This is a genomic window from Micromonospora sp. MP36, from assembly GCF_008119785.1.
GTDB lineage: Bacteria > Actinomycetota > Actinomycetes > Mycobacteriales > Micromonosporaceae > Micromonospora.
Genome location: NZ_VSFA01000052.1, coordinates 1 through 49,843, shown reverse-complemented (window position 1 = coordinate 49,843; position 49,843 = coordinate 1). Strand labels below are relative to the sequence as shown.

At 76.3% G+C, this 49,843-nt stretch carries 39 protein-coding genes, 3 pseudogenes and 1 riboswitch; of the genes and pseudogenes, 15 read left to right on the top strand and 27 right to left on the bottom strand.

The genetic code is table 11. The features are described from left to right. Positions 1–602 precede the first annotated feature (602 nt). Complete coding sequence (locus tag FXF52_RS26670; RefSeq protein ID WP_148801081.1) at positions 603–1,466, bottom strand: hypothetical protein; 864 nt, start codon at positions 1,464–1,466, stop codon at positions 603–605. 118 nt (positions 1,467–1,584) lie between these two features. Between FXF52_RS26670 and FXF52_RS26665 the strand changes: the two genes are divergently transcribed. Continuing rightward, positions 1,585–2,133 (top strand): CGNR zinc finger domain-containing protein, encoded by a 549-nt coding sequence (locus FXF52_RS26665; RefSeq protein ID WP_148801080.1) that lies wholly within the window; start codon positions 1,585–1,587, stop codon positions 2,131–2,133. Positions 2,134–2,270: 137 nt separating this feature from the next. Here the strand turns inward: FXF52_RS26665 and FXF52_RS26660 are convergent, their stop codons facing one another. Beyond that, complete coding sequence (locus FXF52_RS26660) at positions 2,271–3,041, bottom strand: DUF5995 family protein (protein WP_148801079.1); 771 nt, start codon at positions 3,039–3,041, stop codon at positions 2,271–2,273. A 107-nt stretch (positions 3,042–3,148) separates the two neighbouring features. After that, positions 3,149–6,091, bottom strand: coding sequence for a helix-turn-helix transcriptional regulator (locus FXF52_RS26655; protein WP_148801078.1), 2,943 nt, complete (start codon positions 6,089–6,091; stop codon positions 3,149–3,151). Positions 6,092–6,281: 190 nt separating this feature from the next. Between FXF52_RS26655 and FXF52_RS26650 the strand changes: the two genes are divergently transcribed. Then, entirely contained in the window at positions 6,282–8,516 is a 2,235-nt protein-coding gene (locus FXF52_RS26650; RefSeq protein ID WP_148801077.1) for an adenylate/guanylate cyclase domain-containing protein, read from the top strand. A gap of 819 nt (positions 8,517–9,335) precedes the next feature. Here FXF52_RS26650 and FXF52_RS26645 read toward each other — a convergent pair. From FXF52_RS26645 to FXF52_RS26625, 5 genes are all read right to left on the bottom strand, one after another. Further along, a complete protein-coding gene (locus FXF52_RS26645) occupies positions 9,336–9,902 on the bottom strand; it encodes a dienelactone hydrolase family protein (RefSeq protein ID WP_148801076.1) in 567 nt (188 codons plus the stop codon). 55 nt (positions 9,903–9,957) lie between these two features. Further along, positions 9,958–11,064, bottom strand: coding sequence for a nucleotide disphospho-sugar-binding domain-containing protein (locus tag FXF52_RS26640; protein WP_148801075.1), 1,107 nt, complete (start codon positions 11,062–11,064; stop codon positions 9,958–9,960). Between the two features lie 48 nt (positions 11,065–11,112). Then, positions 11,113–11,541, bottom strand: a complete 429-nt coding sequence (gene paaI / locus FXF52_RS26635; protein WP_148801074.1) for a hydroxyphenylacetyl-CoA thioesterase PaaI — start codon at positions 11,539–11,541, stop codon at positions 11,113–11,115. 1 nt (position 11,542) lies between these two features. Next, positions 11,543–12,850, bottom strand: a complete 1,308-nt coding sequence (gene paaK / locus FXF52_RS26630) for a phenylacetate--CoA ligase PaaK (protein ID WP_148801086.1) — start codon at positions 12,848–12,850, stop codon at positions 11,543–11,545. Positions 12,851–12,959: 109 nt separating this feature from the next. Next, the gene (locus FXF52_RS26625; protein ID WP_148801073.1) at positions 12,960–13,409 is read right to left on the bottom strand and encodes a MarR family winged helix-turn-helix transcriptional regulator; all 450 of its coding nucleotides are present in this window, start codon (positions 13,407–13,409) and stop codon (positions 12,960–12,962) included. Between the two features lie 137 nt (positions 13,410–13,546). Between FXF52_RS26625 and FXF52_RS26620 the strand changes: the two genes are divergently transcribed. The 3 genes from FXF52_RS26620 (at position 13,547) to crcB (ending at position 15,795) form a co-directional block, all read left to right on the top strand. Beyond that, positions 13,547–14,770, top strand: coding sequence for an MFS transporter (locus tag FXF52_RS26620; protein ID WP_148801072.1), 1,224 nt, complete (start codon positions 13,547–13,549; stop codon positions 14,768–14,770). A gap of 183 nt (positions 14,771–14,953) precedes the next feature. Next, positions 14,954–15,436 carry a CrcB family protein gene (locus FXF52_RS26615; protein ID WP_148801071.1) on the top strand — a complete coding sequence of 161 codons (483 nt, stop codon included), beginning with the start codon at positions 14,954–14,956 and terminating at the stop codon, positions 15,434–15,436. Beyond that, positions 15,433–15,795: a fluoride efflux transporter CrcB gene (gene crcB, locus FXF52_RS26610; RefSeq protein WP_148801070.1), complete on the top strand. Its 363-nt coding sequence runs from the start codon at positions 15,433–15,435 to the stop codon at positions 15,793–15,795. The genes FXF52_RS26615 and crcB overlap by 4 nt, the downstream gene beginning before the upstream one ends. Before the next feature lie 56 nt (positions 15,796–15,851). Here crcB and FXF52_RS26605 read toward each other — a convergent pair whose 3' ends face one another. The 14 genes and pseudogenes from FXF52_RS26605 to FXF52_RS26540 form a co-directional block, all read right to left on the bottom strand. Next, positions 15,852–18,914 (bottom strand): BTAD domain-containing putative transcriptional regulator, encoded by a 3,063-nt coding sequence (locus FXF52_RS26605; protein ID WP_148801069.1) that lies wholly within the window; start codon positions 18,912–18,914, stop codon positions 15,852–15,854. A 434-nt stretch (positions 18,915–19,348) separates the two neighbouring features. Beyond that, positions 19,349–21,016 carry a uroporphyrinogen-III C-methyltransferase gene (gene cobA, locus FXF52_RS26600; protein ID WP_148801068.1) on the bottom strand — a complete coding sequence of 556 codons (1,668 nt, stop codon included), beginning with the start codon at positions 21,014–21,016 and terminating at the stop codon, positions 19,349–19,351. Then, positions 21,013–21,606, bottom strand: a complete 594-nt coding sequence (locus FXF52_RS26595; RefSeq protein WP_148801067.1) for a precorrin-8X methylmutase — start codon at positions 21,604–21,606, stop codon at positions 21,013–21,015. The genes cobA and FXF52_RS26595 overlap by 4 nt, the downstream gene beginning before the upstream one ends. A gap of 140 nt (positions 21,607–21,746) precedes the next feature. After that, a pseudogene (locus tag FXF52_RS43295) lies at positions 21,747–21,920 on the bottom strand (4Fe-4S binding protein); the annotation flags it as partial. Continuing rightward, positions 21,908–23,737, bottom strand: coding sequence for a precorrin-3B C(17)-methyltransferase (gene cobJ, locus FXF52_RS26585; RefSeq protein WP_148801066.1), 1,830 nt, complete (start codon positions 23,735–23,737; stop codon positions 21,908–21,910). The pseudogene FXF52_RS43295 and the gene cobJ, both read right to left, overlap by 13 nt. Next, on the bottom strand, positions 23,734–25,023 hold the full coding sequence (gene cbiE / locus FXF52_RS26580) for a precorrin-6y C5,15-methyltransferase (decarboxylating) subunit CbiE (protein WP_148801065.1): 1,290 nt from the start codon (positions 25,021–25,023) through the stop codon (positions 23,734–23,736). Before cbiE ends, cobJ begins: the two co-directional genes overlap by 4 nt. After that, positions 25,020–26,165, bottom strand: coding sequence for a cobalt-precorrin-5B (C(1))-methyltransferase (locus FXF52_RS26575; protein ID WP_148801064.1), 1,146 nt, complete (start codon positions 26,163–26,165; stop codon positions 25,020–25,022). The genes cbiE and FXF52_RS26575 overlap by 4 nt, the downstream gene beginning before the upstream one ends. Further along, positions 26,162–27,064 (bottom strand): precorrin-4 C(11)-methyltransferase, encoded by a 903-nt coding sequence (cobM, locus tag FXF52_RS26570; RefSeq protein ID WP_255472370.1) that lies wholly within the window; start codon positions 27,062–27,064, stop codon positions 26,162–26,164. The genes FXF52_RS26575 and cobM overlap by 4 nt, the downstream gene beginning before the upstream one ends. Then, positions 27,061–27,819: a precorrin-2 C(20)-methyltransferase gene (cobI, locus tag FXF52_RS26565; RefSeq protein ID WP_148801063.1), complete on the bottom strand. Its 759-nt coding sequence runs from the start codon at positions 27,817–27,819 to the stop codon at positions 27,061–27,063. Before cobI ends, cobM begins: the two co-directional genes overlap by 4 nt. Further along, entirely contained in the window at positions 27,816–29,192 is a 1,377-nt protein-coding gene (locus tag FXF52_RS26560; RefSeq protein WP_148801062.1) for a cobyrinate a,c-diamide synthase, read from the bottom strand. Before FXF52_RS26560 ends, cobI begins: the two co-directional genes overlap by 4 nt. After that, on the bottom strand, positions 29,186–29,797 hold the full coding sequence (gene cobO / locus FXF52_RS26555; protein ID WP_148801061.1) for a cob(I)yrinic acid a,c-diamide adenosyltransferase: 612 nt from the start codon (positions 29,795–29,797) through the stop codon (positions 29,186–29,188). Before cobO ends, FXF52_RS26560 begins: the two co-directional genes overlap by 7 nt. Next, positions 29,797–32,127, bottom strand: a pseudogene (locus FXF52_RS26550) (VWA domain-containing protein); the annotation flags it as partial. The pseudogene FXF52_RS26550 and the gene cobO, both read right to left, overlap by 1 nt. Positions 32,128–32,132: 5 nt before the next feature. Then, positions 32,133–35,807, bottom strand: a complete 3,675-nt coding sequence (gene cobN / locus FXF52_RS26545; RefSeq protein ID WP_148801060.1) for a cobaltochelatase subunit CobN — start codon at positions 35,805–35,807, stop codon at positions 32,133–32,135. 154 nt (positions 35,808–35,961) lie between these two features. Further along, positions 35,962–36,171 (bottom strand): hypothetical protein, encoded by a 210-nt coding sequence (locus tag FXF52_RS26540; protein WP_148801059.1) that lies wholly within the window; start codon positions 36,169–36,171, stop codon positions 35,962–35,964. 45 nt (positions 36,172–36,216) lie between these two features. Next, positions 36,217–36,346: riboswitch (cobalamin riboswitch) on the bottom strand. A gap of 230 nt (positions 36,347–36,576) precedes the next feature. Between FXF52_RS26540 and FXF52_RS26535 the strand changes: the two genes are divergently transcribed. Then, positions 36,577–37,380: an MBL fold metallo-hydrolase gene (locus tag FXF52_RS26535; protein WP_255472368.1), complete on the top strand. Its 804-nt coding sequence runs from the start codon at positions 36,577–36,579 to the stop codon at positions 37,378–37,380. Positions 37,381–37,436: 56 nt separating this feature from the next. Continuing rightward, a complete protein-coding gene (locus tag FXF52_RS26530) occupies positions 37,437–39,032 on the top strand; it encodes a glycosyltransferase 87 family protein (protein ID WP_148801057.1) in 1,596 nt (531 codons plus the stop codon). A gap of 16 nt (positions 39,033–39,048) precedes the next feature. On the opposite strand, the gene FXF52_RS26525 is transcribed toward FXF52_RS26530, so the two are convergent. Together FXF52_RS26525 and FXF52_RS26520 are read right to left on the bottom strand one after the other, a co-directional pair. Then, positions 39,049–39,381: a hypothetical protein gene (locus FXF52_RS26525; RefSeq protein WP_148801083.1), complete on the bottom strand. Its 333-nt coding sequence runs from the start codon at positions 39,379–39,381 to the stop codon at positions 39,049–39,051. Positions 39,382–39,503: 122 nt separating this feature from the next. After that, on the bottom strand, positions 39,504–40,736 hold the full coding sequence (locus FXF52_RS26520; RefSeq protein WP_148801056.1) for an MFS transporter: 1,233 nt from the start codon (positions 40,734–40,736) through the stop codon (positions 39,504–39,506). Between the two features lie 159 nt (positions 40,737–40,895). On the opposite strand from FXF52_RS26520, the pseudogene FXF52_RS26515 reads away from it, so the two are divergent. Together FXF52_RS26515 and FXF52_RS26510 are read left to right on the top strand one after the other, a co-directional pair. After that, a pseudogene (locus FXF52_RS26515) lies at positions 40,896–41,883 on the top strand (LacI family DNA-binding transcriptional regulator). 191 nt (positions 41,884–42,074) lie between these two features. Next, positions 42,075–42,770, top strand: coding sequence for an alpha/beta hydrolase (locus FXF52_RS26510; protein WP_148801055.1), 696 nt, complete (start codon positions 42,075–42,077; stop codon positions 42,768–42,770). Between the two features lie 7 nt (positions 42,771–42,777). On the opposite strand, the gene FXF52_RS26505 is transcribed toward FXF52_RS26510, so the two are convergent. Genes FXF52_RS26505 through FXF52_RS26495 form a run of 3 tightly spaced genes read right to left on the bottom strand, consistent with a single transcriptional unit; the run spans position 42,778 to position 45,206 of the window. Continuing rightward, positions 42,778–43,872, bottom strand: coding sequence for an aromatic acid exporter family protein (locus FXF52_RS26505; RefSeq protein WP_255472367.1), 1,095 nt, complete (start codon positions 43,870–43,872; stop codon positions 42,778–42,780). 37 nt (positions 43,873–43,909) lie between these two features. Beyond that, entirely contained in the window at positions 43,910–44,278 is a 369-nt protein-coding gene (locus FXF52_RS26500) for an NUDIX domain-containing protein (RefSeq protein ID WP_148801053.1), read from the bottom strand. Positions 44,279–44,309: 31 nt separating this feature from the next. After that, the gene (locus FXF52_RS26495) at positions 44,310–45,206 is read right to left on the bottom strand and encodes an aminoglycoside phosphotransferase family protein (RefSeq protein WP_187413707.1); all 897 of its coding nucleotides are present in this window, start codon (positions 45,204–45,206) and stop codon (positions 44,310–44,312) included. A gap of 287 nt (positions 45,207–45,493) precedes the next feature. Here FXF52_RS26495 and FXF52_RS26490 point away from each other — a divergent pair, with 287 nt between their 5' ends. From FXF52_RS26490 to FXF52_RS26465, 6 genes are all read left to right on the top strand, one after another. Continuing rightward, positions 45,494–46,327: a DUF3153 domain-containing protein gene (locus FXF52_RS26490; RefSeq protein WP_148801052.1), complete on the top strand. Its 834-nt coding sequence runs from the start codon at positions 45,494–45,496 to the stop codon at positions 46,325–46,327. Between the two features lie 100 nt (positions 46,328–46,427). After that, the gene (locus FXF52_RS26485) at positions 46,428–46,772 is read left to right on the top strand and encodes a hypothetical protein (protein ID WP_148801051.1); all 345 of its coding nucleotides are present in this window, start codon (positions 46,428–46,430) and stop codon (positions 46,770–46,772) included. Positions 46,773–46,787: 15 nt separating this feature from the next. Further along, positions 46,788–47,396 (top strand): glycine zipper family protein, encoded by a 609-nt coding sequence (locus FXF52_RS26480; protein WP_148801050.1) that lies wholly within the window; start codon positions 46,788–46,790, stop codon positions 47,394–47,396. Beyond that, a complete protein-coding gene (locus FXF52_RS26475; RefSeq protein WP_148801049.1) occupies positions 47,393–48,073 on the top strand; it encodes a carboxypeptidase-like regulatory domain-containing protein in 681 nt (226 codons plus the stop codon). The genes FXF52_RS26480 and FXF52_RS26475 overlap by 4 nt, the downstream gene beginning before the upstream one ends. 22 nt (positions 48,074–48,095) lie before the next feature. Then, positions 48,096–49,313, top strand: a complete 1,218-nt coding sequence (locus FXF52_RS26470) for a phage tail sheath subtilisin-like domain-containing protein (protein WP_148801048.1) — start codon at positions 48,096–48,098, stop codon at positions 49,311–49,313. Between the two features lies 1 nt (position 49,314). After that, positions 49,315–49,797: a phage tail protein gene (locus FXF52_RS26465; protein ID WP_148801047.1), complete on the top strand. Its 483-nt coding sequence runs from the start codon at positions 49,315–49,317 to the stop codon at positions 49,795–49,797. The last annotated feature ends 46 nt before the right edge of the window (positions 49,798–49,843 follow it).

The window sequence follows — 49,843 nt, the reverse complement described above, 5'->3', positions numbered from 1 at the left end:
GACAGCGCCGCCGACCTGGACTTGCCCTCGGTTCTCTGGAGACCAGCTGCTTGGCCCACCCGTCGGGTCAGGTCCTGTCAGGTCCTGTCAGGTCGGGTCAGGTTCTGTCAGACAGCGGGCTTGCGGACAGCAGCACTCACTCGCCTCACAGACACGGCGCAGTCTGACCGGAATCGCGGGCCCTGGTCCTGTCACGCGGAGTCCCGGTCTGACAGGTCCCGCGTGAGCTGGTCGGGTGTGGTGGCATCGGCGCGCAGGAGCCGCACGAGCGCGGAAGCGGTGGCGTCGGACAGGTGGCGCCCGTCAGCGCGTAGCCGTCGGGCGAGGGCCTCGCGGGACAGCGGTGTGCATGAGCGGTCAACGCGTGGGTGGCGGTCCGGGCGGCCGGGACCAGAGCGACGGTCTGCGGGCCTCGGTCCCGGACCGGTGTGTGTCGCTCGCCCGCCGGTCCGGGACCGCCGAACGCGGTCCGGGACCGCCGAGCGCTGGTCCGCCGAGGCGGGACCGCGGCGGCGGCGTCCCGGACCGCGGGCAGGCCCGCCCACCCCGCGGGCCGGGACCGGCCGGCACCCCCCGGGCCGGCCGGTCCGGTCCCCCATCGGTCAGTCCCGCAGGTCCAGCCGATCGGCGAGCCAGGCGAGCCGGTCGTCGCGGACGCTGGTCGCGCCCAGGTCGTGCTCCTCACCCGGGTAGAGCGACACCCGGGCCTGCGGCGCGGCGGCGGCGAAGGCCGCCCGGGTCGCCGGGCCGACGAACCGGTCCCCGCCCGCGAACTGCAGGTACGCCCCGGCGCCGAGCCGCCCCACCAGGTCCACCGGGTCCAGCCCGGCGAAGACCGCGCGGTACGCCGCCCGCTCCCCTTCGGGCAGTTGGAGCCAGTACAGGTCGAACCAGTTCGCCCAGGTGGCGTCCGGCGCGAGGAACACCGCGGTGCGCAGCCCCGGCTCCCCGGCGGCGAGGTCGGCGGCGTACATCGCGCCGTAGTCGTGGCCGACCACGGCGATGCAGGCCCGGTCGACGCCGGGCTCGGCGAGCAGCCTCCGGTACGCGTGCCGCACCGCGTCGAGCTGGGCGGTCACCGCCGCCCGGTCCCGGGCGTCGCCGACCGGGTCGCCCGTCCACGGGAAGGTGAGCTGGGGCAGCACCGAGACCACGCCGCGCCCGGCCAGGGCGGTCGCCTCGGCGAGGAACTCCGTCCGGTCCTGGTTGACCCGACCCGGCTCGAACCAGTGCAGGTCCAGCACGCCGGCCAGCCCGGCGCCGGACTGCTGCGGTCGCACCAGGTACGCCCGGACGGCCGGCTGCCCAGGCACCGGGATCTCGATGTGCCGGACGAGCACGGCGTCCCGGTGTCCCCCGGCGGTCGCGGCGGCGGCCGGCGCCTCCGTGCGCGCCCCGCCGGCACCGACGAGCGCGCCGGTGACCAGCAGCACGGCCGTGGACACGAGTGTGGGCAGTCGTCGCACCACACACCTCCATAAGTTTTTAAAGGCGTTTTACAGATGATGACGCTAGGATGGCGGGCGACGATCGGTCAAGTGGAGGGGCAGGCGTGTCGGCAACCGGACGGCGGAGCAGGCGCGGATGAGCGCGGTGCCACCCCTGGAGCCGGCGCTGCGGCTGGCCGTCGCGCTGCTACACAGCTACTGGGTGCTCCAGGACCCGGTCGACCAGCTCTCCGTGGCCCGACTCCGGGCCGCCGGCCGGGAATTCGGCCTTACCGAGGTGACCGACCCGATCGGCGACGCCGAGCTGCCGCGGCTGCGGGAGCTGCGGGCCCGGCTCTACGAGGTCTTCGCCGCACCCGATCCGGCCGCCCGGGTGGCCACCCTCAACGACGTGCTGGCCGAGGTCAGCGCCGGCACGGTGGTCGAGGCCACCTCGGACGGCGGGCTGCGGCTCACCCCGCTGCCCCGGCCCGGCCCGATCGGGCCGTTCGCCGCCACGGTCACCGGAGCTCTGGCCCGGGCCGCCGCGACCGGCGGGGCGGAGCGGTTCGGGGTGTGCGCCGCCGACCCGTGCCGGGCGCCCTACCTCGATCGGACCCGGGCGGGCCGGCAACGGTACTGCTGCGAGCTGTGCAACAACCGGGCCGCGGCGGCGGCGTACCGGAGCCGGACCCGGCGCGGCTGAGGCGTCCGGCCGACGCGGCGGGCGGCGGTGCGGCCGACCTCGGACAGGTGGGTCGGCTGGGCGTCGAAGGTGCCATACGACGGCGTCCCCGCGCTCCGCCCCCCTGAACCCCGGAGCGCGGGGACCCCCCGTCCCGGCTACTGCAGGAACGCCCCGAGGGGCGAGAGCAGCAGCCGGCCGAGCAGCGCGGCGTTGTCGTCCAGCCGCGTCCGCTCACACTCGCGGGCCTCCGGATCGTGCCGGCAGCGCCAGATCTTCTGCGCGTTGCGCCAGGCCACGTTCCGGGTGTACTCCACCAGTTCGCCCTGGTACCAGTCGTCGATGTCGCCGTTCAGCATGTCGATCATCAGCTGCCAGTTGTCCAGGTAGCCGCGGCGCAGCCCCGGGATCTTCTCGGCGAAGATGTTGTTGATCTCCAGGTAGTCGCGGTGCTGCTCGCTGCCGTCGACCGGCTCGGACTCCAGGCTGTCGAACGTGGTGACCAGCGCGAACGGCAGGTCGTAGTTGATGTGCGCGTTGACCCCGGCCGCGGCGGACGGCAGCGGCCGGGCGTCCGGGCCGCGCATCCGCTGGAACAGGCACGACCACGCCTTCGGGGTGTTGGGGCTGGACTCGGTCCAGAACCGCAGCGCGTCGAAGTAGCGGGTGGCGAACTCCACGTCCAGCCGGGCCAGGAAGACCGGGTCGGTGAACCGCTCGTCGTACAGGCCGTTCAGGACGCTCGTGGTGATGGTCAGGTAGAGCTTGTTGAAGTCGGCGAGCGGGCAGCTCTCCTCCAGCGGAGGCAGCCGGACCAGCAGGTCCTGGAGCTTGGTGAGGTGGTCGACGACCGCTGGCACGTCGGCGGGGTGGTCGGCGAGCAGCCCGACGATGTCCTGGTGCACAGGACCCCAGACCGGTTCAGTCATCTCTCCTCCACGGTGGCCGGGACGCCCGCGGGCGCCACGGTGACGCTGGACAGCCTTCCAGCCGGCGTACGCCGGCCGGATCAGTAGAACGACGTATTCGGCGTGGTCTACTCCGGGCGGTTGCGCAGGAAGATCGCGCTCGCCTGCACCCGGGTGCGGACCTGGAGCTTGTCGAAGATGTGCGACACGTGCACGCCGATGGTCCGCTCGCTGATGAACAGCCGCTGACCGATCTCCCGGTTGGTCAGTCCCTCCGCGACGGCGGCGAGCACCTCGCGCTCCCGCGCGGTGAGCACGGCCAACTCGTCCACCGCCGGCGCGGCCTCCGCCGCCGCCTTCCGGCGCCGGGGCACCGGGCGGGTGGCGGCCGGGCTCTCCTCCAGGGTCACCCGGGCCCGGCCGGCCAGGGTACGGATCTCCGAGCTCAGCGGCACCGCGCCCAGCCCCTGCGCCATCTGGTACGCCTGCCGCAGCAGCCTGCCCGCCGTGGCCGGCTTGCTGCGCCGGGTCAGCAACGCCTCGGCCTGCCGCAGCCGCGAGTACGCCGCCGGGTACGGGTGGTTGCGGTGGTCCCACAGCTCCGCCGAGCGGGCCCACAGCTCCGGGTCGCCCTTGCCGTCCAGCCGGCTCACCTCGGCGTCGCACAGCGCCAGGAACCCGTCGGCGACGTAGCGCACCGGGGCACCGGCCTTCTCGCTCTTGCCGGCCACCCGGTCGGCCACCTCGCGCAGCCGGCGCACCGCGGTCGGGTCCACCTCGACGGTCCGGCTGGCGTGTGCCTCCGCCTCCGCCCGCAGCCCGTGCCAGGCCAGCGTGGCGAGCACGATGACGTCGTCCGAGCGGCTCTCGGTGAGGCCCCGCTGGACGGCCTGCCGGGCCAGGTCGTGCCGCCCCTGCCACATGGCCAGCCCGGCGCGCAGGATCAGCATCGGCAGCACGTGCCGGGCCCCGCCGCCGGCCAGCACCGTGGCCACCGCCTCCAGATCCCGGTCCGAGGCCTCGACGTCGCCGTACCCGACGGAGAGCCGGCAGCGGGCGAGCAGCAGCTCCACCGCGTCGGCGCCGGAGGGGCGGTGCCGCAGCGCCGCCGCGACCACCTTCTCCGCCTCGGCCCACTGGCCGACCCGGAACAGCCCGTTGGTGGCGATGGCCAGCAGCCGGGTCTCCCAGGTGCGGCCGAGCCCCAGCTCGGCGACCCGCTCGGCACCCCGGCGGGCGACCACCACCCCCTCCTCGAGGATGTTCAGCGGACCGGTGAGCAGCTCCGCCAGATGCAGGTACGCGCAGGCGACATCCTCGGGGCGGCCGGACCGCTCGGCGATCGCCAGCGCGTTGCGCATCACCGCCAGCCCGGCGTCCGGGTCCTCCAGGAAGGCCTCGCTGTAGCCGAGCGCGGCGCTGGCCAGCACCAGCTCGGAGGTGGAGCCCTCGACCGCGGCGGCCAGCTCCAGCGCCTCCCGAGCCTGGTCGCCGGCCTCGCCGTACCGGCCGAGGTGCAGCAGCAGCTCGGCCAGGCGGGCGGCGGCGGTGGCCCGCTCGCGGGGGGTGCAGTCGGCGGCCGCCAGGGCTCGCCGGTACTCGGCCTCCGCCGGGGCCGACCGGCCGGCGGCGGCGAGGTAGCGGGCTCGACGGATGTGCAGGTCGCAGGTCGCCGGCCCGGCCGGATCCGCGGCCAACTCCTCGAGCAGGGCCAGGGCCCGGGCGTGCTCGCCGCAGTGGTGCGCCGTCTCGGCCGCGTGCTCCAGCAGCTCGGCGCGGCTCACCTCGACCGGGTCCGGCCGGTCGCCGTCCGGCGCGACCGCGGCCGGGGCGTCGGCCAGCTGCAACGCCGCCGACCAGTGCCGGTGCGCCTCGGCGTACCCGTGCAGCCGTTCGGCCTCGCGGGCGGCGGCCATCGCCGCCGGCAGGGCCCGGCCCGGCTCGCCGGCCAGCCGCCAGTGGTGGGCCAGCCGGGCCTGGTGCAGCTCGGCGGTGGCCGAGGTCAGCGCCTCGGCGTAGCGGCGGTGCAGCGCGGCCCGCTCGGCGGGCAGCAGCTCGTGCGCCAGCACCTCGGCCACCAGCCGGTGCCGCAGCCGGTAGCCGTCGTCGGCACTGACCAGCAGCCGGTGCGCCACCGCGGCCCGCACCGCGTCGATCAGCTCCTCCTCCGGCAACCGGACCACCTGGGCCAGCAGCCAGTGCTCGACCGGTTCGACGCCCGCGGCGACCGCGTGCACCACCGCGTGCGCGTGCTGCGGCAGCGCGTCCACGCGGGCCAGGAAGACCTCACGCACCGTGTCGGAGAGGCCGTCGCGGCCGTCGCGCAGGTCCCGGGCCAGTTCCTCGACCACAAAAGGGTTGCCGCCGCTGCGCTGCCACATCTGGTCGGCGTCGTCCGGGGCCAGCGGCGTGCCGACGATCGCGGCGGCCAGCTCGTCGGTGCCGGCGCGGTCCAGCGGCGCCAGGTCGACCACCCGGACCGAGCGCAGCCGACGCAGCTCGGTGAGCACCCGACGCAACGGGTGCGCACCCTGCAACGACTCGGCCCGGATCGCGGCGAGCACCGACAGCTGCAGGTCGCCGAGGCCGGCGAGCAGATAGAGCAGGAGCTGGCGGGTGCTCCGGTCGACCCACTGAAAGTCGTCCAGCACGAGGACCAGCGGACGTCCGCCGGCGACCATCTGCAGCCCGCGGGAGACCCGTTCCAGCAGCGCGCCCGCGCCGTCCGGGCCGGGGGTCTCCTCGTCGAAGACCTGGAGCAGGCCGCGGACCGCCGAGGCGGTGCGGGCCTCGGCCGGCTCGGCGTCGAAGCGACGCAACGCCTGGCGCAGCGGATGCAGCGGTGAGGCGTCGCCGATGTCCAGACAGGAGCCGGTCAGCACGAGCGCGCCCGCGTCCCGCAGCCGCTCGCTGGCCTCGGCCAGCAGCCGGGTCTTGCCCACCCCGCTCTCACCGGTGAGGAAGACCGCCGCGGTGTGCCCGGGCGCGACGTCGTCGAGCAGCGCCGACCGGAGGGCCCTCACGGTGTCGGCACGACCGACGAGCGGTGCGGTGTCCACATCGCTGGCCATGGCTCGCAGCCTAGTCACACGCTCCCGCACCGTTCTACGGGCGAGAGGCGACCGTGGTACATCTCGCGTCGACATTGCGACTAAAGGTTGCGGGTGGTCGACATACGTCGTCCTACCGATCCCCCGAGAACCCGGTGGTGAAAGTCTTCGGAGGTCGTCAGGCACCGGGCGGGGGGAAAGGGTGGGTGCGATGCCAATGACCACGATCGTGGGGAGTCGGGAAGCCGTCACCGCCGCGCGCTGGCCGGTGCCCGAGGAGAGACGCACGGTCACCGTGCTCTTCGCCGACATCGTCGGTTCGACCGGTCTGGTCGAGCGGCTCGACCCGGAGGACGTCCGGGAGCTGCAACGCGCGTACTTCGGCACGGTCGCCGGCGTGCTGCGGCGGTGGCACGGCGTGGTGGAGAAGTACGTCGGCGACGCGGTGATGGCGCTGTTCGGGGCGCACGGGTCGGACGGGTTCGACGCGTACCGGGCGGTGCGGGCCGGGCTGGAGATCCAGGAGGCGCTGGACCGGCGGGCGCCGGCGGGCCTGCGGCTGCGGGTGCGCGTCGGCGTGGCGACCGGCGAGGCCCTGGTCGACCTGGCCGCCACCCGCGACGGCGGGCACGGCACCGCCAGCGGCGCCGTCATCACCACCGCGGCCCGCATCCAGGAGTACGCCCCGCCGGGCGGGGTGGTGGTCTGCGCGGCCACCCGACGGGCCACCGACGGGCTGGTCGACCAGCGCCCGCTGGCCGCGTTGACGGTGGCCGGGAAGGCGCTGCCGCTGGATGTCTGGCGGGTGCTCGGGGTGGCCCGGCCGCGGCCGGCCCGCCACCGGGGCCCGCTGGTCGGCCGGCGCCGCGAGTTGGCCGCCGCCGGCGAGGAGATCGCCCGTGCGGTCCGGGACCGGCGGCCGCGCTGGGTCTCCCTGGTCGGTCCGGCCGGCAGTGGCCGCAGCCGGGTGCTGCACGAGCTGACCCGCGCGGTGTCGACGGTGGATGGTGCGCCGGTCCGCTGGTGCATGGCGCACTGCCCGCCGTACCCCGAGGGGGACCTGACGCCGCTGGCCGACATGGTCCGCGCGTTCGCCCGGGTCCGCGACACCGACCCGACCCCGACCGTACGCCGCCGGCTGGCCACGGCGCTGGACGGGCTGCTGCCGCCGGCCCACCGCGGCGCGGCGGCGCACGCGCTGGCCGAGTTCGTCGCGGCGCCGCAGGACGCGGGCGCGGCAGGCCGCGGCGCCGAGGTGTGGCGGGAGGTCCTCCTCGACCTGGCCGCCGGTCAGCCCACCGTGGTGGCGGTGGACGACCTGGACCGGGCGGCCCCGGCGTTGAACCGCTTTCTGCACCGCCTCTTCGCCACGGCGAGCGAGCGGGGACTGCCCCTGGCCGTGGTGGCCACCCACGGTCCGGGCTGGGCCGACCTGCTGCCCGGGGCCACCGGCCAGCGTCGCCGGGTGCCGCTGCCCGCGCTGGGTGCGGTGGACACCGGGCGGCTGCTCCGGCACCTGCTCGACCGTGCCGGGCGACCCGCCGCGCTGGCCAGGGAGCTGCTGCCCCTGACCGGCGGGAACCCGGCCGCCGCGCAGGCGTACGTCCGGGCGCTCGCCGAGGACGGCGACCCTGGTGCGGTGCCGGACGCCGTGCGCCGCCGGGTCGACGCCCGCCTGGACCGGCTCGACGGCGACCAGCGGGCGGTGCTGATGGCCGGCGCGGCCCACGGTACGGAGTTCCCGGCCACGACGATGGATCGGTTGCTCGGCTGGACGGACGGTCGGGCGGAGCGGGTGCTGGGCAGCCTGGTCGCGGCCGGCCTGCTGCGCCGGACCGGCCTCGGCGGGTACGCCATCGCCGAGCCCACGGTGGCCCGGGTGGCCCGGAACCGGCTGCCGCGGGCCCTGCGGGCGGAGTTCGCGCGGCGGGGGCGGATCGCCCCGCAGCCGGCGGTGGCCGCACCGGCGGAAGCGGGCCTGGGACCGACCCCACTGACCGGCGCGGGGGCGCACCCGGACGCCATTCCCGCCACGGCTGGGCTCGCGGGCCGGTCGACTGCCGGCCCCCGCGCCGGCGCCCCGGCTGCCTGCCCGACGGTGGCGGGCCGCCCGCCGCGCCCGGGTTCCGGACGGTCCCCGGCGCCGGTCGGAACCGGCCCGGCCGCCCGCCGGAAGCCGGTCCTCGTTCCGCTGCCTCCGCACCGCGCCGCGGAGGCAGCCCACCCACCGTCCCCCTCCCGGTACGCCGGCCTGCCGCACACCGGGCCGTCCAGGGCGGGCGGCGCCCCGGTGGACGGTCGCCGGCAGGCCCTCCCGGCCGTCGGGCCGCCGGCCCTGGCGCGACGGGGCCGGGGACCGGCGTACGGGACAACCGCACGGCGGCGACCACAGGGGCACGGTCGCACCGGCACGTCCGCCGGGCCGCTGGCGCTCGTGGCGGCGTGAGCCCGGCGCCGGGGCGGAGCGGGCACGGGGCCGCTCCGCCCCGGCGCCGCCCGGACGGCCGGGCCGTGCCGTGGCCGCTGCCCCACCTCGTCATCGCTGTCCCGGCGAGCCGTCATGGGCGCCGGAGGCCCTTTCGCTGCTGTCGCCGCTGCCCGCCTCGTCGTCGCTGCCCGCCGGGCGGGCCTTCATGAGGGCCGGACGACCCGCTCCTACGGTCGCGGCTGCCCCGCCTCGCCGCCCCCACCGGCATTCACGGATGACCCCTCCCTGCTGCCGTCACTGTCCCGCCTTGCCACCCCCGGCCAGCCGGCGTTCAGGGACGGCTCCTCCCTGCTGTCGCCGCTGGCACCGCCTCGTGCCCGCCGTCAGATCTGCCGAGCCCTACCGGAGCGCCGGACCAGTTCCTCGTCACTCCCTACCGACCTGATGGCGTAAACGATTCAAGCCCGTCCGTCATCGGCTGAGTCGTTCACGCCATCAGGTCGAAAGGGCCTGATGAGGACAACCTCCCGCCGGGCGATCCATTCACGTCATCAAGTTCGTAGCGTCGGCAGGAGCACTCCGACGGACGACGCCCGCACGTGCATCCGGTGCTGCAGCGCCGGCCGGGGGCGCGCAACCAGACCGAGCTGCGCAACCAGCGAGCTGGACCCGCTACGCGCGCTCGTCTGCGACGACAGCGGCCGCAGCAGCTCCGACAGGCGCAGCCCGGCAACAACAGCGCCAGGGACAGCACCATGCCGGCGACCGGACACGCGCAGGTCGCCCCGGACGCGGCGGGACCGGAAACCGGCAGCGGCGGTGACCCCGCGCCGAGGCTCAGCAGGCGGCGAGGAACGTCAGGGCGCGGTCCCAGGTCAGCGCCGCCGCCAAGGCGTCGTGGTCGGGCACCTCGGGGTCGGTGTAGAGGTGGCCAGGCCCCGGGTAGCGGTACACGGACAGCTCGGCGCCGGCGGCGGTCATCGCCCGTCGCCACTCGTCCAGCTCGTCCGGCGGCTCGTACTCGTCGGGGTCGGCGAGGTGCAGTTGCACCGGCAGGCCCGGGCGCACCGACTCGGGATCGGCGCCGGTGCCGTGCAGCAGGAGCAGCGCCGCCGCCTGCGGCCGCTCGGCGAGCAGCGCTCCGGCCACCCCGGCGCCCATCGAGAAGCCGGCGAGCACCGTCTCGGCCGGGAGGTCCCGCGCCGCCGCGCGCGCCCGCCCCAGCACGGTGTCCCGGCCGACCTTGTCGAGCAGGGCGAAGCCGTCCTCGACGGTGTCGACGGCCGGCAGCCCGTACAGGTCCGGGGTGGTCACCTCGTGCCCGGCGGCGCGCAGCCGGTCGGCGGCGGCCAGCACGGCGGGTCGCAGCCCGTAGACGGAGTGCAACAGCAGGATGTGTGCCATCGGCTCATCCTGCTGCCGGGCCGCCGGCAGATCGGGCAGCCGCGCCGGTGGCAGCTCAGCCCAGGGACTCGATCCGGGCCACCAGCTCGGCCGGCGGCGGCATCGCCGCGATCTCCCGGCTCACCTGCCGGGCAGCGGCGGCGAGCTGGGTGTCGGTGACCAGCCGGGTCAGGACGTCAGCGCTGATCCCGCCGGCCGGCGCGGCGATGCCGGCGCCCCGGTTCGCCGCCAGGGTGGCGTTGTACCGGCGGTCGCCCGGACCGGTGGTGGCGAGTTGCGGCACCCCGGCGACCAGCGCGCCGAGCACGCTGCCCGCGCCGCCGTGGTGGACCAGCGCCGCGCTGGCCGGCAGGGCGGCGTTGAGCGGGATCCAGTCGACGGTCCGGACGTTGGCCGGCAACGCCGAGCGGGCCAGCCGCCCGTGCGGCCGGACCAGGACGAACTCGGCGTCCACCCGATCGGCGGCGGCGACCACGGCCCGCATCGGGCCCGCCCCGCCGGGACCGGCCACGGTGCTCCGGCTGACCAGCACCCGCGGCCGCTCCCCGGGCTCGCGCAACCAGGCCGGCAGCTCCCCGCCGCCGTACGGCTCGTATCTCATCGGCCAGCCGTCCTGGGTCACCACGCTTGGCGGGGCGACGGCGATCGCCCCGGCGGGTGGTGGGATCGCGGCGACGTGGTTCCGGCGCAGCGCCCGGGTGAGCCGTGCCGTGGTGACCCGGACCAGCTCGCGCCCGTCGAAGAGCGAGTTCTCGTGGCGTACCGCCGGGACGCCGACCCGGGCGGCCGCGAGCGCGCCGGCCGCCGCGAACGGCTCGTACATCACCACGTCGGGGGACCATTCCCGGGCCAGGGCGACCAGGCCGTCGGCGAGTTCGTCGTTGACCTGCCCGAAGAGGAGGGCGGCGCCGCGGGTGCCGGCCGTACCGGCCAGCTCGGCCCGCGCGATCAGCGGATGCCGCAGCAGGACGCCGCGAGCGATCCGTCCGAAGTCGAACGCCGGGGCGACGTCGCGGACCGGCAGGCCGGACCGGGCCGCGGCGAGGCCGTCGGCCGCCGTGGCGACCAGCACCTCGTGCCCGGCGTCGCGCAGGGCGAGGGCGAGCGGCAGCAGCGGGAACACGTGACCGATCAGGGGCGCGGACGCCACCAGCACACGCATGCCCCGATCTTAGGCCGGGTCCACCGTCCGGTGGGGACACGGCGGGGCTCAGCCGGCCGCGCCGCCCCGCGTGTCCCGGGACAGGGTGCGGCTGCGGCCGCGGAACTCGGCGACCACCTCGTCGTCCCGCCAGACCGTGACGTCGTAGATGCCGCTGCGGCCGTAGCGGACCCGCTCGGTGGCCCGGGCCTCCAACAGGTCGCCCTCGCGCACCGGACGGAGGAAGCTGATCTCGCCGCCGGCGGCTACGGTGGCCGGGCCGTGGCTGTTGCAGGCCAGCGCGAACGCGGTGTCGGCGAGCAGGAAGACGAAGCCGCCGTGGCCGATCGCGTGGCCGTTGAGCATGGTCGCGGTGACCCGCATCCGGGCCACCGCCGTGCCGTCGCCGGCCGAGACCAGCTCGATGCCGAGCCCCTTGGAGGCCACGTCGGCGTCGAACATGTCGTGGGCCGCCGTGCGGCCGTCCTGTTCCGCCATCTCAACGCCCCCGCCGCTGGTCGACGATCCGGCGCATCTTGCCCATCGAGCGTTCCACCCCGTCGGGCTCGATGACCTGCACCGCCACGCTCACCCCGATGGTGTCCTTGACCTGCTGTACCAGGGCCGCTCCGGCCCGCTCCGCCTCGTCGGCGGGCACCCCGGCCCGTCGCTCCACCTTGACGGTGAGGGTGTCCAGCCGGCCCTGTCGGTCCAGCACGCACTGGAAGTGCGGCGACAAGGCGGGCGTACGCAGGATCAGCTCCTCGATCTGGGTGGGGAAGACGTTCACCCCGCGGACGATCATCATGTCGTCGGTCCGGCCGGTGATCTTCTCGATCCGCCGCATCGTCCGGGCGCTGCCGGGCAGCAGCCGGGTCAGGTCGCGGGTGCGGTAGCGGACCACCGGCATGGCCTCCTTGGTGAGCGAGGTGAGCACCAGCTCGCCCTGCTCACCGTCGGGCAGCACCGCTCCGGTGACCGGGTCGATGATCTCCGGGTAGAAGTGGTCCTCCCACAGGTGCAGACCGTCCTTGGTCTCCACGCACTCGACCGCCACCCCGGGCCCCATCACCTCGGACAGGCCGTAGATGTCGACGGCGTGCATGTCGAGGCGCTGCTCCATCTCACGGCGCATGTCCTCGGTCCACGGCTCGGCGCCGAAGATGCCGACCTGCAGCGAGGTGGATCTCGGGTCGACGCCCTGGCGCTCCATCTCGTCCACGATCGCCAGCATGTAGCTGGGGGTGACCATGATGACGTCCGGCTCGAAGTCGCGGATGAGCATCACCTGCCGCTCGGTCATCCCGCCGGAGACCGGGATGACCGTGCAGCCCAGCTCCTCGGCGCCGTAGTGCGCGCCGAGCCCACCGGTGAAGAGCCCGTAACCGTAGGCGACGTGCACCCGGTCGCCGGGGCGCCCGCCGGCGGCCCGGATGGAGCGGGCCATCAGCTTCGCCCAGGTGGCGACGTCGTTGCGGGTGTAGCCGACCACGGTGGGGCGGCCGGTGGTGCCGGAGGAGGCGTGCAGCCGGGCGATCCGCTCCCGGGGCACCGCGAACATCCCGAACGGGTAGTTCTCCCGCAGCTCGGCCTTGCCGGTGAACGGGAAGCGGGCCAGGTCGGCCAGCTCGCGCAGGTCGTCCGGGTGGACCCCGGCCGCCTCGAAGGCCCGGCGGTAGTGCGGCACGTTGTCGTACGCGTGCCGCAGCGACCAACGCAGCCGGTCCAGTTGCACCGCCCGCAGCTCGTCCACGGACGCCCGCTCGACGGGCTCCAGTTCCTCCGGACGAGGGGTGCGGTCCTGCACGGTTGCCTCCTGCACGACGATCCTCGGCGCCGCCGAGCGCCGGACGATGCCGCACACCGTACGCCCGTACCGTGAGCGCTGCCAGGTCAGGGGCCTGCCGGAGGACCGGTCAGCGGGCGGCGGGCAGCCGGTGCAGCGCGTCGACCAGGGGCGCCAGCTCCGGGGTGCGCTCGGCCTCGGCGAGCGCGTCGGCGAGCACCCGGTCGTGGGTGGGGCGGGCCCGGGCGAGCAGGTCGGAGCCGGCCGGGGTCAGCTCGGTGTAGATGCCGCGCCGGTCGTCCGCGCAGAGGACCCGGGTCAGCAGCCCCCGGTCTTCCAGGCGGGTGACCAGGCGGGTGGTGGCGCTGCCGGAGAGCGCCGCGGCGCGGGCCAGCTGGCGCATCCGCATGTGCCAGCCGTCCTGGCGGGAGAGCGCGTCGAGCACCGTGTATTCGACGACGGAGAGGTCGTGCTCGGCCTGGAGGGCACGTTCCAGAGCGGTCTCGATCAGGCCGTGCAGCGCGGCGAGGGTGCGCCAGCCCTGCGCGCGGATCTCGACCGCGTCGTCGGCGATCCCCATGCCGCCCCCTCCGGTGTGATCTGGACGTCTCCCCAGGCTAGCACGCTTGCGCCGATAGGCAGCGCGTGCAACTATTTCGTTGCTCGCGCGAGTAGTTGCATGCGCGCTTAATCTTTTGTCACACGGATGGGAACGGAATGTCTCACCGCTCGACCGCACTCCCCGGCGGTCTGCTCGCCCTGGCGATCGGAGCCTTCGGGATCGGCCTCACCGAATTCGTGATCATGGGGCTGCTCCCTCAGGTCGCCGCCGACTTCGCGGTCAGCGAGTCGGCCGCGGGCTGGCTGATCTCCGGGTACGCCCTCAGCGTCGCCATCGGCGGGGTCGCGCTCACTGCCGCCGTCACCCGGCTCCGCCGCAAGCACGTGCTGCTCGGCCTGATGGTGCTCTTCATCGCCGGCAACCTGCTCTCCGCCCTGGCCGGCGACTACGCCACCATGCTGGCCGGCCGGATCGTCGCCGCACTGTGCCACGGCGCGTTCTTCGGCATCGGCGCGGTGGTGGCCGCCGGCCTGGTCCCGCCGGCCCGCCGGGCGGGCGCCGTCGCGCTGATGTTCACCGGCCTGACCATCGCCAACGTGCTCGGCGTGCCGTTCGGCACCTTCCTCGGCCAGCACTTCGGCTGGCGCGCCACCTTCTGGGCGATCACCGGCATCGGGCTGGTCGCGCTGGTCGGGCTGGCCCTGCTGGTGCCCGGGCGCGGGCCGGCCACCGAGGCGGCACCCACCGGCGGGCTGCGCGGCGAACTGCGCGCCTTCACCCGGCCACAGGTCTGGTTCTCGCTGGTGGTCACCGTCCTCGGCTTCGGCGGCATGTTCGGCGCGTTCACCTACATCGCGTACACGCTGACCGAGGTGAGCGGCTTCGCCACCGCGACCGTGCCGTGGCTGCTGGTCCTCTTCGGTTTCGGGCTCTTCGTCGGCAATCTGGCCGGCGGCCGGGCCGCCGACGCGTCGTTGTCCCGCACCCTGGTCACCGTGCTGGCGGTGCTCACCGCGGTGCTCGTCGGCTTCACGCTGGCCGCCGGCAGCCCGGCGCTGACCGTAGTCTCGCTGGTGCTGATGGGCGCGTTCGGCTTCGCCACCGTGCCGCCGCTGCAGATGCGGATCATGAAGTACGCCCACCACGCCCCCACCCTGGCCTCCGGCGCGAACATCGCCGCCTTCAACGTCGGCAACGCCCTCGGCGCCTGGATCGGCGGGCTGGCCATCAGCGCCGGGCTCGGCTTCACCGCCCCGATCTGGGCCGGTGCCGGGCTCACCCTGCTCGGCCTCGCCGTGCTGCTGGTCGCCGAGCGGCACGCCCGCCGGTCGACGGCCGGCGCCTCGCCCACCCGCGAGCTGGTCGACGCCGCCGCCTGACCGTCACCCGCGGTGGGACCGCGGCGAGCGGGACCGCGGGCGGAGCCGCCCGGGACCGGTCCGGCGGCGGGGTTATGCTCGCGGGACCGGCGGTGGGGCCCGCCGTCCCGGCTGTGCCGGGAGAACCGCGACACGCTCGCCAACGGTCCCTGCCAGTGATGCCCGTCCTGGTGGGGAGGCACTGTGACACGACCACCCGAACGCCGCGTCGACCCGGACGTCGACCTGCGCGTACCCGCCGACCGCGGGGAACTGACCGCCCACCCGGCGGCGGTGCTGGGCGCCATCGCGGCCGGGGGCGTGCTCGGCGCGCTGGCCCGGGCCGGTCTCCAGGCGGCCTTCCCGCGCCCGCCCACCGGCTTCCCGTGGGCCATCTTCGGCGTCAACCTCACCGGCTGCCTGCTGATCGGCGTGCTGATGGCGGTGCTCACCGCCCGCCCGGCCGGCCCGCTGGTCCGGCCGTTCCTCGGCGTCGGGGTGCTCGGCGGCTACACCACCTTCTCCACCTACGTGGTGGACGTGCAGCGGGCGGTGGCCGCCGGGGCGCCGGGCATCGCGCTGGCGTACCTCGCGGCGACCCTGGTCGGGGCGCTCCTTGCCGTGTGGGTGGGGGACGCGGCGGCCGGCCTGGTGCTGGCCCGGGCCGGTGCCGGGGAGCGGCGGTGACCGTCCTGCTGATCGCGATCGGGGCCGCGCTCGGCGCCCCGCTGCGCTACCTGACCGACCGGGCGGTGCAGGCCCGGCACGGCTCGCCCTTCCCGTGGGGGACGCTGACCGTCAACGTGGCCGGCTCGCTGCTGCTCGGCGCGGTGGCCGCGGTGCCGGCGAGCCCGGCGGTGACCGCACTGGTCGGCACCGGCTTCTGCGGCGCGCTGACCACCTGGTCCACGCTCAGCTACGAGACGCTGCGGCTGGCCCGCACCGGCGCCCGCCGCCACGCCGTGGCGAACGTGCTGGCCAGCGTACTCGCCGGGCTGGGCGCGGCCACCCTGGGCTACGCGCTCGCCCGCGCGTTCATCGGCTGACCGGCCTGGCAGGCCACCGCGTGTCGCCAGGAGGAGCCAGAGCACTGCTCCGCCGGCTACCCGGTCTCCCGCGCCGGGCGCCCGGCCCGCTCGTCCGGGCGGGCCGCCCGCACCACGTCGCCGGACGCCTCGGCCACCCGGGCGAGCACGCGCGCGGCCCGGATCTCGATCAACCGGTAGCCGGCCCGCACCGCCAGGGCTGACGCGGCGCGGCCGTGTTCGCGGGCCGCGTCGAGGTCGCCGGCGGCCAGCCCGGCGTCGGCGAGGCCGGCCAGGGCGGTCGCCTCGCCCCAGCAGAACCGGGTCCGTCGGGCCAGCTCCAGGGCCCGGTGGTGCTCCGCCGCGGCCTCGGTCGGCCGGCCCAGCGCCAGCAGGACCCGGCCGAGCGCGTCCAGCGTCCACGCCTCGGTGCCGGTGTCGCCGATCTCCCGGGTGAGCGCCACCGCCCGCTCGGCGTCGGGCCGGGCCGCCGCCGCCCGGCCCGTCGCGCACCAGAGCACCGCCCGGCCGGCCAGGGCGGTCGCCTCGCCGTAGCGGTAACCGAGCTCGCGGTTGGCCACGAGGGCCCGTGCGTACAGTTCCTCGGCGGCGTGGTGGTCGCCGAGGTCCCGGCGGGCGTTCGCCAGGTCGACCAGGAGGACGGCCACGTTGTACCGGGCTCCGGCCCGCTCGCCCCGCTCCAGCGCCGCCCGGAAGTGCTCGTCCGCCTCCGCCAACTCGCCCAGCTGCCAGTACGCGAAGCCGAGGTTGGCCAGGGACATGACCTCCCCGCCGTCGATGCCGAGCTGCCGGTTGAGTTCCAGCGAGCGGCGGGCGCAGGTGAGCGCCGCCTGCGGGTCGCCGAGGCGCTGGTGCACCGCGCTCAGGTTGTTCAGCATCCCGGCGCGCCCCTCCGGCCAGTCGTCCCCGACGTCGATCCGCAGCCCGTCGAGCAGGTGCAGCCGGGCCTCGTCGTACCGTCCGCTGGTGACGTGCACCAGGGCGATGCTCTGGTGCATGGCGGCCTGCGCCCGCGGATCGTCCTCGGCCCGGGCGGCCGCCAACGCGACCGTCGCCGCCGCCAGCCACTCCTCGCGGCGCCCCCGCTGGTGGAAGTAGGCCCGCAGCGCGTCGGTGAGGTGCCAGGCGTACCGGCGGGGGCCGTGCCGGGCGGCCTGTTCCACCGCCGCGGTCACGTTCGTCCACTCGGCGTCGAGCCAGGCCAGCGCCGCCTCCGTGGTGGGGAACGGGTCCGCCGGGACCGGGCGCGGCAGCCGGACGAAGTGCGGGATGAGCCGGCGGCCCGCCGCGTCCGCGGTCTCGAGGTAGTGGTCGAGGAGGCGCTGTCGGGCCCGGCCCCGCCGCGTGCTGTCCTCCTCCCGGGTGACCCGGTCGACCGCGTACCGGCGGAGCAGGTCGTGGCAGCGGTACCGCCCGCCGGGTTGCGCCTCGACCAGGTGGGCCGCGACGAGCGCTCGCAGCAGCCGTTCGGCCACGGCCGGCGCCGCCGCGACCAGGGCACCCGCCGCCCCAGCGGCGAAGCTCGATCCGGGCACCAGCCCGAGCCGGCGGAACATCCGCCGCTGCTCCCCCGGCAGCGCCCGGTACGACAGCGCGAACGCCTTGGTCACCGCCCCTTCCTCGGCACCGTCGACGGTGAGCCCCGCCAGCGGGTCGCCCTCGGCGAGTTCCCGGGCCAGCCCGGCGATCTGTGGCTCCCCGTCGGCCTGCAGGTTGGCGGCCGCGATCCGCAGGGCCAGCGGGAGGTGTCCGCAGAGCCGGGCGAGCTGGGCCGCCGCGGCGGCCTCGGCCTGGACGGCCCGGTCACCCAGCAGCGCGGCCAGCAGGCGTGCCGAGTCCGTCGGGGTGAGCACGTCCAGCGGCAGCGTCCGGGCGCCGGCCCGCACCACGAGTTCGCCGAGGCGGTGCCGGCTCGTGACCAGCACGGTGCCGACGGACGGGATCAGCGGCAGCACCTGGCCCACGTCGCGGGCGTTGTCCAGCACCAGCAGGACGTCCCGCCCGGACAGCAGGGAGCGGAACAGCGCCGCCCGTGCGTCCAGCTCGTCGGGGACGGCCCCCGGGCCGACGCCGAGCCCACCCAGGAGCTGGGCGAGCGCCGCGGAGGGCGGGACCGGCTCCCGCTCGGCGTCGAAGCCGCGCAGGTCGAGGTAGAGCTGGCCGTCGGGGAAGGCGTCGCGTACCCGGTGCGCCCAGTGCACCGCCAGGGCCGTCTTGCCGACCCCCGCCGTGCCGCTGACCACCCAGATCCGGGTGCCGGTGGACGGCTCGTGCAGGGTGGCGTCCAGCCGGGCGAGGTCGGCGTCCCGACCGGTGAAGCCGGGCACGTCGTGGGGGAGCTCGGCGGGACGGATCGCGGCACGGCCGGCGCCGCCGGGCAGGCCCAAGGCCGGGTCGGCCCGGAGGATGAGCTGCTGGAGGCGCCGCAGTTCGGGCGCGGGGTCGAGGCCGAGCTCCTCGGCGAGCAGGGCCCGCACCCGCTGGTAGGTGGCCAGCGCCTCGTCGGCGCGGCCCTCCCGGTGCAGGGCGAGCATGAGCCGGCCGACCAGCCGCTGGCGGCCGGGCTGCCGGGCGACCTGGTCGGTCAGTTCGCCGACCACCTGCCGGGCACGCCCCAGCCGCAGCAGCGCCTCCGCCCGGTCCTCCACCGCCGTCCACCGGGCCTCCGTCAGCCCGGCGCAGAGCCGGTGGCGTACGTCGTCGTCGGCGACGTCGGCGAGCGCCTCCCCCCGCCAGAGGCCCAGCGCCCGGTCGAGCAGCTCGACCGCGGCCTCGTCGCCGGCGGTCCGGGCCCGCGCGGTCAGCGCGGTGAACCGGTGCGCGTCGACCGTGTCGGGGTCCACCCGCACGAGGTAGCCGGCACCGCGGCTCACGATCTCCACCGGCGCGCCGATCCGGCGGAGGACGGTACGCAGCCGGGAGACCAGCGCCTGCAGGGTGCCTCGGGCGCTCGGCGGCGGCGACTCGCCCCAGACCAGGTCGATCAGCCGGTCGACCGGTACGACCCGGTCCGGCTCCAGCAGCAGCGCCGCGAGAACGAGCCGCGGTTGTCGCCCACCGACGTCGACGCGGGTCTGCTCGGACCACACCTCCACCGCGCCCAGGATCCGGAACTCCATCGGCCAACCTCCCCGCTGCCGGAGTATGCCGGTCCGCGGTGCACCCGTTGCAAGCCGGTTGCAAGGAGGCTGCACGGGCGGGAAGGCAGGCTCGTGCCGCCGGCCGGACGCCTGGGCCGTCCTGGGCGTGGGCGCGGCCGGCAGGGACCGCTCCGGCGACCTCTGATGGGGGGACGGCGAGTGACGACGATCAGGCGGCCCGGCCCACGCCGGCCGGGCATGGGGGCGGGCGCGGTCGTGGTGACCGGCCACGCGGCCACGGTGACCGTCGGGCGGGCCGACTCGGCGTGGGCATGACCCGGAACCGGGTCGCCGGCGCCGAGCGGATCGCGGCGTTCACCGCCGTGCTCCGCTCGGCGCCGGGTGTCCGTACCTGACCGGCGGGGACGGCGGATGGGCGGCAACCCATCCGCCTCGGGGGCGGCCGGCCCGGACTACGGAACCGGGCCGGCCGGCCCGCCGGCCAGCCGCAGGTCGACCACCGGGCCGACGACGAACACCGCCGGCGGCGCGATGTCCTCCCGGGCGGCGAGCCCGCCCACCTCGTCCAGCCGCGACGACCAGGTCCGCTGGCCGGGTTGCCCGGCGTCCCGGACCACCAGCACCGGGGTGTCCGGGGCGCGGCCGTGTTCGACCAGCGCCGCCGCGATCTTCGCGATGGTCTCCACCGCCATCAGCAGCACCACCGTGCCCCGGGCGCGGGCCAGCGCCACCCAGTCCACCAGGGAGTCCGGGTGCCCGGGCGGCAGGTGCCCCGAGACCACGGTGACGTCGTGCGCCACCCCGCGGTGGGTCACCGGCACCCCGGCCAGGGCGGGGGCGGCGACGGCGCTGCTCACCCCGGGGACCAGCACGATCTGCACCCCGGCCGCCGCGCAGGCCAGCACCTCCTCGTGGCCGCGCCCGAAGACGTACGGGTCGCCGCCCTTGAGGCGGACCACCCGCTTCCCGGCCCGGGCGTGCGCGATCAGCGTGTCGTTGATGGCGTCCTGCGCCATCGACGGCCCGCGGGGCACCTTGGCCGCGTCCACCAGCAGCACGCCGGGGCGCAGCCGGCGCAGCAGCCCGGCCGGGGCGAGCCGGTCGGCCACCACCACGTCCGCGGCGTCCAGCAGCGCCTGCCCGCGTACGGTGATCAGGTCGTCGGGGCCGGGGCCGCCGCCCACGACGGCGACCTGGCCGGGACGCAGCGCCGGCTCGTGGTGGTGGTCGTGATGGGGATGGTGGTGGTGGCCGGACCCGTCGGCCGGGTCGTCGGGGTGGTGGTGCGGGGTCTGCGGCCGGCCCACCTTGTCGACGAACCCGGGCAGCGCCACCCGGTACGCGCAGGTGTCGCAGTTCATCCGGATGTCCCCGCGCAGCGCCTCGGCGTGCCGTTCCAGCACCAGGTCCGCCAGGGGGTCGCAGTCGCCGATCAGGTCGGCGACGCGGACGTCCAGCCCCGGGTGGTCGACGGCGAACTCCCGGGCCTGCGCCGCGATCCGGTCCGGCAGAACCCCGGCGAAGAGGAAGTACGGGGCGACCACGATCCGGCGGGCGCCGAGCCGGCGCAACCGCTCCAGCACGACGGGCACGGACGGCTCGGCGAGCGAGATGAAGCCCGGTTCGACGCCGGCGTAACCGCGCCCCTCCCAGAGCAGCCGGGCCACCTTCGCGACCTCGGCGTTGGCGTCCGGGTCGGTGGAGCCCCGCCCGATCAGGGCGACCCAGGTGCCGGCCCGGTCGGCGCCGGCCAGCGCCGCGTCGATCCGGTCGGCCAGGGTGTCGTGCAGCAGCGGGTGCGGCCCGAGCGGCCGGCCGTACGCGTACCGCAGGCCGGGGTGGCGCTGCCGCTCCCGCGCGAGGGCGGCGGGGATGTCGCCCTTGCCGTGCCCGGCCGCGGCCAGCACCAGGGGCAGCGCGACCAGGTGCCGATGCCCCCGCCCGACCAGCGCGCCGACCGCGTCGGTGAGCGGCGGACGGGACAGCTCGATGAAGCCGCCGTCGACGTCGTCGACCACGCCCCGGCGGCGGATCCGCTCGACGAGCGCGGCGAACTGGGCGACACCGGCCGCGCTGCGGGTGCCGTGCCCGACGATGAGCAGCGGGGTACGGTCCTTCACTCTTCCTCCTGGTACAGCAGGGCGTTGACGGCGGCGGCGGCGACCGCCGAGCCGCCCTTCTCCCCCACGTTGGACACGGCGGGCAGGCCGCTGGCCCGCAGCGCCGCCTTGGACTCGGCGGCCCCGACGAACCCGACCGGCAGCCCGATCACCAGCGCCGGCGCCACCGCCAGTTCGATCAGTTCCACCAGCGCGGTCGGGGCGCAGCCGACCACCCAGACCGCGCCGGCGCCGACCCGCTGGTACGCGATCCGCACCGCCGCCGCCGACCGGGTGAGGCCGGCGGCGCGGGCCAGGTCCGCGGTGGCCGGTTCGGCGACCGGGCAGACGAGATCCCGCCCGGCCCGGGTGATCCCGGCGGCGACCATCCACACGTCGGTGACGATCGGCGCCCCGGCCCGCAGCGCGGCCAGCCCGGCGGCGAGCGCCTCCTCGGCGCAGACCAGGTCGGTGACATAGTCGAGGTCGGCGCTGGCGTGCACCACCCGCTCGGTGACCGCCCGGGTCAGCGGCGGCAGGTGGGACAGGTCCACCCGCGCGCGCAGGATCCGGTACGACTCCGCCTCGATCGGGTGCACGACCCGGCTCACCGCGCCACCCCGGTTCGGGGCCGCGTGGCGGGCCGCCCCGGCTCGCTCCACGCGCTCACGAGTCCACCCGTCCGTAGCGCCGGTCGTCGCCGTGTGGCGTCGCGGTCGAGGTCATCGCTCTCCTCCGGGTCGGGGTCGACGCGGATGGCGTCCACCGGACAGATCTCCAGGCACTCCAGGCAGCCGGTGCAGCGGTCGGTGACCCGCAGGCCGTCGGGGGTGGGGCGGATGGCGTGCACGGGGCAGGTGAGCAGGCAGGCGCCGCAGCCCTGGCAGGCGCCGACGGTCACCCGGGCGGCGGTCACTCCCGCCACCGGTAGCCCCGCGGGGTGACCATCCGGCCGGCGACCACCCGGGTCTGCGAGCTGCCGACCACGACCACGCTGTACATGTCGACCAGCGCGGGATCGAGGGTGGCGAGGGTGGCCAGGTGGACGCGTTCGCCGGGCCGGCTGGCCTGGCGTACCACCCCGACCGGGGTGTGCGGCGGGCGGTGCGCGGCGAAGGTCTTCAGCGCTTCCCCCAGCTGCCAGTCCCGGGCCCGGCTGCGCGGGTTGTAGAGCACTGCCACGAAGTCCGCCTCGGCGGCGGCGGCCACCCGGCGGGCGATCACCGCCCACGGGGTGTGCAGGTCGGACAGGCTCAGGTAGGCGTGGTCGTGCCCGAGCGGCGCGCCGAGCAGGGCGGACGCGGCGAGCCCGGCGGTCACCCCGGGCACCCCGACCACGTCGATCCGGTCGTCGGCGTGGTCGAGGGCGGGGCTGGCCATCGCGTACACCCCGGCGTCGCCGGACCCGACCAGCGCGACGGCGTGGCCGGCGGTGGCCTCGGCGACCGCGGCCCGGGCCCGCGCCTCCTCCGCCCCGAGGCCACTGGCCAGCACCCGGGTGCCGGGGCGGAGCAGGTCGCGGACCTGGTCGACGTACTGGTCGAGGCCGACGACCACGGCGGCCCGGCGCAGCTCGGCGACGGCGCGCGGGGCGCGCAGGTCGGCCGCGCCGGGGCCGAGCCCGACGAGCGCGAGGCGGCCGCGCGGGGCGTGCCGGGCGATCGCGACGGTGGCCATCGCCGAGGCGGTCTTGGGCACCAGCAGGGTGCCGCCGCCGCGCAGCGCCGCGGCCTCCGCGACGCTCGGCGTGCCGACCGCGGCGCGGACCACCTCGCTGGGGTGCGGCACGTCGACCGCCGCCAGCTCCGTCGCCGGCCAGGTCACCAGGGGTACGCGGTACGCCCCGGCGGTGGCCCGGATGCCCGCCTCGTCGGCCTTGACGTCCACGCTGGCCAGGTGGCGCAGGCTGGCCGGGCTCAGGCCGGCGTCGGCGAGCGCCCGGCGCAGCAGGCCGCTCACCTCGTCGGCGGGTACGCCCCGACTGGACCCGATGCCGGCGACCAGGGACGGGGGCCGCAGCACCACGGTCCGGTCGTCCAGCGGCACCAGCCGGTCGGTGACCAGGATCCGCCAGCCCGCGTCGCGCTGCCGCCCGTCCGCCGGGCGGGCCGGGGCGGGCTGGGCGGGAACGGCGGCGACCGAGACCGGCGCCTCGATGCCGGCGGGCGGCTCGACCTCGACCCGGACGTTGGCCGGCAGGGCGGGCAGCGGCCAGGCGGCGTCGGCGACCAGCCGGACCGGCTCGCCGTCGAGGAGCGCCCGGGACACCGCAGCCACCGCCCCTTCCACCGGCCAGCCGAGGGTGTCCAGCCCGGGCAGGCCGACCGCGTCGGTGGCGGTGGTGACCACGGGCCGGGCGTCCAGCAGCGCACCGACCTGGGCGGCGAGGGCGTTGGCGCCTCCGGCGTGCCCGCCGAGCAGGGCCACCGCGTGCCGGGCCGCCTCGTCGACCACCACCACGGCCGGGTCGGTGCGCTTGTCGCCGAGCAGCGGGGCGAGGATCCGGACCACCGCGCCGGTGGCCAGGAACGCCACCACCGCGTCGCACTCCGCCCAGGCGGCCCGCAGCGCGTCGGCGGTGGTGGCCGCCTCGACGAGCCGGGCGTGCGGCCAGGCCGCGGCGAGGGTGCCGGCGTGCCGGCGGCCGGCGGCGGTGGCCGCGACGAGTCCGACCAGGAGGGGTCCCCGCTCAACGTCTCCAGTAGCGGACGGGTCGGTGAACAGGTTCGAGTGTGTGCTCATGGCTTTCTCCAGGCGGACGGTTCCGGCAGCTCGCCGGTGAGCACGACGACCGGGTTGGTGGCGGCGAGCCGCAGGGAGCCGCCGGGCAGGTCGGCGAGGCGGGCGGCGGCGAGCTGGCTGCCCTCGACCGCGTACCCGGCGGCGCGCAGCAGGTGGACGGCCGGGGCCACCCGGTCCAGGGCGGCGAGGGCGGCCACCACCCGGGGCGGGCGGCGGGCGGCCACCGCGGCGAGCACGTCTGTGCCGCCCCCGCCGACGAAGACCGCGTCCGGGTCGGGCAGGGCGTCCAGGGCCGCCGGGGCGGCGCCGGCCACCACCCGGACGTCGACGCCGTGCCGGGCGGCGTTGGCCCGGATCGGCGCGTCCGGATCGCGTTCCACGGCGATGACCGCCGCGCCGAGCAGGGCGCACTCGATGCCGACCGAGCCGCTGCCGGCGCCGACGTCCCAGAGCAGCCGGCCGAGGCGGGGCCGCAGCCGGGCCACCACGAGTGCGCGCACCTCCGCCTTGGTGATCATGGAGGCGCGGTGGGCGTACGCGGACTCGGGCAACGCCCAGCCCCCGGCGGGCGCGGCGGCGGGCTGGTTGTCGGCGCGTATCCGGTCGGCCGGAACCGCGTCCGGGGCGAGGCTGAGCACGACGTGCGGGTCGGCCCAGACCGTCGCGGCGGCCTGCTCGGGAGTCGTCCAGGTGAGCCGCTCGTCCGGCGTGCCGAGCTGCTCGGCCACGGCCAGGCGGCGGGACCAGCCGGCCAGCCCGGCGCCGAGCTCGGCCGCCCCGGCGCCGGGAGCGGTGAGCACCGCCACGACGGGCAGCGCCCGGCAGGCGTTGAGCGCGGGCCCCAGGTCGCGCCCGTGCGCGCTGACCACGGCCGCACCGTCCCAGGACAGGCCGGCCCGGGCGAACGTGGCGGCGACGCTGGACACGGCGGGCAGCACGCGCACCGGGAGGCCGGCCGCCCGCACCCGCCGGACGATGCCGAAGAACCCGGGGTCGCCGCTGGCCAGCACGACGGCGGGGGTGCCGGCGGCGACCGCGGCGGCGAGCCGGCGCAGGGCGGGGGCGAGCGGCCCGAGGAGCACGGTCGCGCAGCGCGGCGGGACGGGCACGGCGGCCAGGTGCCGCGCCGCGCCGACGACCAGCCCGGCGCCGGCGAGGGCCGCGGCGAGCGCGGGATGGTCAGGCCGGCCGGTGGCGTCCATCCCGACGAGGGTCACCACCGCCCCGGCGGGCTCCGCCGCCGTCCCGAGTACGGCGTCCGCCGATGGTGTCGGCGACGTGGTCATGCCGCCCACCGCCCCGAGCAGGCCACCACGCCGGCACCGGCGAAGTCCACCATGGCCACGTCCACGGTGACGGCGTGGCCGGCGAAGCGGCGCAACACCTGCCGGACCCGGTGACAGAGCAGGTCCCCCGCGGGCCGGAGCAGCCCGGCGGCCGCCCACAGCTCGTACGCGTGCCGGCCGGTGTTGGCGGCGGCGACCGCGCCGACCAGTCCGGCGTCACCGCCGGCCTCGGCGGTGATCGCGCCGAGCAGCGACAGGTCCACCTTGGACCGGGTGTAGTGGGTCATCAGGACGCCCGCGGCGAGCTTGGCCAGCTTGCCCGCCATGCCGACGAAGACCACCCCGGTCATCCCGTCGCCGACGGCGGCGGTGACGGCCGCCCCGGTGAAGTCGCCCACCTCCACGAAGCACACCTCGGGCAGCTCCGGCAGCAGCGCCCGGGCCGCCCGCTCGGTCCGCCCGCCGGTGCAGAGCACCACGGTCCGCTCCCCCTGGGCGGCCATCACGTGCACGGCCTGCACCACGCTGGCCCGCCAGGAGGCGGTGGAGAAGGGACGGACGATCCCGGTGGTGCCGAGGATGGAGATGCCGCCGAGGATGCCGAGCCGCCGGTTGGTGGTCTTCCGGGCCATGATCTCGCCGCGCGGCACGCTGATCACCACGCGGACGCCGACCTCGGCCAGGTCGACCACCTCGGCGACGGCCTGGCCGATCATGCGGCGCGGGGTCTCGTTGATGGCGGGCCCGCCCACCGGCAGTCCCAGCCCCGGCCGGGTGACCGTGCCGACGCCGGGCCCGCCGTCGAGGCGCAGCCCGGGCTCGTCCCGCCAGGCGACGGTGGCGGTGAGTTCGGCACCGTGGGTGACGTCCGGATCGTCCCCGGCGTCCTTCACCACCACCGCCTCGGCCCGCCGCGCCGGCTCGACGTCGCAGCGGGCTACCGCGAAGCTGACCCGCCGGCCGGCGGGCAGGCCGATCTCCACCGCCCGCTGCGGCACGCCGGTGACCAGCGCGGTCAGGGCCGCCTTGGTCGCCGCGGTGGCGCACGCGCCGGTGGTCCAGCCGGTGCGCAGCGCGGTGGGCCGGACCTTCGCCGTACGCGGCAGGTCCGGCTCGCGCAGCGGCGGCTCGGCGTAGGTCATCGACCGTCCCCGGCCGTGGCGGCGGGATCGGCAGCGGGCATGTCCTCCCCGCGGGCGGCCGGGTCGTCGGCGGATCGCCCGGCGGCGGGCTGGCCGGCGCGGGTGCGGCGCAGCGCCGTGCGGGCGGCGGGTTCGGCCCGGCGGAAGGTGTGGAAGTGGCCGGGATGGTAGAGGTGCGACCGCGTGCCCTCGGCGGCGAGCGCCGGCCCGACCAGGAACAGGGTGTGCTTCCACAGTTTGTGCGCCTTGACGGTCGCCGCCAGCTCGGCGAGGGTGCAGCGGACCACCAGCTCGTCCGGCCAGGTCGCCTGGTAGGCGACCACCACCGGGGTCTCCAGCGGGTAGCCGCCGGCCAGCAGCTCGGCCTGCGCCTGCCCGGAGCGAGCGGCGGAGAGGAAGAGCGCCATGGTGGTGCCGTGCCGGGCGAAGTCCCGGACCCGCTCCCCCGGCGGCATCGGCGTCTTCCCGCCCTCCAGCCGGGTGAGGATCACCGACTGGGCCACCTCGGGGATGGTCAGTTCCCGGCCGACCAGGGCGGCGACGGCGGTGAACGAGGAGACCCCGGGGACGATCTCCACGGCCAGCCCGAGCGCGGTGCACAGGTCGAGCTGCTCCTGCACCGCGCCCCACAGCGCCGGGTCGCCGGAGTGGATCCGGGCCACGGTCAGCCCCTCGGCGGCGGCCCGCCGGTAGAGCGGCAGCACCCCCTCGATGGGCAGCTGCGAGGAGTCGACGAGCTCGGCGTCCGGGCGGGCGTGGGCGAGCACGTCGGCGTGGACCAGGCTGGCCGCCCAGATCACCACGTCGGCCGTGCCGATCACCCGGGCGGCGCGCAGGGTGAGCAGGTCGGCGGCGCCGGGGCCGGCCCCGACGAACCAGACCTTTCCGCTGGTGGTCACAGTTTTCCTCCCCGCCGGTCCCGGCGGGCCGGCACCAGCAGCGTCGACAGGTACGGCAGGTCGTCGGCGTCGGCGTCCACCGGCCCGACCCGCTCGTCGGGCAGGCCGAGCGCGCGGCCGAGCACGGCGTCGCCGAGCCGGCCCTGCCGGCGCAGCTCGTGGACGAGGTCGGGGTGGCGGCGCCAGCCCTTGTAGACGACGACGGTGCCGGGGCCGGCGAGCGCGTCGGCGACCGGCGCGAGCCCGGCGGTGGCGGGCAGCAGGGTCAGCGGTTCCCGCCCCTCGCAGAGCGGCACGCCGGCGCGGGCGGCCAACTCCTGCATGGCGGTGATCCCGGGCACGGTGCGGACCCGGACCGCCGGCCGCCGGGCCCGGACCCCGTCGGCGAGGTAGCCGAAGGTGGAGTAGACGTTCGGGTCGCCGATGGTGGCGAAGGCGAGCGCCCGGGCGCCCGCGTCGACCGCCGCGACCACGCCCTCGGCGGCGGCGTCCCAGGCCCGCTCCCGGCGGGTGGTCACCCCGCCCCGGTCGTCCAGCGCGAACGGCAGTCGGCGCAGCCGGTCCGCGGCCACGTGCGCCCGGACCACCGTCTCGGCCCGGCTGGCGGGGGCGTCCGGGTCCGCGGCGTGCCGGTCCAGCACGGGTACGAAGACCACGTCGGCCTCGCGCAGCACCCGGACCGCCCGGAGGGTGAGCAGTTCCGGGTCGCCGGGGCCGACCCCGACCCCGGTCAGGGTGGCGGTGTCGGCGCTCACCAGCTCGCCGCCTCGACCAGCCGGCGGGCCGCGTACGGGTGGCCGGCCCAGTGGGTGTGCAGGTAGGAGGCGTGCACCCGGCCGGCGACGAAGCCGTGGGCGGTGTCGTCCCAGCGCCACGCCGGACGGTCGCCGTGCCCGGGGTCGGTGACGGTGCGGTGGAACTCGTGCCCGCGTACCCGGTCGCCGGCGTGGTGCACCGGGGAGTCGGCGGCGGCCACGGCGTCGCGGTAGCCCAGGGTGAGCCGGCCGGTCATCCGGGCGGTGTGGTCGAGCCGCCCGCACATCGGCACCCCGTCCAGGGCGCGACCGAGGTAGAGCAGCCCGGCGCACTCGGCGATGATCGGACCGGCGAACCCGGCCAGCTCGGCGCGGAGCGCGGCGTTGCCGGCGAGGGCGTCGGCGTGCACCTCGGGGAAGCCGCCACCGACCACCACGGCCCGGGTGCCGGGCGGCAGGCCCGGGTCGCGCAGCGGGTCGACGGTCACCACGTCCGCGCCGGCCGCGGTGAGCAGTTCGGCGGTCTCCGCGTACGAGAAGGTGAAGGCCGGGCCGCCGGCGACCGCGACGACCGGGCGGGCGGTGCCGGCGGGACCGCCCACGGCGGCGACCGGGTCCCAGGCCGGCTCGGTCAGCGGCGGCGCGGTACGCGCCAGGTCGAGCACGGCGTCGAGGTCCACGGTGGACGTGACCAGGTCGGCGAGCGCGGCCACCACGGCGACGGACTCGGGCGCCCGCTCGGCCACCGGCACCAGCCCGAGGTGGCGCGCGGGGGCGCTCACCTCGGCGGCCCGGGTCACCGCCCCGAGCACCGGTACGCCCACCTCGGCGAGCGCGTCGCGCAGCAGGGTCTCGTGCCGGGGCGAGCCGACCCGGTTGAGGATCACCCCGCCGATGCGGACGGCGGGGTCGAAGGCGCGCATGCCGAGCACCAGCGCGGCGGCGGACCGCCCCTGCGCGGTGGTGTCCAGGACCAGCAGCACCGGCGCCGCGACGAGCCGGGCGACGTGCGCGGTGGAGGCGTACGCGCCGCGCCCCACGGCGCCGTCGTGCAGCCCCATCACCCCCTCGACGACGGCGACGTCGGCGGGGGTGGGGACGCTGGCGCCGTGGCGCAGCAGCGGGGCGATCCGCTCCGGCCCGACCAGCCAGGGGTCGAGGTTGCGGCCGGGGCGGCCGGCGGCGAGGGCGTGGTAGCCGGGGTCGATGTAGTCGGGGCCGACCTTGTGCGGGCTGACCGCGAGGCCCCGGCGGCGCAGCGCGGCGAGCAGCCCGGTGGCCACGGTGGTCTTGCCGTGTCCGCTGGCCGGGGCGGCGACGACCAGCCGGGGCAGCGCCCACGGGTCCGCCGGGCCGGGCGGCGGGGTCACCATTCGATGCCCTTCTGGCCCTTCTGGCCGGCGTCCATCGGATGCTTGACCTTGACCAGTTCGGCGACCAGGTCGGCCGCCTCGACCAGGCGCGGGTCGGCGTGCCGGCCGGTGATCACCACGTGCTGGAAGCCGGGCCGGTTGCGCAGCGTCTCGACCACCTCGTCGATGTCGACCCAGCCCCACGTCATCGGGTAGGTGAACTCGTCGAGCACGTAGAGGCCGTAGCGCTGGGCGGCCAGGTCGCGCTGGATCTGCCGCCAGCCCTCCCGGGCGTCGGCGGCGTGGTCGGCGGCCTCGCCGCGCTGGATCCAGGACCAGCCCTCGCCCATCTTGTGCCAGGTCACCGGGGCGCCCTGGCCGGTGCGCGCGTGCAGTTCGCCGAGGGCGCGGAAGGCGTTCTCCTCCCCCACCCGCCACTTGGCGCTCTTGACAAACTGGAACACGCCGATCGGCAGCCCGGCCGTCCAGGCCCGCAGCGCCAGCCCGAAGGCCGCGGTCGACTTCCCCTTCATCTGTCCGGTGTGGACGATGAGCAGCGGCCGGTTCCGCCGCTGCCGGGTGGTCAGCCCGTCGGCGGGCACGTGGGTCGGCTTCCCCTGCGGCATCAGCGGGCACTCCTGGGGGTCGGGCCGGCGGCGGCGAGGCCGACGAGCGGATCCGTGGTCAGGGCGGCTAGGGGGTGGTGGGGGGCGCGGAGCTGGGCGGCGAGGCGGCGGGCCAGGCCGAGGCGGACCGGGCCGGACTCGCAGTCGACGACCACGCAGGGCGCGCCGGTCGCGGCGAGCACCGCGGCTGCCCGGGCGGCCCGGTCGAGCGGGCGCGCACCAGCGGTGGCCCGCCCGTCGGTGACGACCAGGACCAGCGGACGCCGCTTCGGGTCGCGCAGCCGCTCCACCCGGAGCAGCTCGGCCGCCGCGAGCAGTCCCTCGGCGAGCGGGGTACGCCCACCGGTGGGCAGCTCGCCCAGCCGGGTCGAGGCGGCCAGCACCGAGGAGGTGGCCGGCAGCAGGGTGTGCGCCCCGGCGCCCCGGAAGGCGACCACGGCCACCTTGTCCCGGCGCTGGTACGCGTCGGTGAGCAGGGCGAGCACGGCCCCCTTGACCGCGCTCATCCGCTGCCGGGCGCCCATCGACCCGCTGGCGTCGACCAGGAACAGGACGAGGTTTCCCTCGCGTCCCTCGCGGACCGCCTCGCGCACGTCGTCCGGCTGTAGCCGCAGCGGCCCGCCGTGCCGGCCACGGGCGGCCTGGTGCGGGGCCGCGGCCCGGACGGTGGCCGGCAGGTGCAGCGCGCCGGGCCGTCCGGCGGGCACCCGGGCGCCCGTGGTCCGGCCGCGCCCGGTGCGCGCCCGGGAGCGCCGGCCGGGCACCCCCTCGCCAACTCCGGGCGCGGTCAGCAGCCGCGCCCGCAGCCCCCGATCGGGTACGGCCACCGTGCCGGGCCGCCCGGCGCCGTCCGGCTCCCCCGGCCGGCCAGCGGACCGGGCCCGCCGGGCACCCGGCCCGTTCCGGTCGGCGCCCTGGCCCGGAGCGTCATCACCCGCGCGGCCGCGCCGATCGGCGTCGGGGTCACCGCCGGACCCGTCGGCGTCGCCCGCTCGGCCGGGCCCGTCGGAAGCGGACGCGTCGCCGCCGGACCCGCCCCAGCCGTCGCCGCCCGACCGGGTGAACCGGTCGTCGCGCTCGACCCCGCCGCGGCCGTCGTCGCCGGACCCGCCGGGCTGGCCGTCCCGGCCGTTGACCAGCCACCGGCCGTCCCGTCGCCCGTCATCCGGCGCACCCGGGCGCTCGCCCGAGCCCCGCCCGTCGGGCGCCCCGCCCTCGGCTCCCCCGCCCAGGCCGTCGGTGGGGCCGCCGGCCGGCCCGCCGGGACCGCCGTCCGGGCGGGATCCGCCGCCCGGCCCGTCGTCGTCCGGGTCGTCGTCCGGGTGCTCGTCCCGGGCCCGGCGCAGCGCCTCGTCCAGGCGCTGCTCGTCGAGGCCCGGCGTGTCGAAGGGGTCCCGCCGGCGGCGGTGCGGCAGGGCGAGCCGGGCGGCGACCCGGACGTCCTCGACGGCCACCCGGTCCCGGCCCTGCCAGGCGGCGTGGGCGACGGCGGTCCGCGCGGTGACGATGTCGGCCCGCATGCCGTCCACGTCGAACGCGGCGCAGACCTCGGCGATCTGGCGCAGCGCCGCGTCGGGCAGCGCCACGGCGGGCAACCGGTGGCGGGCGGCGGCGACCCGGCGGGCCACCTCGGCGTCCGCGTCGGCCCAGCGGGCGGCGAAGCCGGCCGGGTCGGCGTCGGCGGCGAGCCGGCGGCGGACCACCTCGACGCGTACGGCGGGGTCACGGCTGGCGGCCACCTCGACGGTGAGCCCGAACCGGTCGAGCAGCTGCGGGCGCAGCTCCCCCTCCTCCGGGTTCATGGTGCCGACCAGCAGGAACCGGGCGGCGTGGCTGACCGAGACGCCCTCCCGCTCGACGTGGCAGCGGCCCATCGCGGCGGCGTCCAGGAGCAGGTCGACCAGGTGGTCGTGGAGCAGGTTGACCTCGTCGACGTAGAGCACGCCGCGGTGAGCGGCGGCGAGCAGGCCGGGCTCGTAGGCGCGTACCCCCTCGGCGAGGGCGCGTTCCAGGTCGAGCGAGCCGACCACCCGGTCCTCGGCGGCGCCGACCGGCAGCTCGACCAGGCGGGCCGGGCGGCGCTCGGCGGCCGACCCGGCCGGGTGCGGCCCGTCCGGGCAGCCCGGGTCCGGGGCGGCCGGGTCGCAGGCGAAACGGCACCCGTCGACCCGGTCGACCGGGGGCAGCAGCGCGGCCAGGGCCCGGACCGCGGTGGACTTGGCGGTGCCCTTCTCGCCGCGCACGAGCACCCCGCCAATGGCCGGGCTGACCGCGTTGAGCAGCAGGGCGAGGCGCATCTCGGCCATGCCGAGCACCGCGCTGAACGGATATGCGGTCACTGCTGGTCCTCCAGGTCGCCCTCGCTGGCCAGGTACGTCTCGTGCAGCCGGTCGAGGGTGGCCGGCTCGGGCGCGGCCCACAGCCCACGCTCGGCTGCCTCGAGCAGGCGCTCGGCGATGCCGCGCAGCGCCCACGGGTTGGACTCCGCCAGGAAGGCGCGCGTCGTGTCGTCGAACAGGTACGCCTCGGCGAGCCGCTCGTACATCCAGTCGTCGACGACCCCGGCGGTGGCGTCGTAGCCAAACAGGTAGTCCACCGTGGCGGCCAGCTCGAAGGCGCCCTTGTAGCCGTGCCGGCGCATCGCGGCGATCCAGCGCGGGTTGACCACCCGGGCCCGGAACACCCGGCGGGTCTCCTCGCCGAGGCTGCGGGTACGCACGTCGTGCGGCAGCGCCGAGTCGCCGACGTACGCGGCCGGGGCGGCGCCGGTGAGGTGGCGGACCATCGCCACCATCCCGCCGTGGTACTGGAAGTAGTCGTCGGAGTCGACGATGTCGTGCTCGCGGGTGTCCTGGTTCTTCACGGCGACGGCGATCCGGGCGAAGGAGCGCTCCATGTCGGCCCGCGCCTCCCGCCCGTCCAGCCCGGCCCCGTACGCGTAGCCGCCCCAGACCGCGTACACCTCGGCGAGGTCGGCATCGGTGCGCCAGTTCCGGGCGTCGATGAGCGGCAGCAGCCCGGCCCCGTACGCCCCCGGTTTCGAGCCGAAGACGCGGGCGGTGGCCCGCCGTTCGTCGCCGTGCTCGGCGACGTCCGCGTCCACGTGCGCCTTCACGTAGTTGTCGGCGGCCGGCTCGTCCAGCGCGGCGACCCGCCGGACCGCGTCGTCGATCAGGGCGACCACCTGCGGGAAGGCGTCCCGGAAGAACCCGGAGATACGGACGGTGACGTCGATCCGCGGGCGGCCGAGCTCGGCCAGCGGCACCACCTCGACGCCGGTAACCCGCCGGGATCCCCCGTCCCAGGTGGGCCGGCAGCCGAGCAGGGCGAGAATCTCGGCGATGTCGTCACCCTGGGTGCGCATGGCGCTGGTCCCCCAGACGGTGAGCCCGACCGAGCGGGGGTACACCCCGGTGTCGGCGCGGTGCCGGGCGAGCAGCGAGTCGGCGAGGGCCACCCCGACGTCCCAGGCGTTGCGGCTGGGAATGGCCTTCGGGTCGACGGAGTAGAAGTTGCGGCCGGTCGGCAGCACGTTGACCAGTCCCCGGGTGGGTGACCCGGACGGGCCAGGCGGGACGAACCGGCCGTCGAGCGCGCCGAGCACCCGGCCGATCTCGTCGGCGGTGCGGTCCAGCCGCGGCACCACCTCGCGGGCGGCGAAGCGCAGCACCTCGACCGCGTCGGGCACGGCCCCGCCGACCACCTCCTGGACCACCGCGTCCGCCTTGGCGCCGTCCCAGCCGAGCGTCTCCATGCCGAGGACCAACCGGCGGGCGAGGGCCTCGATCAGGTCGACGGCGTCGGCGGCGGTGGCGGCCGGGCCGTCGACCGCCTCGGTGAGCGCCACCGGCACGGCGATCCGCTCCCCGGGCGCGGCAAGCAGCGCCGCCTCGTCGAGGCCGACGTGCCCGGCGAGGGCCTGGCGCAGCCCCGGCAGGGCGCGCACGCCGCCCCAGACCTGCGGGGCGCGCAGCACGGCGAGGACCAGGTTGACCCGCGCCTCGCCGGTCGGCGCCTCGGCCAGCACGTGCAGGCCGTCGCGGATCTGCACGTCCTTGACCTCGCAGAGGTACCCGTCCAGGTGCAGCACGAAGTCGTCGAAGTCGTCCTCGGCGGGCATCTCCGCCTGGTGCAGGTCATGGTGCAGCTGCGCCTCCCGCACCAGGTCCCAGATCTGCCGCTGGACCGTGGGCACCTTGGCCGGGTCGAGGGCCTGCACGGTGGCGTACTCGTCGAGGAGCTGTTCGAGCTTGGCGAGCTCGCCGTACGTCTCGGCGCGGGCCATCGGCGGGACGAGGTGGTCCACGACGACGGCGTGGGCGCGGCGCTTGGCCTGCGTGCCCTCGCCGGGGTCGTTGACGATGAACGGGTAGACCAGCGGGAGGTCGCCGAGCACCGCGTCGGGGGCGCAGTCGGCGGCCAGCCCGAGCCCCTTGCCGGGCAGCCATTCCAGGGTGCCGTGCTTGCCGAGGTGGACCACGGCGTCCGCGCCGAAGCCGCCGTCGCCGACCGGCGCGGCCAGCCACCGGTACGCGGCCAGGTAGTGATGGCTGGGCGGCAGGTCCGGGTCGTGGTAGATGGCGACCGGGTTCTCCCCGAAGCCGCGGGGCGGCTGGATCAGCAGCACCACGTTGCCGAAGCGCAGCCCGGCGAGGACGAGGTCGCCGCCGTCGGTGTAGAGCTGCCCCGGCGGCTCGCCCCAGTGCTCGCGCATCCGCTCCCGCAGCCCGGCCGGGAGCGCGTCAAACCAGCGCCGGTAGGTTCCCCCCGGCACCCGGGCCTCGGCGGCGGCGAGCTGCTCCGGGGTGAGCCACTCGACGTCGTGCCCGCCCGCGGCGATCAGCGCGTGGATCAGCGCGTCCCCGTCGTCCGGCACCGGCCCGGCGCCGAGGTCGTAGCCGGCGTCGGCGAGGGCGGCGAGCAGGCGGACCGCCGAGGCCGGGGTGTCCAGGCCCACCGCGTTGCCGACCCGGGAGTGCTTCGTCGGGTACGAGCTGAGCACGACGGCCAGCCGCTTGTCGGCGTTCGACAGGTGCCGCAGCCGGGCCTGCCGGACGGCGATGCCGGCGACCCGGGCTGCCCGCTCCGGGTCCGGGTCGTAGACCGAGAGCCCGTCGGCGTCGATCCGCTTGAACGAGAACGGCACGCTGACGATCCGGCCGTCGAACTCGGGGATGGCCACCTGCATGGCCGCGTCCAGCGGGGACAGTCCGGCGTCGCTGGCCGCCCACCGGTCGCGGGTGCTGGTCAGGCAGAGCGCCTGGAGGATCGGCACGTCCAGGGCGGCGAGCGCGCCGACGTCCCAGGCGTCCTCGTCGCCCCCGCCGGAGGCGTCCGCGGCGACCGTGCCGCCGGCCGCCAGCACCGTCACCACCAGGGCGTCGCAGCGGGCGAAGAGGGCCATCGGCCCGTCGCCGGGGGTGAGCCCGCGCAGCGAGCCGCAGAAGATCGGCAGCGGGTGCCCGCCGGCGGCGGTGACCGCGTCGGCCAGGGTCTCGACGAACGCGGTGTTCCCGGCCAGGGCGTGCGCCCGGTAGAAGACGATCCCGACGGTGGGCCGCCCGTCCCCCGCCGGCCCGGGGTCGGGGCCGAGGAGGCCGTAGGGCGGGGTGGGGGCGGGCGGGGCGAAGCCCTCGCCGGTGAGCAGCACCGTGTCGGAGAGGAACCGGGCCAGCTCGGCGAGGTTGCCCGGGCCGCCCTCCACCAGGTAGGCGAGGGCCTCGGCGGCCACCCCGGCGGCCACCGTGGACGCCGCCATCAGCTCCGCGTCGGGCAGCGCCTCACCGCCGAGCACCGCGGTCGGCACGCCGGAGGCGAGCACCGCGGCCAGGCCGTCCGGCCACGCCTGCCGGCCGCCGAGCAGGCGTACGACGGCCAGGTCGACGCCGTCGAGCAGCGCGGGCACGGCGTCGGCGGCGACCCGCGCGGGGTTGGCCAGCCGGTAGTCCGCGCCGCTGGCGCGGGCGGCGAGCAGGTCGGTGTCGGCGGTGGACAGCAGCAGGATGCGCACGGACGGCTCCGGAGCGTGAGCCCGGCGGCGCGACGGGGCCGGCGGCGGGCGGGGATGGGCGCGGGTTCAGCGGGTACGCGGGCCCGGCGGGCGGTTCACCGACGGCGGATCGGCGGGGGACGCCCGACCGGGGGCGAAACCGGCGGGGCGGAACTCAGCGGTGGACGGCGCGGCCGCGTTCGGCGGCGGGCTCGGCGATGACGCCAGATGCCCCTGCGGCACCCGGGCGGGCGGCGGCGCGGCGAACGGTCGGGTACGCGGGAGCGCCACCGGCCCGCGGCGCGGTGGGGTGAGCGGTCAGCGGCGCGCGGGTGCGCGCCGGCCGGATACGACGATCACCGTCGATGGCGGAAAGGCCGTGCATCGGGTCCTCCTCGGGTGTCCACGCCCTGGGGTTCGCCGACGGCCGAAGTATCCTGGCTCCCGGATCGACGCTCTCCCCCGGCCTTCCAACCGCGCACGCACGGCCGTGACTCACGAGGGGGGATCGCTCCCCGGTGACAGTGGCGGGACCGCGCCGGATTCACACCGGCTTCCTTCACTGCCGTCTGGCCGCGAATGCTGCCACAGCCTCCGGCCCTGGGTCAACGGCGGGTCCGACCTGCCTCCGCGCCCCTCGGCAATGGACAGCTGTCGATCAGCCGAACTGGCGGTCAGCTCCGGTCACAATGGCGTGCATCGATCAGCGGCGCGAATTTTCCGTCGCCCCGAAACCCATCACCGGAAGCGTTTCCGCCCATTGACCCCGCACCGTTCGGGAATCACGTCCGTGCTGGCGGGACGGCCGGGAACGGATCGGGCCGATAGCATCGCGGTCGACTGCGGACCGGAGGTCCGCCCGGGCGAGAGGAATGGCGCCATCGACACCCTGACGCCCCGACAGTTGGCCGGCCGGGTCTGGTTGTTCCCCGGCGATCCCGACCCGTACGCGGTCCGTCCGACCGTGGCGGTCGTCGCCGACGAGCGCGGGAGTGTGATCGTCGACGCGGGGCAGAGCCCGGCCCACGCCCGCGAGATCCGGGCCGGGCTGCGCGCGGCCGGGCTGCCGGAGCCCCGTTGGCTGGTCTACACCCACCACCACTGGGACCACGTCTGGGGCGCCTGCGCCTGGCCCGGCGTCGAGATCGTCGGGCACGAGGCCGGTGTCGCGCCGCTGCGTGCCGAGGCGGCTCGGCCGTGGAGCCACCGCTACCTGCGCGAGCAGGTCCGCGAGAACCCCCGGCTCGGGCACAGCTTCCGGGCCCGGGCCCTGGCCGTGGACTCCTGGGAGGGCTTCACCGTCCTGCCACCGACCCGCACCTTCACCGACGAGCTGACCCTGCCCACCGGGGTCGTGGTCCGGCACGTGGGCGGCCGGCACGCCCCGGACTCGTCGGTGGTGCTGGTGCCGGACTCGGGGGTGCTGCTGCTCGGCGACTGCTGGTACCCGCCGCCGGCCCATCTGCGTACTCCGGAGGACGAGCCCGACCTGGCGATGGCGCGCGGCCTGCTCACCGACGACGTCGAGTGGTACGCCTCGGCACACGACGAGCCGGTGCGGCTGGCCGAGGCGCGGGCCGCGCTGGCCGGCTGACCGGCACCACGCCGCACGGGGCCCCACGACGCGGCGGCCCGGCTTATCCTCGGTCGATGCGGGACCGCCGGGTGATTCTGTTGTGGACCGGGTTCGCGCTGGCCGCCGCGGTCTCCGTCGCGCTGGTGGCACGTCGCCCGGACCACCTCTCCGACCTGCACATCTACTACGGGGCGCTGACCGACCTGCGGGCCGGGCGGCCGCTGTACGGGTACGTCGCGGAGAACGGGGGCCCGTTCACCTATCCCCCGTTCGCGGCGCTCGTGCTGGCGCCGATCACCGTGGTCCCGGAGTCCGTGCTGGGCGTGGCCTGGCTGCTGCTGACGGTCGCGGCCGTGGTCGCCATCGCCGTACCGGTCGGTGGGGTGCTGGCGCCCGAGCGGTCCCGGCGGCCGCTGATCGTGGCGGCGGTCGCCACGGCGCTGATGCTCTCCGCGCCGGTGCAGAGCAACCTGCGCTTCGGCCAGGTGAGCATCTTCATCGTGCTGCTGTCCCTGCTGGACGGCATGGGGGTCGTTCCGCCCCGCTGGCGCGGGGTGCTGGTCGGGCTGGCCGCGGCGATCAAGCTGACCCCGCTGCTCTTCGTGGCGTACTTTCTGGTCAGCGGCCGCTACCGGGACGCCGGTCGGGCGGTGGCCACCTTCCTGGCGGCGGCGGGGGTAGCCGCGGCGGTGCTGCCCGCGGAGAGCTGGACCTACTGGACCGGGACCGTGTTGCAGACCTCCCGGATCGGCGACCTCGCGTCGCTGGGCAACCAGTCGCTGCACGGGATGCTGCTCCGCGTCGGCGTCGCCCCGGCCACCCTTCCGCTGCTCTGGGCCGCGCTGGTGGGCGTCATCTGCGCGGTGGCGCTGCTGCGGGCCCGGCAGCTCACCGGGCACGGCCGGCCGGGGCACGCCGCCGTGCTGGTCGGCTGCGCCACCGTGGCCGCCTCCCCGGTGTCCTGGACCCACCATCAGATCTGGCCGGTGCTGGCCGCCATGCTGCTGGTCGGCGCGTCCGGGGTGGCCCGCCGGGTGGCCGGCGCCGCCCTGCTGGTGGCCATGGTGGTGTCCCTCGGCGCGGCGCTGGGCCCGGTGTCGGCCCGGCCCGGCGTGCAGTTCCTGCTGGAGAACGCCCGGGCGCTCGGCGTCGGCGCGCTCTGCCTCCTCGGGTTCGGCGGCGTCGCGGTCACCGCCACCCGGGCACACCGCCGCACCGCCGACCGGGCCTGGCTGCGGGTGGGCGTGGCCGCCGCCGCGGCGCTGGCGTTCTTCGCCGTGCAGCCGCTCCCGGCGGGGGCGGACCCCACGTTCAAGGCGTACGACCTCGACGACGTGGCGAACCCCCGATACTTCTTCGTCTGCCAGGGACCCGCCGAGTGCGCCGCGTACGGCGGGGATGCGGCGGTCACCTTCGGCACGGCCGTCGAGCCGACGAAGGTCCGGGTCAACGGGGTGGTCTCCGCGCGGGTGGCTCGGTTGGCCTACTACTCGGCGCCGGGCGGGGCACCCCGGGCCATCCCGCTGCTCGACGCCTACCCAGGGTCGCGGATCTTCTCGTTCCGCGCCGCGACCATGACGCATGGCCGGCTGGTCGCGTACGCGGCCGACGGTCGCCCGATCGCCACCTACGACGACGAGCTGGCGGCGGCGTTCCGCGTGCGCCGCTGACCCGGCCGGCAGCCGGTCAGCGGGCCCGCCGCTCCGGGTGGGCCCGGTTCCAGGCCCGCATCCGCTCGGGGTAGCCGGTGCGGGCCGCCTCGTACAGCGGGATCGCGTGCCGCTGGGCGATCTTCCCGGCGGCCCGGGGCGAGCCAGTGCGGCGGCGGATCCACTCGCCGTCGTGGGCGATGGCGACCACCGTGGTGTCGGTTGCCGTGGTCTCCGGCTCCAGGTAGAACTCCACCCCGCGGCGGCTGGTCACGAAGGCCTCCAGCGCGGCCAGGTCCTCCGCGGTGGCCTCGCGGTCGAGCTTGGTCGGGGTCGTCCGGTCGGCGCCCCGTCGGCGGAACCAGCCCATGCTGGTCTCCTCTCCTCGGCGTCCCGCCCAGTGCAGCACCGTCACCTGACAGCCACCTGGGAGCGCCGTGGGAGTCCGCTGACCGGCGGTGATCCGCCGCGACCTGCGGTGGCCCGAGCCGATCAGTCCTGGCTCGTCGCCGCCGGCGGGCGGAGCACCGGGACCAGCGCCAGGGTGGGCAGCAGCAGGAGCGGCACGACGCCGAGGGCGTGCAGGATGCCCAGGTGGTCGCCGAGGAAGCCGAGCAGCGGCGGCCCGCCCAGGAAGGCCGTGTAGCCGATCACGGCGACCACACTGACCCGGGCCGGCGCCCGGTCCTCGTCGTCGGCGGCGGCGCTCATCCCGACCGGGAAGCCGAGCGACGCCCCGATCCCCCAGAGCGCCACGCCGACCACGGCCAGCGGCCCGGAGCCGGCCAGAACGGCCAGAGCGGCGCCGGCGGCGGCCAGCCCGATGGTGCCGAACAGCACCCGCACCCGGCCCCACCGGTCGATGGCGATCGTGCCGGCGGTTCGGCCGAGCGTCATGCCGACCACGAAGACGCCGAAGACGGTGGCGCCGACCGCCTCGCTGACGCCGTACCCGTCGACGAACGCCACCGCCAGCCAGTCGTTGGCGCTGCCCTCGGTGAAGGCCATGACCAGCACCAGCAGGCCGATGAGCAGGGTGCGCGGCTCCCGCCAGGTGGCCAGCAGCGCCCGCCGCCGGGACGCCGGATCCGCCGCCGTGCCCTCCGCCTCGGCGGGGGCGGGCAGGAACGCGCGGGCGCCGAGCAGCGTGCCGACCAGGACCACGGCGGCGAGCGCGGGCAGGTGCGCCCCGACCGGTACGCCCAGCCGGGCGGCCCCGGCGCCGATCCCCGCCCCGGCCACCGAGCCGAGGCTCCACGCCGCGTGGAACCGGGGCATGATGGTCCGGCCGAGGCGCTTCTCCACCGCCGCGCCCTCGACGTTCATCGCCACGTCGCAGGTGCCGGAGCCGTAGCCGAAGGCGAAGAGCCCGACCGCCACCCCGGCGATCGAGCCGAGCAGGCTGGCGGAGACCCCGGCGACGACCGTGCCGAACGCGACGAGCAGGACCGACGCCGCCACCGTCCGGGCCGGTCCGAGCCGCTGGGTGACCAGCCCGGCGGTCGGCATCGCCAGCACCGCGCCGAGCGACAGGGTCAGCAGCAGCAGGCCGAGCCGCCCGGTGCTGAGCCCGAGCGCCTCCCGCACCGCCGGCACCCGGGAGAACCAGGTGCCCACCGCGAGCCCGTTGAGGGCGAACACGACCGCCACCCCGGTCCGGGCGGCCAGGACCGCCCGGGGCACCACCGGCCGGTCGACGGCCGATGCGTTGATGGTGCTGCTCACCGCGTTGTCTCCCTCTTCCCTGGGCTGCCCGACGACCATCCCACCTCTGAGAGCGCTCACACGACAAGCGCTTTCACCCTTAACGGTGGCGGCCCGGACCCGGCATGATGGCCGACAGTGGCCAAGTGCAGGGGCAACGGCCGGGCAGGAGGCAGAGACATGGGTACGCCGACGGCACGTCCCGCCACCCTCGACGACGTCGCCCGCGCGGCCGGGGTGTCGCGGGCCACCGCCTCCCGGGTGCTGGGCGGCTACGGGTTCGCCTCGCCGGCCGCCCGGGGCCGGGTCACCGCCGCCGCCGACCGCCTCGGCTACGTGCCGAACACGGCCGCCCGCGCTGGTCCGGGGCGCCGGGGTGCGGCTGGTGGTGGCCGTCGCCGGCACCGACGCCACGATCCTCGACGACCCGTACGTGGACCGGGTGGTGAGCGCGGCGGCCCGGGTCTGCGCCCCGCAGGGCGTGGGGGTCGCCCTGGAGTGGCTGCCGCGGAACGCCCCCGCCAACCTGCGCCGGCTCGGCGACGACCGCAGCGTCTGCGGGGTGCTGCTGATCAACACCACCGAGCGGGTGCTCGACGCGGTGCCCGCCACGCTGCGCGGCCGGATCGCCTCGATCGGCATCGGCTCGGCCGCCGTCCCCTCCTTCGACGTGGACAACGTCGCCGGCTCCGACGCGGTGCTGCGCCACCTGCACGCCGGCGGTCGCCGCCGGATCGTCATGGTCACCGGTCCCCGCTGGCTCAGCTGCGCGGAGCGGTCGGTGACCGCGTACCAGGTGTTGATGCGGGCGGCCGGGCTGCCGGTACGCCTGGTGACCGGCGACTTCACCGCCGCGCGGGGCGGCCGGGCCGCGCTGGAGGCGCTCACCCGCTGGCCGGACACCGACGCGATCTACGCGGCGAGCGACAGCACCGCGCTGGGCGCGATCGCCGCGCTGCGCGGGCGCGGGATCCGGGTGCCGCACGACGTGGCGGTGGCCGGCTTCGACGACATCCCGTACGCGGCGGTCAGCAGTCCGGCGTTGACCACCGCCACCCACCCGGTCGGCCGGATCGCCACGGCGGCGGCCACGGCGGTGCTGGAGGGTGGGCGGGTGCCGCCGGTCACCGCCTTCCCGTCGACACTGGTCGCCCGGGAGAGCGCCTGACCCGGCCCGCGCGGCCGCGCCGACCCGGGCACCGCCCGCCGACCCCGGCCCGGTCCAGTGGCTGACCCGGCGCGCCCCCGGCGGCCGAGCCGACGGGACCGGGCGACCCGGTGGGAGCGGATGGCGCGGCGGTTGAGCCGGCACCAGCCGGGTATGCGCCGCCGGACCGACCGACGACAGAGGGGCGAGCATTGACCGAGCCCGCGCCGCCGCACCGGCAGCCCGAGGAGGGGCACCGGCACGGCCGGCTGACCGCCCGCCCCGTTGCGGTGGCCGTGCCCGGTCCGACCGGGCTGACCGCGGTCGCCGATCCGGAGGGCGGGGCGCCGGCCCTGCGGTACGCCCCGGCTGACGGCGCCGGGCCGTACCGGGTGGTGGTGCTGCTGCACGGCGCCGGCGGCTCGGCTCGACAGGGGCTGGACCTGCTGCTCCCGCTGGCCGACGCGCACCGGCTGCTGCTGGTCGCCCCGCAGGCCACCGCCAGCAGCTGGGACCTGATCGCCGAGGGGTACGGCCCGGACGTCCGCCGGATCGACGCGCTGCTGGGTGAGGTGCTCCGGGCGTACCCGGTGGCCGGGGTGATCCTGGGCGGCTTCTCCGACGGGGCGTCGTACGCCCTCTCGCTGGGCCTGACCAACGGCGACCTGGTCGACGCGGTCCTGGCCTTCTCCCCCGGGTTCGCCGCGCCGCTGGTCACCCACGGCCGGCCGCGGATCTTCGTGTCGCATGGCACCGACGACCGGGTGCTGCCGGTGGACGTGTGCAGCCGGCGGCTGGTGCCCCGCCTGCACAGCCTCGGCTACCCGACCAAGTACGCCGAGTTCCCGGGCGGCCACGAGGTGCCGGCGGAGATCCGGCAACGGGCGGTGGACTGGCTGGTGGCCTGAGCGCGGGTCAGTGCGGGGGCCCGGCGACGGCCGTGTCGACCCGGGTGAGCACCGACGCGTCGTCGTCGGCGCCGACCCCGCGCATCAGGTCGATCGCGGTGGCCCGGACCTGGCCGATGATCATGGCGAGGGGCAGCGTCTGCCCCGGAGTGAAGAGCCGGCCGGCCGACCGGACCGCCTCCAACGCGGCCGCGTCCACCCGCTCGGCATGCCGGTCGGCGATCTCGTCCTGCCCGGTCAGGTCGGCGGCGAGCGCGTCCCCGGCCGAGCGGACCGCCTCGGCCAGGGTCCGCACGGCGGCCCCCAGCTCGGCTGGCACCGGCGCCGGACCCCGGGTGAGGGTGACCGCGGCGCGAGCCAGCACCCGCACGTTGCGCACCGCGTAGTCGATCTGCCGGATCGAGCTCTCCACCGAGCGCAGCCGCCCGAGATGCTGGCGGCGCCGTACATGGAGCCAGAGCGCCTCCCCGGCGGCCTGCACCGCCCCGCGCAGCCGTTCCACCCCGGCGTCGGCGTGCCGGGCCCGCTCCAGCGCGGCCAGCGCCGCCTCGTCGTCGGTCCGGTCGAGCGCCGCCGCGATCTCGTCGAGCACCCCGGCCAACTCCTCGAAGGTGTGCCGGAACTCGGCGACCAGCGGAGCGAGCGGGCGGCGGGCGTCGATGAGCTGGCTCGCCACGATGGCCACCCCACCACCGATCAGCGCGTCGACGAACCGGAACGGGACCAGCGTCTCGGTGGGCGGCGCCACGACCACCAGGTAGAGGGCGGACACGGCGGCCTGCACCACGGTGACGGAACTGGCGCCCACCGCCACCGCGAGGGCCACGGTGAGCAGGATGACGGTGAACACGGTCCAGCTGGTGTGCGGGCCGAGCGCCTGCACGACCACGTCGGCGACGAGCACCCCGGCGGCCACCCCGAGCACCACCTCGACGGCCCGGCGCAGCCGTTGGCCGCGGGCCTGGCCGAGCACGATCAGCGCGGCGGCCGGTGCGAAGAACGGCTGCGGGTGGCCGACCAGCCGGGTGGCAAGGATCCAGGCGACGGTGGCGGCGAGGGTCGCCTCGAGCGCCGGCAGCCAGCCGCGCCGCAGCCGCCCCACGGCCTCCCGGACGGCTGCTCGGGGTCGCGGCGTGGCGTCAGACCCGCCGAGCCGGAGTGCTCCGGCCCTGCCCCACCACGCCATCGCCGCCTCCCGTCGCCGCCTCGACCCACCTATGGTGCGCCGCGACCGGACCAGCCGCAGCGGCCGGGCTCACCCGCGGCGAGTGGCCTCTTTCACGAACGGAGACAATGGCGTGCTGCGCCAGCCGCAGCGGGCCCGCCGGCCGCAGGCCGGTCTCCTCCCACAGCTCGCGCAGCGCCGCCTCCTCGATGGTTTCGCCCGGCTCCCAGTGCCCGCCGGGCAGGCCCCACACGTTCGGGTGGTGGGGGGCGTGCGCGTCGCGGAGTTGCAGCAGCAGCCGGCCGGCGCGGTCGACCAGCAGGACACAGGCGATCGGGTGCATCCGGCCAACCTAGTACGCCGCGCCCGGCCGCTCACTCCCCCGTGGATTCGGCGTACTCGGTGAGGACGGCGTCGAGCATCTGCCGGGCCTCGGCGGCGCGGACCGGGTCGGGATTGTCGAGGGTGATGAGGGCCTTCCAGAGCACCCAGCCCCGCCCGCGGGCCCAGGTCGCGTCGTCCACGCCGAGAGTGGCGCGGAACGCCGCCCGGCTCGGGCCCGCCAGCAGCGTCCAGGCGATGGCCAGGTCGCAGGCCGGGTCGCCCATCCCGCAGCAGCCGAAGTCGATGACCGCGGCCAGCCGGCCGTCCCGTACGAGCAGGTTGCCCCAGGCGACGTCGCCGTGGAACCAGACCGGCGGGCGGGTCCAGGTCGACCGCATCGCGGTGGCCCAGATCCGGTTCACGGTGTCGGTCGGGATCCGGTCGCCGAGCAGCTCGACCGCCCGTCGGGTCTCCCCGTCGTAGGTGGCCAGCGGGGCGCCCCGGAACGCGCTGTGCGCGCCGGCCGGCGGGCCGCCAGCCGGCTCGGTGCGGTGCAGGGCGGTGAGGAAGCCGGCGAGGTCGGTGGCGAACCGGATCGGGTCGCCGATCCGCGCGGCGGTGGCGGTCTCGCCCTCGATCCAGCGGTGGACCGACCAGGGGTACGGGTAGCCCGCGCCGGGCTTCCCCTCGGCCAGCGGGCTGGGCACCGGCAGCGGCAGCCGGGGCGCGAGGACCGGCAGCCACCGCTGCTCCTTCGCCACCTGGGGCACGTACCCCGCGGCGCTGGGCAGGCGCACCGTCATCTCGTCGCCCAGGTGGAAGGTGCGGTTGTCCCAGCCACCGACCGCGACCGGCCGGACCGGGAGGTCGGCCCAGCGGGGAAACTGGCTGGCGACCAGCCGACGCACCAGCGCCACGTCGATCGGGGGGACGGGTCGCACCGTCACCGGTACGAAGCCTCGTGCTGTCGGCTCATCCCGGCATCCTCACTGCCGGTCCCGGCGTGGGCAACCGACTTCCGGAGGGACGTCCCCCGCGTTCCCACGCCCGCCAGACATACCTGACGCGGCGCAAAGGATCACCGCGGAAACTGCGAAATGGTCAACCTTTCAGAATATCGATCGCCCGGATTTTCGGGGTCGGCCGAATGGGAGAAGCGGCCGGTAAGATCGGCGACAGCCTTGTGACTGATCGCTGACTGCTGTATGTGATAGCGATCACACACACTGTGCCCATGAATACGAGACTTCCCCGCGGCCGGCCCTTCCGCCTCGCGGTGTGTCTCGCCCTCGTGGCGGCGCTGACCGGCTGCACGCAGCTCAACCTGGGGCTGACCGTGACCAGCGACGACACGGTCACCGGCCAACTCCTGCTGACCGTCGACAAAGCCGAGCTCACGTCGGTGGACCCCGGGCCGGTGCTCACCCCGCTCGACCCCAGATGGCCTGCGTTCAAGCGGTGGCGGAACAACGTACCGGCAGCCTTCGCCGAACTCCGGCGGAGCCTCCCCGCGCTACCTCCCGGAGACGAGACCTCGTACGACAACGACAAGTCCTACGGCGTTCTGATCTCCTATCACGAAAAGCCGCTGTCGCATTTCAACAGCGCGGGCGTGAATCTGGCCCGGGACGGCGATCTCCATCGCTTCACTCTCTCGCTGGACCCCACCAAATACGGTGAGAAAGCGACCCAGTACGACCCGCAGACCCAGCAGAAGGCACTGCAGTCGATGTCGATCGACATATCGGTGACCTTCCCCGGTCGGGTGATCGAGACCAACGGCACGCTCGTCGGCCGGTCGGTGAGCTGGAAGCTGATCGCCAACCAGCCCAAACCCGCGGAGCTGCGGGCCGTCGCCGAGGTGCCGACGACGCCGTCCGCCGCGGCCGCCCCGGCCTCCAGCCGCTCCTTCCCCTGGCTCCTGATCGTCGGCGGGGTGGTCGTCCTGCTGCTGGTCGCCGGGGTCGTCGTACTCCTGCTCCGGCGCCCGCGCGGCCCGGTCGCCGCCGCCCCCACCGCCACCACCCCCGCGCCGACGACCCCGGCCGACCATCCGGGGCCGGTCTGACCGGCGCGACCCGCCACCCTGGGCGGCCCAACCCGCACCATTCGGCCGCCGCACCACCCACCCCGACCGCACCACCGCACCATCCCGAAGGGAGATCGCCGTGAACGATCTCTTCACCTTTGCCGCCCTGGGCACCCTGACCGGCGCCACCGCCGCCACCCTGCTGGCCACCAACGTCGTCGGCGGCCTGATCGGCCCGAACGGCGACAAGGCGCGCAAGTGGATCGCGCTGGGGATGGCCCTGGCGCTGTCGTACCTCACCGCGGCGTTCGCCGACGACGCCGGCCCGGAGAAGTGGATCGTCGCGTTCTTCAACGGGCTGGTCATCTTCTCCGCCGCGCTCGGCGTCAACCAGCTGCCGCCGGGCAACCGGCAGGCGACCAGCGCGTCGCCCACCCAGCTCGCGCAGGGACGCGAGCCCCGCTACATCCGCTCGTGGGTCTGAGGGAGGTGACCGGAGATGGTCTTCGGCATCGTCAGCGCCGCCGTCCACATCGTCCTCGGCGCCCTGCTCGGCCAGTGGGCCGGCGGCACCCTCGGCCTGGTGATCGGCGCGGTGGTCGGACTGCTCGTCGGCGCGCCCTTCGGCTGGGCGGTCGCCGCGGCCGGCAGCTACGGCGCGGATCCGAAGGGGATCTTCCTCTTCGTGGTCGATCACACCTGGAGCCTGCTCAACACGGTGGTCGGGGCGATCTACCTGGCCCTGCACCTGGTGTTCGGGCACCAGCTCGACCGGGTCGTCTCCGCCGCCAGCGGCCGGGTCAACGTGGTCGAGGGGGTCTCGCCCCGGTACGCCACCACCATCGGCACGGTCTGCGCCGGGTCCAGCCCGGGCATCCAGCGGCACGAGGACGTGCACATCCTCCAGGCCCGGCTGCTCGGGCCGCTCTACCTGCCGCTGGTCGTGCTCAACTACGTGCTGTTCACGATCGCCCCGGTGTGGCTGCTCTGGCACGACCGCACCAACGCGCCGATCAACGGGTTCACCCGGTACTTCGAGATCGGCGTCTACCCGCACGTGTGGAACGAGGCCATCGCGTACCGGATCCAGGGGACCCCGCCGCGATGACCGGTGCGATCGAGGCGGCCGTCGCCGACCTGGCGGCCTGGCTGACCGGGGCGGCGGGCGACCCCGTCCCGGTCGGCCCGCCCCGCGACGAGCCGGCGGACGGACTGACCGTCTGGCCGCTGGAGCTGCGGCCGGCGCGGCAGACCATGGGCAGCGGCGGGGCGCGCGAACCGTACCGGTTCGTGGTCCGGCTGCTGGTCAGCGGCGCCGGACCGGCCGCGCTGCCCGCGCTGGACCGGGTGCTCGCCGCCGCCGCGACGGCCGGCGCGCCGGAGGTGGTGCTGACCGCCGGCGACCCCGCCCTGTGGCGGGCGTTCGGCGTGGCGCCCCGGCCGGCGCTGCTGGTCGACGTGCCCGCGCAGATCGCCCGGCCGCGGCCGCCCGCGCCGCCGGTGCGGCACCCGCTGCGGCTGCGCCAGCTGGACATGCGCACCCTCGACGGCCGGGTGGTCGGGCCGGAGCGGCAACCGCTCGCCGCCATGCGGGTCGAGCTGGTCGGCACCCCGTACGCCACGGAGACCGACCACGCCGGCCGGTTCCGGCTGGTCGGCGTCCCGCACGACCCCGACGACCCCGGCCGGCCGGTCCGGGTCCGGCTGGTCGGCCGGGGCCGCACCCTCACCGCCGACCTCGATCCCGCCGACCCCGACCTCGTCATCGTCTGCGCCCCCGACTGAGCCGTCTCCTCAAGGAGGACCGATGCCCACCTACTTCTCCCCCGGCATCTACGTCGAGGAGGTGCCCAGCGGCGCCCGCCCGATCGGGCCGGTCGGCACCAGCACCGCCGCCTTCGTCGGGGTCGCGCCGAACCGCACCGCCCACGTCGACCAGGCGCTCGCGGTGAACAGCTGGTCGGAGTTCCTCCGGCTGTACGCCGACGGCGCGGACCTGGCGAGCACGCCCCTCGCGCGGGCGGTGTTCGGCTTCCTCGACAACGGCGGCACCCGCTGCTGGGTGGTCAACGTCGGCGAGGGCGGCCAGCTCACCGGCACCGGCGGGCGGCGCAGCGGGCTGCAACTGCTGGAGGCCGTCGACGAGATCTCCATCCTCGCCGCCCCCGGCTACCACGACCCGGTGTCCCACGAGGCGCTGATCAGCATGGCCGAGCGGCTGCGCACCATGGTGGCGATCTGCGACCCGCCGCCGGACGTCGACGACATCTCCGGGCTCACCCGGGTCGCCACGCCGGGCAAGCCGCCCGGCAAGCCCACCGAGGGTACGCCGAAACCCGCCGACGACGACGGGCCAACCGCGTACCGGCCCCGACAGTCGGACTTCGCCACCTTCTACTTCCCCTGGATCCGAGTACGCGACCCGCTCAGCGGCGAACTGGTGCTCACCCCGCCCAGCGGGCACGTGGCCGGCATCTGGGCCCGCACCGACGCGTTGCGCGGCGTGCACAAGGCCCCGGCGAACGAGCCGGTACGCGGCGCCGTCGACCTGGCCTGTCTGGTCACCCGCCCCGAGCACGACGTGCTCAACCCCAAGGGCGTCAACGTGATCCGCTACTTCGCCGGGGAGGGCATCCGGCTCTGGGGCGCCCGGACGCTCGCCGCCGAGGCCAGCGAGTGGCGCTACCTGAACGTGCGGCGGCTCTCCATCGCCATCGAGCAGGCCATCGCCAACGGCACCCGGTGGATGGTCTTCGAGCCGAACGACTACACGCTCTGGCGCTCGATCCGGCGGGACATCGGGGCGTTCCTCACCCGGGTGTGGCGCGACGGCGCGCTGCTCGGGCGTACGCCGGAGGAGGCGTTCTTCGTCAAGTGCGACGAGGAGACCAACCCGGCCGACGTCCGCGACGCCGGCATGGTGGTCGCGCACATCGGCATCGCGGTGGTCAAGCCGGCGGAGTTCGTGGTGTTCAAGCTGAGCCAGTGGGCTGGCGGCACCGAGACCGAGACGATCGGAGGCTGACATGCCGACCACGGCCACCCCGCAGCCGGGCGCCCCCGTCGACCCCTACCGGGCGTACCACTTCAAGCTGCTCATCAACGGGATCACCAACGGGCACTTCACCGAGGTCAGCGGCTTCGAGGTGAACATCCCGTCGCTGGCCTACCGGGAGGCCGGCAACGAGCGGATCCGGGCCGTCCCCGGGCAGGTCGAGTATGCCCCGGTCACGCTCCGCTTCGGGCTCACCTCGTCGCGCGAGCTGTGGGACTGGGTGAACGCGGCGGCGAAGGGGACGGTGAGCCGGCGCAACGTCTCGGTGGTGCTGCTCGACCCGGCCGGCACCGCCGAGGTGCTGCGCTGGAACATGATCAACGCGTGGCCCACCCGGTGGCGGGGCGCGCACCTGAACACCCTCGCCCAGGAGATCGCCATCGAGGCGCTGACCCTGGCGTACGAGGGGCTGGAACTGGAGTCCGGCAGTGCGGCCGCCCCGACGACCCCGTGACTGGCTGGCCCGGGCGCTGCGCGCGACCGCCGACCACCTCGTCGCC

What these genes read in the sequence shown, in the direction of transcription:
- FXF52_RS26665 (WP_148801080.1), top strand. Translation starts at nt 1,585, where the DNA reads ATGAGCGCGGTGCCACCCCTGGAGCCGGCGCTGCGGCTGGCCGTCGCG.
- FXF52_RS26660 (WP_148801079.1), bottom strand. Translation starts at nt 3,041, where the DNA reads ATGACTGAACCGGTCTGGGGTCCTGTGCACCAGGACATCGTCGGGCTG.
- FXF52_RS26655 (WP_148801078.1), bottom strand. Translation starts at nt 6,091, where the DNA reads ATGGCCAGCGATGTGGACACCGCACCGCTCGTCGGTCGTGCCGACACC.
- FXF52_RS26650 (WP_148801077.1), top strand. Translation starts at nt 6,282, where the DNA reads ATGCCAATGACCACGATCGTGGGGAGTCGGGAAGCCGTCACCGCCGCG.
- FXF52_RS26645 (WP_148801076.1), bottom strand. Translation starts at nt 9,902, where the DNA reads ATGGCACACATCCTGCTGTTGCACTCCGTCTACGGGCTGCGACCCGCC.
- FXF52_RS26640 (WP_148801075.1), bottom strand. Translation starts at nt 11,064, where the DNA reads ATGCGTGTGCTGGTGGCGTCCGCGCCCCTGATCGGTCACGTGTTCCCG.
- paaI (WP_148801074.1), bottom strand. Translation starts at nt 11,541, where the DNA reads ATGGCGGAACAGGACGGCCGCACGGCGGCCCACGACATGTTCGACGCC.
- FXF52_RS26625 (WP_148801073.1), bottom strand. Translation starts at nt 13,409, where the DNA reads ATGGGGATCGCCGACGACGCGGTCGAGATCCGCGCGCAGGGCTGGCGC.
- FXF52_RS26620 (WP_148801072.1), top strand. Translation starts at nt 13,547, where the DNA reads ATGTCTCACCGCTCGACCGCACTCCCCGGCGGTCTGCTCGCCCTGGCG.
- FXF52_RS26605 (WP_148801069.1), bottom strand. Translation starts at nt 18,914, where the DNA reads ATGGAGTTCCGGATCCTGGGCGCGGTGGAGGTGTGGTCCGAGCAGACC.
- cobJ (WP_148801066.1), bottom strand. Translation starts at nt 23,737, where the DNA reads ATGAGCACACACTCGAACCTGTTCACCGACCCGTCCGCTACTGGAGAC.
- cbiE (WP_148801065.1), bottom strand. Translation starts at nt 25,023, where the DNA reads ATGACCACGTCGCCGACACCATCGGCGGACGCCGTACTCGGGACGGCG.
- FXF52_RS26575 (WP_148801064.1), bottom strand. Translation starts at nt 26,165, where the DNA reads ATGACCTACGCCGAGCCGCCGCTGCGCGAGCCGGACCTGCCGCGTACG.
- FXF52_RS26560 (WP_148801062.1), bottom strand. Translation starts at nt 29,192, where the DNA reads ATGGTGACCCCGCCGCCCGGCCCGGCGGACCCGTGGGCGCTGCCCCGG.
- cobO (WP_148801061.1), bottom strand. Translation starts at nt 29,797, where the DNA reads ATGCCGCAGGGGAAGCCGACCCACGTGCCCGCCGACGGGCTGACCACC.
- FXF52_RS26540 (WP_148801059.1), bottom strand. Translation starts at nt 36,171, where the DNA reads ATGCACGGCCTTTCCGCCATCGACGGTGATCGTCGTATCCGGCCGGCG.
- FXF52_RS26530 (WP_148801057.1), top strand. Translation starts at nt 37,437, where the DNA reads ATGCGGGACCGCCGGGTGATTCTGTTGTGGACCGGGTTCGCGCTGGCC.
- FXF52_RS26525 (WP_148801083.1), bottom strand. Translation starts at nt 39,381, where the DNA reads ATGGGCTGGTTCCGCCGACGGGGCGCCGACCGGACGACCCCGACCAAG.
- FXF52_RS26500 (WP_148801053.1), bottom strand. Translation starts at nt 44,278, where the DNA reads ATGCACCCGATCGCCTGTGTCCTGCTGGTCGACCGCGCCGGCCGGCTG.
- FXF52_RS26490 (WP_148801052.1), top strand. Translation starts at nt 45,494, where the DNA reads ATGAATACGAGACTTCCCCGCGGCCGGCCCTTCCGCCTCGCGGTGTGT.
- FXF52_RS26480 (WP_148801050.1), top strand. Translation starts at nt 46,788, where the DNA reads ATGGTCTTCGGCATCGTCAGCGCCGCCGTCCACATCGTCCTCGGCGCC.
- FXF52_RS26475 (WP_148801049.1), top strand. Translation starts at nt 47,393, where the DNA reads ATGACCGGTGCGATCGAGGCGGCCGTCGCCGACCTGGCGGCCTGGCTG.
- FXF52_RS26470 (WP_148801048.1), top strand. Translation starts at nt 48,096, where the DNA reads ATGCCCACCTACTTCTCCCCCGGCATCTACGTCGAGGAGGTGCCCAGC.
- FXF52_RS26465 (WP_148801047.1), top strand. Translation starts at nt 49,315, where the DNA reads ATGCCGACCACGGCCACCCCGCAGCCGGGCGCCCCCGTCGACCCCTAC.